Source organism: Stenotrophomonas sp. Ste86, assembly GCF_024519465.1.
Lineage (GTDB): Bacteria > Pseudomonadota > Gammaproteobacteria > Xanthomonadales > Xanthomonadaceae > Stenotrophomonas.
The window spans coordinates 1-55,016 of sequence record NZ_JALJRW010000011.1; the positions used below are offsets into that span (position 1 = coordinate 1).

55 protein-coding genes, 1 tRNA gene, 1 pseudogene and 1 riboswitch (1 of these 58 running past the window's edge) are annotated in these 55,016 nt (G+C 67.6%); of the genes and pseudogenes, 19 read left to right on the plus strand and 38 right to left on the minus strand.

Translation table 11 applies throughout. The features are described from left to right. Nucleotides 1-95: 95 nt before the first annotated feature. Together rarD and yedA are read right to left on the minus strand one after the other, a co-directional pair. Nucleotides 96-1,001, minus strand: a complete 906-nt coding sequence (gene rarD / locus NR101_RS11300; protein ID WP_256775182.1) for an EamA family transporter RarD — start codon at nt 999-1,001, stop codon at nt 96-98. Beyond that, the gene (gene yedA, locus NR101_RS11305; RefSeq protein ID WP_256775183.1) at nt 998-1,897 is read right to left on the minus strand and encodes a drug/metabolite exporter YedA; all 900 of its coding nucleotides are present in this window, start codon (nt 1,895-1,897) and stop codon (nt 998-1,000) included. Before yedA ends, rarD begins: the two co-directional genes overlap by 4 nt. Nucleotides 1,898-2,115: 218 nt before the next feature. Between yedA and NR101_RS11310 the strand changes: the two genes are divergently transcribed. Beyond that, nucleotides 2,116-3,450 carry an MFS transporter gene (locus tag NR101_RS11310; protein WP_256775184.1) on the plus strand — a complete coding sequence of 445 codons (1,335 nt, stop codon included), beginning with the start codon at nt 2,116-2,118 and terminating at the stop codon, nt 3,448-3,450. A gap of 82 nt (nt 3,451-3,532) precedes the next feature. Here NR101_RS11310 and NR101_RS11315 read toward each other — a convergent pair whose 3' ends face one another. The 4 genes from NR101_RS11315 to NR101_RS11330 all read right to left on the minus strand — a co-directional run bounded on the left by NR101_RS11315 (nt 3,533) and on the right by NR101_RS11330 (nt 8,150). After that, nucleotides 3,533-5,185 (minus strand): M28 family metallopeptidase, encoded by a 1,653-nt coding sequence (locus NR101_RS11315; protein WP_256775300.1) that lies wholly within the window; start codon nt 5,183-5,185, stop codon nt 3,533-3,535. A 75-nt stretch (nt 5,186-5,260) separates the two neighbouring features. Continuing rightward, nucleotides 5,261-6,193 (minus strand): MBL fold metallo-hydrolase, encoded by a 933-nt coding sequence (locus NR101_RS11320; RefSeq protein WP_256775185.1) that lies wholly within the window; start codon nt 6,191-6,193, stop codon nt 5,261-5,263. A gap of 31 nt (nt 6,194-6,224) precedes the next feature. After that, nucleotides 6,225-6,563, minus strand: coding sequence for a hypothetical protein (locus NR101_RS11325; RefSeq protein WP_256775186.1), 339 nt, complete (start codon nt 6,561-6,563; stop codon nt 6,225-6,227). Between the two features lie 297 nt (nt 6,564-6,860). Beyond that, nucleotides 6,861-8,150: a tryptophan--tRNA ligase gene (locus tag NR101_RS11330; protein ID WP_256775187.1), complete on the minus strand. Its 1,290-nt coding sequence runs from the start codon at nt 8,148-8,150 to the stop codon at nt 6,861-6,863. Between the two features lie 109 nt (nt 8,151-8,259). Here NR101_RS11330 and NR101_RS11335 point away from each other — a divergent pair, with 109 nt between their 5' ends. Beyond that, on the plus strand, nt 8,260-9,084 hold the full coding sequence (locus tag NR101_RS11335; RefSeq protein ID WP_256775188.1) for a hypothetical protein: 825 nt from the start codon (nt 8,260-8,262) through the stop codon (nt 9,082-9,084). Nucleotides 9,085-9,187: 103 nt separating this feature from the next. On the opposite strand, the gene NR101_RS11340 is transcribed toward NR101_RS11335, so the two are convergent. The 3 genes from NR101_RS11340 to rocF form a co-directional block, all read right to left on the minus strand. Beyond that, nucleotides 9,188-9,409 carry a CsbD family protein gene (locus NR101_RS11340; protein WP_256775189.1) on the minus strand — a complete coding sequence of 74 codons (222 nt, stop codon included), beginning with the start codon at nt 9,407-9,409 and terminating at the stop codon, nt 9,188-9,190. A gap of 192 nt (nt 9,410-9,601) precedes the next feature. Then, nucleotides 9,602-9,739 (minus strand): entericidin A/B family lipoprotein, encoded by a 138-nt coding sequence (locus NR101_RS11345; protein ID WP_038691079.1) that lies wholly within the window; start codon nt 9,737-9,739, stop codon nt 9,602-9,604. A gap of 229 nt (nt 9,740-9,968) precedes the next feature. After that, on the minus strand, nt 9,969-10,889 hold the full coding sequence (gene rocF / locus NR101_RS11350; protein WP_256775190.1) for an arginase: 921 nt from the start codon (nt 10,887-10,889) through the stop codon (nt 9,969-9,971). 325 nt (nt 10,890-11,214) lie between these two features. On the opposite strand from rocF, the gene NR101_RS11355 reads away from it, so the two are divergent. The 4 genes from NR101_RS11355 (at nt 11,215) to NR101_RS11370 (ending at nt 13,686) form a co-directional block, all read left to right on the plus strand. After that, the gene (locus NR101_RS11355; RefSeq protein ID WP_256775191.1) at nt 11,215-11,667 is read left to right on the plus strand and encodes a roadblock/LC7 domain-containing protein; all 453 of its coding nucleotides are present in this window, start codon (nt 11,215-11,217) and stop codon (nt 11,665-11,667) included. A gap of 74 nt (nt 11,668-11,741) precedes the next feature. Further along, nucleotides 11,742-12,101 (plus strand): roadblock/LC7 domain-containing protein, encoded by a 360-nt coding sequence (locus tag NR101_RS11360; RefSeq protein ID WP_256775192.1) that lies wholly within the window; start codon nt 11,742-11,744, stop codon nt 12,099-12,101. 104 nt (nt 12,102-12,205) lie between these two features. Next, nucleotides 12,206-13,150: a hypothetical protein gene (locus NR101_RS11365; RefSeq protein ID WP_256775193.1), complete on the plus strand. Its 945-nt coding sequence runs from the start codon at nt 12,206-12,208 to the stop codon at nt 13,148-13,150. Then, nucleotides 13,147-13,686 carry an ATP/GTP-binding protein gene (locus NR101_RS11370; RefSeq protein WP_256775194.1) on the plus strand — a complete coding sequence of 180 codons (540 nt, stop codon included), beginning with the start codon at nt 13,147-13,149 and terminating at the stop codon, nt 13,684-13,686. The genes NR101_RS11365 and NR101_RS11370 overlap by 4 nt, the downstream gene beginning before the upstream one ends. Nucleotides 13,687-13,731: 45 nt before the next feature. Here NR101_RS11370 and NR101_RS11375 read toward each other — a convergent pair. From NR101_RS11375 to birA, 4 genes are all read right to left on the minus strand, one after another. After that, nucleotides 13,732-13,807: transfer RNA gene (locus NR101_RS11375), tRNA-Thr, on the minus strand. A 42-nt stretch (nt 13,808-13,849) separates the two neighbouring features. Further along, a complete protein-coding gene (locus tag NR101_RS11380; RefSeq protein ID WP_256775195.1) occupies nt 13,850-14,698 on the minus strand; it encodes an SPOR domain-containing protein in 849 nt (282 codons plus the stop codon). Nucleotides 14,699-14,707: 9 nt separating this feature from the next. Further along, on the minus strand, nt 14,708-15,445 hold the full coding sequence (locus NR101_RS11385) for a type III pantothenate kinase (protein WP_256777740.1): 738 nt from the start codon (nt 15,443-15,445) through the stop codon (nt 14,708-14,710). Beyond that, nucleotides 15,442-16,419 (minus strand): bifunctional biotin--[acetyl-CoA-carboxylase] ligase/biotin operon repressor BirA, encoded by a 978-nt coding sequence (birA, locus tag NR101_RS11390; RefSeq protein WP_256775197.1) that lies wholly within the window; start codon nt 16,417-16,419, stop codon nt 15,442-15,444. The genes NR101_RS11385 and birA overlap by 4 nt, the downstream gene beginning before the upstream one ends. 117 nt (nt 16,420-16,536) lie before the next feature. Between birA and NR101_RS11395 the strand changes: the two genes are divergently transcribed. Both NR101_RS11395 and NR101_RS11400 read left to right on the plus strand, forming a co-directional pair. Then, nucleotides 16,537-16,812, plus strand: a complete 276-nt coding sequence (locus tag NR101_RS11395; RefSeq protein ID WP_256775198.1) for a hypothetical protein — start codon at nt 16,537-16,539, stop codon at nt 16,810-16,812. After that, a complete protein-coding gene (locus NR101_RS11400; RefSeq protein WP_256775199.1) occupies nt 16,779-17,612 on the plus strand; it encodes a M90 family metallopeptidase in 834 nt (277 codons plus the stop codon). Before NR101_RS11395 ends, NR101_RS11400 begins: the two co-directional genes overlap by 34 nt. A 42-nt stretch (nt 17,613-17,654) precedes the next feature. Here the strand turns inward: NR101_RS11400 and NR101_RS11405 are convergent, their stop codons facing one another. The 7 genes from NR101_RS11405 to NR101_RS11435 all read right to left on the minus strand — a co-directional run bounded on the left by NR101_RS11405 (nt 17,655) and on the right by NR101_RS11435 (nt 25,363). Further along, nucleotides 17,655-19,079: an ATP-binding protein gene (locus NR101_RS11405; RefSeq protein ID WP_256775200.1), complete on the minus strand. Its 1,425-nt coding sequence runs from the start codon at nt 19,077-19,079 to the stop codon at nt 17,655-17,657. Between the two features lie 21 nt (nt 19,080-19,100). Beyond that, nucleotides 19,101-19,784 carry a response regulator transcription factor gene (locus NR101_RS11410; RefSeq protein WP_038691087.1) on the minus strand — a complete coding sequence of 228 codons (684 nt, stop codon included), beginning with the start codon at nt 19,782-19,784 and terminating at the stop codon, nt 19,101-19,103. A gap of 72 nt (nt 19,785-19,856) precedes the next feature. Then, the gene (locus NR101_RS11415; protein WP_256775201.1) at nt 19,857-20,219 is read right to left on the minus strand and encodes a hypothetical protein; all 363 of its coding nucleotides are present in this window, start codon (nt 20,217-20,219) and stop codon (nt 19,857-19,859) included. Nucleotides 20,220-20,431: 212 nt separating this feature from the next. Beyond that, nucleotides 20,432-21,436 carry a tRNA dihydrouridine(20/20a) synthase DusA gene (gene dusA, locus NR101_RS11420; RefSeq protein WP_256775202.1) on the minus strand — a complete coding sequence of 335 codons (1,005 nt, stop codon included), beginning with the start codon at nt 21,434-21,436 and terminating at the stop codon, nt 20,432-20,434. Between the two features lie 101 nt (nt 21,437-21,537). Further along, nucleotides 21,538-23,937, minus strand: a complete 2,400-nt coding sequence (locus NR101_RS11425) for a peptidoglycan-binding protein (RefSeq protein WP_256777741.1) — start codon at nt 23,935-23,937, stop codon at nt 21,538-21,540. Between the two features lie 23 nt (nt 23,938-23,960). Then, a complete protein-coding gene (locus NR101_RS11430; protein ID WP_256775204.1) occupies nt 23,961-24,560 on the minus strand; it encodes a lysozyme inhibitor LprI family protein in 600 nt (199 codons plus the stop codon). Nucleotides 24,561-24,742: 182 nt separating this feature from the next. Further along, nucleotides 24,743-25,363, minus strand: a complete 621-nt coding sequence (locus NR101_RS11435; protein ID WP_256775205.1) for a lysozyme inhibitor LprI family protein — start codon at nt 25,361-25,363, stop codon at nt 24,743-24,745. A 320-nt stretch (nt 25,364-25,683) separates the two neighbouring features. Here NR101_RS11435 and NR101_RS11440 point away from each other — a divergent pair, with 320 nt between their 5' ends. From NR101_RS11440 to NR101_RS11450, 3 genes are all read left to right on the plus strand, one after another. Next, nucleotides 25,684-26,058, plus strand: a complete 375-nt coding sequence (locus NR101_RS11440) for a hypothetical protein (RefSeq protein WP_256775206.1) — start codon at nt 25,684-25,686, stop codon at nt 26,056-26,058. 78 nt (nt 26,059-26,136) lie between these two features. Next, complete coding sequence (locus NR101_RS11445; protein WP_256775207.1) at nt 26,137-27,096, plus strand: cation transporter; 960 nt, start codon at nt 26,137-26,139, stop codon at nt 27,094-27,096. 158 nt (nt 27,097-27,254) lie between these two features. Then, on the plus strand, nt 27,255-27,710 hold the full coding sequence (locus NR101_RS11450) for a hypothetical protein (protein WP_256775208.1): 456 nt from the start codon (nt 27,255-27,257) through the stop codon (nt 27,708-27,710). A 72-nt stretch (nt 27,711-27,782) separates the two neighbouring features. On the opposite strand, the gene NR101_RS11455 is transcribed toward NR101_RS11450, so the two are convergent. After that, nucleotides 27,783-28,610, minus strand: a complete 828-nt coding sequence (locus tag NR101_RS11455) for an AraC family transcriptional regulator (protein ID WP_256775209.1) — start codon at nt 28,608-28,610, stop codon at nt 27,783-27,785. Between the two features lie 112 nt (nt 28,611-28,722). On the opposite strand from NR101_RS11455, the gene NR101_RS11460 reads away from it, so the two are divergent. The 3 genes from NR101_RS11460 (at nt 28,723) to NR101_RS11470 (ending at nt 31,542) form a co-directional block, all read left to right on the plus strand. Continuing rightward, complete coding sequence (locus tag NR101_RS11460) at nt 28,723-29,148, plus strand: organic hydroperoxide resistance protein (protein ID WP_306175506.1); 426 nt, start codon at nt 28,723-28,725, stop codon at nt 29,146-29,148. Between the two features lie 134 nt (nt 29,149-29,282). Then, nucleotides 29,283-29,729, plus strand: a complete 447-nt coding sequence (locus NR101_RS11465; protein ID WP_256775210.1) for a lysozyme inhibitor LprI family protein — start codon at nt 29,283-29,285, stop codon at nt 29,727-29,729. Between the two features lie 40 nt (nt 29,730-29,769). Next, nucleotides 29,770-31,542 carry a peptidoglycan-binding protein gene (locus tag NR101_RS11470; protein WP_256775211.1) on the plus strand — a complete coding sequence of 591 codons (1,773 nt, stop codon included), beginning with the start codon at nt 29,770-29,772 and terminating at the stop codon, nt 31,540-31,542. A gap of 215 nt (nt 31,543-31,757) precedes the next feature. Here the strand turns inward: NR101_RS11470 and mmsB are convergent, their stop codons facing one another. The 5 genes from mmsB to NR101_RS11495 are packed head-to-tail and all read right to left on the minus strand — an operon-like array spanning nt 31,758 to nt 37,302. Beyond that, nucleotides 31,758-32,648, minus strand: coding sequence for a 3-hydroxyisobutyrate dehydrogenase (gene mmsB / locus NR101_RS11475; protein ID WP_256775212.1), 891 nt, complete (start codon nt 32,646-32,648; stop codon nt 31,758-31,760). Beyond that, entirely contained in the window at nt 32,645-33,820 is a 1,176-nt protein-coding gene (locus NR101_RS11480) for an enoyl-CoA hydratase/isomerase family protein (RefSeq protein ID WP_256775213.1), read from the minus strand. The genes mmsB and NR101_RS11480 overlap by 4 nt, the downstream gene beginning before the upstream one ends. After that, the gene (locus NR101_RS11485) at nt 33,817-34,614 is read right to left on the minus strand and encodes an enoyl-CoA hydratase (protein WP_256775214.1); all 798 of its coding nucleotides are present in this window, start codon (nt 34,612-34,614) and stop codon (nt 33,817-33,819) included. Before NR101_RS11485 ends, NR101_RS11480 begins: the two co-directional genes overlap by 4 nt. Beyond that, entirely contained in the window at nt 34,611-35,777 is a 1,167-nt protein-coding gene (locus NR101_RS11490) for an acyl-CoA dehydrogenase family protein (RefSeq protein ID WP_256775215.1), read from the minus strand. Before NR101_RS11490 ends, NR101_RS11485 begins: the two co-directional genes overlap by 4 nt. 19 nt (nt 35,778-35,796) lie before the next feature. Then, complete coding sequence (locus NR101_RS11495; RefSeq protein WP_256775216.1) at nt 35,797-37,302, minus strand: CoA-acylating methylmalonate-semialdehyde dehydrogenase; 1,506 nt, start codon at nt 37,300-37,302, stop codon at nt 35,797-35,799. A 111-nt stretch (nt 37,303-37,413) separates the two neighbouring features. Between NR101_RS11495 and NR101_RS11500 the strand changes: the two genes are divergently transcribed. Next, the gene (locus NR101_RS11500; protein ID WP_256775217.1) at nt 37,414-38,784 is read left to right on the plus strand and encodes a short-chain fatty acyl-CoA regulator family protein; all 1,371 of its coding nucleotides are present in this window, start codon (nt 37,414-37,416) and stop codon (nt 38,782-38,784) included. A gap of 218 nt (nt 38,785-39,002) precedes the next feature. On the opposite strand, the gene NR101_RS11505 is transcribed toward NR101_RS11500, so the two are convergent. The 12 genes from NR101_RS11505 to NR101_RS11560 form a co-directional block, all read right to left on the minus strand. Continuing rightward, entirely contained in the window at nt 39,003-40,928 is a 1,926-nt protein-coding gene (locus tag NR101_RS11505; protein WP_256775218.1) for a patatin-like phospholipase family protein, read from the minus strand. A 142-nt stretch (nt 40,929-41,070) separates the two neighbouring features. Continuing rightward, entirely contained in the window at nt 41,071-41,610 is a 540-nt protein-coding gene (locus NR101_RS11510) for a lipocalin family protein (protein ID WP_256775219.1), read from the minus strand. A 28-nt stretch (nt 41,611-41,638) separates the two neighbouring features. Then, entirely contained in the window at nt 41,639-42,712 is a 1,074-nt protein-coding gene (locus tag NR101_RS11515) for a cyclopropane-fatty-acyl-phospholipid synthase family protein (RefSeq protein WP_256775220.1), read from the minus strand. Then, the gene (locus NR101_RS11520) at nt 42,709-43,506 is read right to left on the minus strand and encodes a DUF1295 domain-containing protein (protein ID WP_256775221.1); all 798 of its coding nucleotides are present in this window, start codon (nt 43,504-43,506) and stop codon (nt 42,709-42,711) included. The genes NR101_RS11515 and NR101_RS11520 overlap by 4 nt, the downstream gene beginning before the upstream one ends. Then, on the minus strand, nt 43,503-44,060 hold the full coding sequence (locus NR101_RS11525; RefSeq protein ID WP_256775222.1) for a DUF2878 domain-containing protein: 558 nt from the start codon (nt 44,058-44,060) through the stop codon (nt 43,503-43,505). Before NR101_RS11525 ends, NR101_RS11520 begins: the two co-directional genes overlap by 4 nt. Before the next feature lies 1 nt (nt 44,061). Beyond that, the gene (locus NR101_RS11530) at nt 44,062-45,318 is read right to left on the minus strand and encodes a cyclopropane-fatty-acyl-phospholipid synthase family protein (protein ID WP_256775223.1); all 1,257 of its coding nucleotides are present in this window, start codon (nt 45,316-45,318) and stop codon (nt 44,062-44,064) included. Next, the gene (locus tag NR101_RS11535) at nt 45,315-46,082 is read right to left on the minus strand and encodes a DUF1365 domain-containing protein (protein ID WP_256775224.1); all 768 of its coding nucleotides are present in this window, start codon (nt 46,080-46,082) and stop codon (nt 45,315-45,317) included. The genes NR101_RS11530 and NR101_RS11535 overlap by 4 nt, the downstream gene beginning before the upstream one ends. Further along, nucleotides 46,079-47,359 (minus strand): FAD-dependent oxidoreductase, encoded by a 1,281-nt coding sequence (locus NR101_RS11540; RefSeq protein WP_256775225.1) that lies wholly within the window; start codon nt 47,357-47,359, stop codon nt 46,079-46,081. Before NR101_RS11540 ends, NR101_RS11535 begins: the two co-directional genes overlap by 4 nt. A gap of 1 nt (nt 47,360) precedes the next feature. After that, the gene (locus tag NR101_RS11545; RefSeq protein ID WP_256775226.1) at nt 47,361-48,320 is read right to left on the minus strand and encodes a fatty acid desaturase; all 960 of its coding nucleotides are present in this window, start codon (nt 48,318-48,320) and stop codon (nt 47,361-47,363) included. An 82-nt stretch (nt 48,321-48,402) separates the two neighbouring features. Continuing rightward, entirely contained in the window at nt 48,403-49,188 is a 786-nt protein-coding gene (locus NR101_RS11550) for an anti-sigma factor (RefSeq protein WP_256775227.1), read from the minus strand. Continuing rightward, nucleotides 49,185-49,754: a sigma-70 family RNA polymerase sigma factor gene (locus NR101_RS11555; RefSeq protein ID WP_256775228.1), complete on the minus strand. Its 570-nt coding sequence runs from the start codon at nt 49,752-49,754 to the stop codon at nt 49,185-49,187. Before NR101_RS11555 ends, NR101_RS11550 begins: the two co-directional genes overlap by 4 nt. A 70-nt stretch (nt 49,755-49,824) precedes the next feature. Continuing rightward, entirely contained in the window at nt 49,825-50,604 is a 780-nt protein-coding gene (locus NR101_RS11560; protein ID WP_256775229.1) for a hypothetical protein, read from the minus strand. A gap of 365 nt (nt 50,605-50,969) precedes the next feature. Here NR101_RS11560 and NR101_RS11565 point away from each other — a divergent pair. From NR101_RS11565 to NR101_RS11580, 4 genes and pseudogenes are all read left to right on the plus strand, one after another. Next, nucleotides 50,970-51,251 (plus strand): annotated as a pseudogene (locus tag NR101_RS11565) (type II toxin-antitoxin system RelE/ParE family toxin). Between the two features lie 11 nt (nt 51,252-51,262). Then, the gene (locus tag NR101_RS11570) at nt 51,263-51,559 is read left to right on the plus strand and encodes a HigA family addiction module antitoxin (protein ID WP_256775230.1); all 297 of its coding nucleotides are present in this window, start codon (nt 51,263-51,265) and stop codon (nt 51,557-51,559) included. Between the two features lie 93 nt (nt 51,560-51,652). Next, nucleotides 51,653-51,887, plus strand: a riboswitch (cobalamin riboswitch). A gap of 213 nt (nt 51,888-52,100) precedes the next feature. After that, entirely contained in the window at nt 52,101-54,395 is a 2,295-nt protein-coding gene (gene metE / locus NR101_RS11575; RefSeq protein WP_256775231.1) for a 5-methyltetrahydropteroyltriglutamate--homocysteine S-methyltransferase, read from the plus strand. A gap of 70 nt (nt 54,396-54,465) precedes the next feature. Further along, nucleotides 54,466-55,016, plus strand: the 5' portion of a protein-coding gene (locus NR101_RS11580) for an epoxyqueuosine reductase QueH (protein WP_256775232.1). The gene runs 136 nt beyond the window's last position; only the first 551 of its 687 coding nucleotides appear in the window; the start codon lies at nt 54,466-54,468; its stop codon lies off the right edge, out of view.

Below are 55,016 nucleotides of genomic sequence, written 5' to 3' on the forward strand. Positions count from 1 at the left end.
CCGCCACCCCACACACCCCCGCCCAGCCCGATGCGCGCGCCAACCAAGGCTTCGCGCTCTCAAGCTCTTAAGCTTCTAAAAAAAACCCCCCCCCCTCACCCCCGCCGCGACCGCCAAACACTGTCACCCACAAACAACAACAACCCAACCCAGATAGCCGCAAACCCAATCGCCTTGCCCCCATCAAACGGCTCGCGGAAGAAGAACACCCCCAACAGCAACCCCAGACTCGGCGCGATGTACTGAAGAATCCCCACCAGCGACAACGGAATCCGCTTTACCCCGTAGGCAAACCCGACCAACGGCAGCGCCGTCACCGCCCCGCCCAGAATCAGCAGCGCATCGTTCTTCCAGCCCCACCCACCGAAGAACCCACCGCCGTGCCCGTTCTCGCTCCACAGCGCAAACCCGATCGCCGGCAGAAACAGATACAGACTCTCCACCCCCAACCCCGCCACCGGGTCCACCGAAACCAGCTTGCGCAGCAACCCGTACAGCCCGAACGAACAGGCCAGCCCCAACGCGATCCACGGCGGCGTGCCTGCATCGATCGTCAGCCACGCCACACCCACCGCCGCGCAGCCCACCGCCAGCCACTGCAGCCCACGAAGGCGTTCTTTCAGCACCACCACGCCCAGCAGCACGCTCACCAGCGGATTGATGAAGTAGCCCAAGCTCGTCTCGATCACATGTCCGGCGTTGATCGCCCAGATGTACAGCCCCCAGTTGAACGCGATCGCCAGACTGCTCAACGCCAGCGTCGGCAGCGCGCGCTTCTGCGCGGCGATCTGCTTCCACCAGCCCGTCCCCGCACTCAGCAGCAGCCAGGCCACCACCAGCACCGTGCTCCAGATGATCCGGTGCGCGATGATCTGTTGCGATGGCACCGCCTTGAGCAGGTGCCAGTACACCGGCACCAGCCCCCACAGGGTGAAGGTGAAGGCGGTGATCGCAAACCCGCGGCGTTGTTCCTGCAGGCTGTGTGGCGGCACCGCGCTCACTTCGCGCGCGTCCGCGCCAGGGTCAGCACCACCACGCCGGCCAGGATCACCGCCATCGCCAGCAGGTCATGCCCGCCAAAGTGCTCATGGCCGATGATCGCGCCCAGGATCACCGCAATCACCGGGTTCACGTACGCGTAGCTGGCCGCCAGCGCCGGGCGCACGTTGTGCAGCAGCCACACATAGGCGGTGAACGCCACGATCGAGCCGAACACGCACAGGTAGGCCACGGCCAGCAGCCCGTCCATGCTCGGCCACGTGGTCGGCCGCTCGCCGGTGACCAGGCCCAGCACCACCAGCATGACCCCGCCGCACAGCATCTGCCCGGCCGCGGTCATGAAGGGATTGGGCAGGTCCAGGCCACGCGCCCACACCGAGCCGAACGCCCAGCCGATCGGCGCCACCAGCAGCAGGATCAGCCCCTGCGGCGAGGCCGTAAGGCTGCTGCCGGCGTTGAGCCAGACCACCCCCAGGAAACCGATCGCGATGCCCAGCCATTCACCGCGGCTGGCATGCTGGCCGCGCAGCGCGCCGAACAGCGCCATCCACAGCGGTACCGAGGCCACCGCCGTGGCGGCCAGGCCGGAGGACACCGTGCGCTCGGCAAGCACCACCATGCCGTTGCCCAACACCAGCATGGTCAGGCCCATGATCGCCAGGTTGCGCCACTGCCGCCGGGTCGGCGCGGCCATCCCGCGCCAGCGCAGCACCGCATACATCAGCGAGCCGGCGATGATGAAGCGCGCGCCGGATACCATCGTCAACGGCAGCGCGCCGCCTTCCAGCGCCAGCCGGATACCCAGGTAGGTGGACCCCCAGACCACGTACACCAGCAACAAGGCCAGGACGACAAGGCCGCTCCGGGGAGCAGCCGCTGAAGGTTCGGGTGAAGACATGGCACACCACCATCCGGGGGAACCGCGATTCTAGGCCACCGCGCTGTCGGGGAGCACCCCAAGCCGATGGCACGCTGTTTCCGCTCACGTTTTCTGCGCCGGGAAATGGTTACCCTCTGAGCCATGCGCCGTGGTGCCAGGAGGGTACCCGACGTCAGGGCGCCCACCCCGGGCACCTTCCCCACCCGCAACGACTCCCGTGAGGACACCCTCCCAGCATGAGCACTTCCCCTCCCTCCGCCGCCGCCCACCCCGAGCGGGCCGCGCTGCGGCGCTCGATCTCCAACACCCTCAAAGGCTCGGCCGGCAACCTGGTCGAGTGGTATGACGTCTACGTCTACTCGGTGTTCGCGGTCTATTTCGAATCGCAGTTCTTCTCGGCCGCCGACAAGAACTCCACCATGTATGTCTGGGCGATCTTCGCCGCCACCTTCCTGATGCGCCCGATCGGGGCGTGGTACTTCGGCCGCTTCGCCGACCGCTACGGCCGGCGCCTGGCGCTGACCGTGTCGGTGACGGTGATGGCCGGCTGTTCGTTCCTCATCGCCATCACCCCGACCGCCTCGCAGATCGGCATCTGGGCGGCGGTGATCCTGCTGTTCGCGCGGCTGCTGCAGGGCTTTGCCACCGGCGGCGAGTACGGCACCAGCGCCACCTACATGTCCGAAGCGGCCATCCCGGGCCGGCGTGGATTCCTCTCCTCGTTCCACTACGTCACCCTGGTCGGTGGCCATGTGCTGGCGCAGTTGACCCTGCTGGGCATGCTCAGCTTCTGGGACAAGCCGCAGATTTCCGAGTGGGGCTGGCGCATCGCCTTCGGCATCGGCGGCATCGCCGCGATCGTGGTGTTCTGGCTGCGCCGCACGATGGACGAGTCGCTGGGCGAGGATTCCATCGAAGCGGCCAAGGAAGGACGCGCCAAGGCGTCCGGCTCGATGTATGAGCTGTTCGTGCACCAGTGGCGGCCGCTCCTGCTGTGCTTCCTGATCACCGCCGGCGGCACCGTGGCGTTCTACACCTACTCGGTCAACGGGCCGAAGATGATCCAGAGCGCGTTCGCCGGCGATGACGTGATGACCGGCACCCTGCTCAACCTGGGCGTGCTGACCTTCCTGATGGTGCTGCAGCCGATCGGTGGCTGGCTGTCGGATATCGTCGGGCGCAAGAGCCTGCTGGTGTTCTTCGGCATCGGCGGCGTGCTCTACAGCTACTACCTGGTCACCGCCCTGCCCAACCAGCACGATCCGCTGATGGCATTCTTGGTGCTGGCCATCGGCTTTGTGATCCTCACCGGTTACACCTCGATCAACGCCGTAGTGAAGGCCGAACTGTTCCCCACCCACGTGCGTGCGCTGGGCGTGGGCTTCGGCTATGCGGTGGCCAATTCGCTGTTCGGCGGTACCGCGCCGCTGCTGTACCAGGCGGCGCTGAAGACCGGCCACGTCAATACGTTCGCGATCTACGTCACCGCGGTGATCGCGGTGTCGCTGGTGGTCTACGTGTTCTTCCTGAAGAACAAGGGCCCCAACTGGCTGGACGGTACGCGCAAGTAGTACGCAGCGCGCGGCCACCGCTCAGGCGGTGGTCGCGCGCATCCAGGGGTATCGGAACCCGACCCGCGGCCGGCGCCCTCCCTCAACGGCGGGCGGATTCGGTCTTTTCGCGTTCGGCGCGGAACTCCGAGCCGTCTTCCCACGTCGGCCAGCGGCGGCTGTTGGCCAGCTCCGCGCCCAGATCGTAGACCAGCAGGGTGTCGGCGGCATGGCCGCTGGCATCCCAGCTCGGGGTCCAGGCATCGCAGGCCTGGTGGTAGCACGCGGCGAAGTAGGCATCGCGCAGTTCACGGCCCTTCTCCACCCCACCCTCACGCATGTCCAGCCCCGGGCCGATGGTGATCGCCGGTACACCCAGGCGGGCGAAGGCGAAATGGTCTGCGCGGTAGAAGAAGCCGGCCTCCAGGTTCGGATCGGGCGAGTAGCTGCGACCGCGTGCCTTGGCCACGCGCTCCAGGTCCCCCTCCAGCGACACCCGGCCCTTGCCCCAGGAGGCGATGTCGCGGGTGGGGCCGTCCGGGCTGAACATCTCGATGTTGATCACCGCCGCGGTCTTGTCCAGCGGCGCCAGCGGGTGCGCGGCGTAGTAGCTCGCCCCCAGCAGTCCCTTCTCTTCGGCGGTGAGCGCCACGAAGTACAGCGTGCGCTGCGGCTGCGGACCGGCGGCGAATACCCGGCCCAGTTCCAGCACGGTGGCCACCCCGGTGGCGTTGTCGATCGCACCGCGCCGGATGCGGTCGCCCTTGGCGTCGGGCTGGCCGATGCCGAACGCATCCCAGTGCGCGGAGAAGATCACCGCTTCATCGGCGTGCGCGCCGCCGGGCAGCTTGGCCACCACGTTGCGGGTGACCACCTGCTCGCGCTTGAGCTTGAAGTTGACCGACAGCCGCGCATCGCCCAGCGCCACCGGCGTGAACGCCGGGGTCATCGCCTTGCGCTTCTCGGCATCGAAATCCAGGCCCGCATCGCGGAACACCTGCTCGGCCAGGCTGCGCTGCATCCAGCCGCGCACCGGCACGTGCTGGGCCAACGCCTGCTCGCGGGTGCGTTCGATGTCGAACAGCGGCGAGGTGCCCGAACTCTTCACCGTCGCCCAGCCATAAGCGGCCGGGGCGGTTTCATGCACGATCAGCACGCCCTGCGCGCCACGTCGTGCAGCTTCCTCGAACTTGTAGGTCCAGCGACCGTAGTAGGTCACCGCCTTGCCATCGAAGGCACCGGGCTGGGCGGCCTCGAAGTCGGCATCGTTGATCAGCACCACCGCGATCTTGCCGTGCAGGTCCACGCCCTTGTAGTCGTCCCAGTGGCGCTCGGGCGCATCGATGCCGTAACCGACGAACACCAGCGGCGCGTCCTTGATATCCACCGCCTGCTGCGGGCGCAGGCTCTGCAGGGTCACGTCCTCGCCGTTGGCCAGCGCGCGGGCCTTGCCCTTCTGGCGCAGCTGCGCGCGCACCGGTCCGTCCACCTGCGCGCGCACCATCGGCACCGGCTGCACCCAGCTGCCATCCACGCCGCCGGGCTGCAGGCCGGACTTCCTGAATTCTTCGATCAGGTACTGGACCGTGCGCTCTTCGCCCGGGCTGGCCGGAGCGCGGCCTTCGAAGTCGTCCGAGGCCAGGATGCGCACATGCCGCGAGAGCGCGTCCGGATCGATGCCGCCGCCGGGCAGGTCATTGGCCGCGTGGGCTAGGCCGCCCACGAACAGGCAGGACGACAGCAGCAGCATGCGCATCGGATTCACGGCAGACACCAGGACGGAAAGCAGGGGCCTGCGAGTGTAACGTGACACCTGCATGACCGCGCACTGCTAGCGGCGGTCGCGGTCCAGCCAGCAGGCCAGGCCCTGCGCGTTGAGTTCGATGTCCATCGCCAGCACCTGGGTCACCGCCGCATCATCGAGCGGGCAGCCATGCGCCTGCGCGCGTTCCAGGTACAGCGCGGTAAGTGCGGCGACCAGGCAGCGGTGACGGTCCGGGCGCGCGTCGCACTGGTGGCCGATCTGCACCATCGCATCGATCTGTTCCACCAGGTCGGCGGCCAGCCTGGCCACGTCACCCACGCGATCGTAATGGGTGAGGAACATCGCTTGCGGCTCGTAGGCCAGCATGCGCGCGATCGACTGCTTCAACGGCTCCGGATCGAACTGCACCGGCGAAGACGTGGGGATGATGAAAGCGCCGCGCGCACTGTCCAGCTCGCGGTAGGACAGCCCGAACGTATCACCGGTGAACCAGGCGCGGCTGCGCGCGTCCCACACGCACAGATGGTGACGCGCGTGCCCGGGCGTATGCAGGCACAGCAGGCTGCGGCCGGCCAGGTCGACGCAGTGGCCGTCCTCGGCAATGACCACACGCTCGGCCGCCACCGGCAGCACCGGCCCGTAGCTGCGCGCGATCTCGGCCTCGCCATAGACCTCGGTGGCACCGGCAATCAGCCGGGCGGGGTCGACCATGTGTGGCGCACCGCGCGGGTGCACCAGCAGGCGGGCGTTCGGCAGCTGCTGCATCAACAGCCCGGCGCCGCCGGCGTGGTCCAGGTGCACGTGGGTGAGGATCAGCCAATCGACCGCGTCGGGCGACAGGCCCGCACCGGTCAGTGCCGCAAGCATCGCCGGCACGGCCAGTCCGGTGCCGCAATCGATGAACGCCGCGCGGCCGTTCTCCACGACCAGGTAGGCCGCATCGAAATCCTCGCGCTGGAACGCGGTATCGATGGTGTGGATGCTGGGGTCGAAAGACATCGGTTCATCCCTGGCGGATTGCGCCTCCATTCTAGGACGATCCGCGCACCGGCTTCGATGCGGCTTTGGTCGCACGCTGGGCCAGCCACGGGGTGCGCAGCAGTATCGCCGCCACCATCACCGCCAGGAACGCGCCGTAGGCATACAGCACCGCCAGCACCTGCCGCCAGATCGGCCCGGCATCGGATTGCACCACGCCGATGTGGTGGCCCCACAGCATCGCCACGACGCTCAGCACGAAGGCCAGCAGCAGCGCGAGGCCATCGAACCAGCGCCGCGCCGCATGGCGTGGTTGCCGCGGGAACAGCCAGTACAGCGCGCCCAGCAGCACGAACCAGGGCAGGAACAACAACAACGACAACCAGGCCATCGCAGTCTCCCCTTCAGGATGACCGCATCATGCCACGCGGCCTCACCGACCGCGCTCGGCGCGGTCGTGCCGGCCGCTGGCCGGTGCCCAGCAATGCACGTTCCATGTAGTGCCGGCCGCTGGCCGGCTCCCAGCAATGCCACGTTCCATGTAGTGCCGGCCGCTGGCCGGCTCCCAGCAATGCACGTTCCATGTAGTGCCGGCCGCTGGCCGGCTCCCAGCAATGCCACGATTCATGGGGAGCCGGCCAGCGGCCGGCACTACCGGTGAGGGCCGGGGGCCACCCAGGGGCCGCGTTTACCCGCGCAGTTCCTGCAGCGCGGCCAGCACCACGGCCACGTCGGCCTCGATCTTGAACAGCTCGCTCTGCAACCCATCGCCGTGCGCGGTCTGCTTGAGCACACCGATCACCTGGCCGGCATCGCGCGGCGAATCGAAGCCCTCGCTCTGGATCAGCAGGCTGCCATCGCCGGCCAGCAGCTTGAAATAGAAACGGCCGTCCTTCTCGCGGTACTGCTTGAACAGCGGCGGCGCGGCGCGGGCCTCGGTGGCGGCATCACCGGCGATGTTGCCGGCACTGGACAGGTCACGCAGGCCTACCGCATGGCGCAGTTCCTTCAACAGCGGCATCGCATACTGCTCGCGCAGCTGCTGGCCGCGACGGCGCAGCAGCGCCTCGATCTTTTCCGGCTCGGCCATCAGCGCCTCGTAGCGCTCGCGCAGCGGGGTCAGTTCGGCATCGATACGCTCGAACAGCTGCTGCTTGGCATCGCCCCAGCTGATGCCATCGGCGAAGGCCTGCGCGAACGCGGCGGTCTGCTCGGCGCTGGCGAAGGCCTGGTACATCTGGAACAGCGCCGAGCCCTCGGTGGTCTTGGGCTCGCCCGGTGCGCGCGAGTCGGTGAGGATGGCAAACACCAGCTTCTTCAGCTCCGCACGTGGGGCGAACAGCGGAATGGTGTTGTGGTAACTCTTGCTCATCTTGCGACCGTCCAGGCCGGCCAGCGTGGCCACCTGCTCGTCGATCACCACCTCCGGCAGCGGGAAGTACTCCCTGCCGTACACATGGTTGAAGCGCTGGGCGAAATCCCGCGCCATCTCGATGTGCTGGATCTGGTCGCGGCCCACCGGGACGCGGTTGGCCTTGAAGATCAGGATGTCGGCGGCCATCAGCACCGGGTACATGAACAAGCCCGCGCTGATCCCGGCATCTTCGTCCTGCTGCTCCGCGCGGTTCTTGTCCACCGCCGCCTTGTAGGCGTGGGCACGGTTGAGGATGCCCTTGCTGGCGATGGCGGTCAGGAACCACATCAGCTCGGTGGTTTCGGGAATGTCGCTCTGCCGGTAGAACCACACCTTGTCCGCGTCCAGCCCGCACGCCAGCCAGCTGGCGGCGATTTCCAGAGTCGAGCGCTGGGTCCGCTCCGGCTCCTGCGCCTTGATCAGGCTGTGCAGGTCGGCCAGGAAGAAGAAGCTCTCGATGCCCGACGCCTGGCTGGCGGCAATGGCCGGACGGATGGCGCCGACGTAGTTGCCCAGGTGGGGCGTGCCGGAGGGGGTGATGCCGGTAAGAACGCGGGTAGTCATGTGGGGGATCATTACGGACAGGTGAACCGCGCCAGTTTACCTGCCCGGGCCCAACCCCGTTGCAACCCCTGGCGCGTTCAATCCGTTACCCCCATCGCGGAGCCCTGCCATGAAACGCCTGATCCTGCCCCTGTTCGCCGTGCTGGCCCTGTGCGGCTTCCGCCCCGTCCCGGAGTACGACCGCGGCCCGGTCCACCTGACCGTGCTCGACCGCGACGCCGGCACCACGCTGCCGCAGTACCGCGATGGGGCCCAGCGCTGGATCGCCGGCGAGAAGGGCCACCGCTACAGCGTGCGGCTGCGCAATGGCAGCGCCGAGCGGGTGCTGGTGGTGGTCTCGGTGGATGGCCTCAATGCGATCACCGGCGAGGTGGCTGCACCGGGCCAGACCGGCTACGTGCTCAACCCCTGGCAGACCGCGGACATCAGCGGCTGGCGCAAATCCTCGGACGAAGTGGCGCAGTTCGTGTTCACCTCGCCCCAGGGCAGCTACGCCAGCCGCACCGGCCGCCCGGACAACATCGGCGTGATCGGGATCGCGGTGTTCCGCGAAGCCAACGCCATCGCGCGCGACCTGTCGCCGGCGGTCGAGCGGCGCAGCCTGCCCGCGCTGCGCGGGCGTGCCGACGCGGCTGAAGCCGCTGCCCCGGCGGTCGTCGACAGCATCACCACGACCGGTTCGGCAATCCGCTCGCCGGCGGCGGAACCCGCCCAACGCCTCGGGACCGGCCACGGCGCGCGCGAAACCTCGCGCGTGCGCGATACCGCCTTCGAACGTGCCAGCGTGGTGCCGACCCAGCAGGTAGAGGTGCGCTACGACAGCGCGCGCAATCTCGCCGCGCGCGGCATCCTGCCCGTGCCGGTGCAGCAACCCCGCGATGGAACGCCCCGCGCCTTCCCCTCGCAGTACGTGCCCGATCCACCGCGGCGCTGAGCGGCGGTAGACAGCAACGCATACGACACGGGCCGCAGTAGCGGCCCGTGTCGTGTTTCATACCCCCGATGAAGCGGCCGCGTTTACGCGGCGTCCAGCGGCGTCAGTGGAAATCCGGGTAGTCCTTGTGCATGGCTTTTTCGAAGTCCTTGACCTCGGACTCAGCGCGGTCACGCGCCCAGCCATAACGTTCCTGCAGACGGCCTGCCAGATATTCGGCATTGCCTTCGGCCACCTTGAAATCGTCGTCGGTCAGGTCGCCCCACTTGGCCTGCGCCTTGCCCTTGAGCTGGGTCCACTTGCCGGAAATGATGTCTTTGTTCATGGGTTGGCATCCTTGATTGCAACGGCACCGTCGCCGTGGATACAGACTGCGACAGTCGGCGTTTGGACGCGGTCAAGCGCGCATGAAACGGATGCTCACCTGCTTGAATGGACCATGGCTGCCCAGGCAAACCCGACGCAAAGAAAAAGGCCGGGAAACCCGGCCTTCTTCGTTGACGCCTGATCGAATCGATCAGTTGGTCTTGGCAGCGTCTTCGACCTTCTCGCCAGCCTTCTGCACATCCTTGCCGGCACCGGCAACGGTGTTGCAGCCGGACAGCATGGCCACCGAGAACATCGACAACAGCATCAGTGCAATAACACGCTTCATGGGGTTCTCCTAATTGATCTACGTCGACACCGGAATCCGGTCCCACCTGTCAGATGGGCACGCGCGCGCCCTCGGCGCAGTGCGGCCCTTCTTCCTGATCGCGGTGACGTAGTGGCCGTTTCCGGCACTGCCGCCGCGTGGATGCAATCTGGCGGGAACGGCGTGCAGCGAATGTGAACGCGGCTTGCGATCATTCAGCCACGCGCCGGAAAGCGCCGCGTGGCGAGGATCAATCGCGCATCAACGTGGATTTCCCGAACAGGCTTTCGACCAGGTCCACCGCCAGCACCGCCGTGCTGTTGCGGTTGTCCAGCAGCGGATTCAGCTCGACGATATCCAGTGACCCCATGCGCCCGGTGTCGGCGATCATCTCCATCACCAGCTGCGCCTCGCGGTAGTTCACCCCGCCCGGCACGGTGGTGCCCACGCCCGGGGCGATGCTCGGATCCAGGAAGTCCACATCGAAGCTGACATGCAGGTGGGTGTTGTCATCGATGCCCTGCAGCGCCGCTTCCATGGTGCGCTTCATGCCCGCCTCGTCGATGTAGCGCATGTCGTACACATCCACCTGATGCTGCTTGATCAGGCGCTTCTCTTCCTGGTCCACCGAACGGATGCCGATCTGGTGCACCTGCTGCGGGCGGATCGCCGGGGCGTCGCCGCCCAGCCGGGTCAGCGCGTCCGGGCCCAGCCCACATAGGCAGGCCACCGGCATGCCGTGCACGTTGCCCGACGGGGTCACTTCGCTGGTGTTGAAGTCCGAATGCGCATCCAGCCACAGCACGCGCAGGGTCTTGCCCTGCTCGCGGCACCAGCGCGCCACCGCGGTGATCGAGCCGATGCCCAGGCAGTGGTCGCCGCCGAGCATGATCGGTATGCGCCCGGCCTGCAGCTCGGCATAGGTGGCGTCCATCAGTGCGCGGTTCCAGGCCACCACTTCGTCCAGGTGGCGATAGCCCTGCACCGGCGGCGTCCACGGATTGCGCGGGCCGTCCAGGTTGCCCAGGTCGCGCACATCCACGCCCCGGGCGGTCAGCGCCTCGGCCAGCCCGGCGATGCGCAGGGCGTCCGGCCCCAGACCCGCGCCGCGATGGCCCGCCCCGATATCGGTGGGAACGCCGATCAGGGAAACCGGGGAGTACGTGGCCATGGGGTGCCTCCTGCAAATGCGGAAAAAGAGCCACAGTCTAGCCAGCCCGGCATGGGACGACTCGCGGCGATGCAGCAGCACCGGCAAGCCCGACAGGTTGCCGATGACCGTCGACGGCGCTGCGCGCCACTGAGCGTTGTATCGCGACGCGGCTGGAATGCCTTGCGCGTCAATGCTTTGACACCCGCGTCGACGCGCACGCGGTTCATCCTGCGTTACCCGTGAAGGCAAAAATACCGTGCTACATTTCACACTTCTTCGCAGTACTGATTGACTAATCCATTACGGATTGGTTCGTGTTTCGTCGTGTGCCAGGGGGCAGTACGTGCAGCGCAGTACCATTCACCAGATTGTCCGCAGTGCCAGCGGCGAGAGCCAGCCGGCCCGACAGTTGTATGACATCGACCGCATCCAGGCCGCATTCGCGCAGGCGCGCGAACGCGAGCGCGGCATTTCCCTGCTGATGCTGTCCACCGCCGATGGCCGCGCCGTGGCCGAGGATTCGGCACTGGACGTGGACGGGCGCCGCCTCGCCGCGATGGCCAACTCGTTCCTCACCCTGGGTGAGACCGTCTCGCGCGAACTGGCGCTGAGCGAAGCCGACTACGCCACCATCTGTACACGCCAGGGCAACGTGGTGCTGATCCGCATCCAGGGCGACAAGCCGCTGACCCTCACCGCCGTGGGCGCACATGCGCTCAACATGGCCGTGCTGCTGTTCCATGCGCGCGAATGCGCCACCCGTCTTGAAGCCGTGCTGCGCGCTCGCGCCGCCTGATCGTCCTCTTTCTGCAGTGCCTTCGGACGGGTCTTCGGCCTGTCTACCTCTTTGCCTGACTCACAAGGATTTTCGTGTCCAATCTCAATCTGGAAAAGCTCAACGCAGTCGCCGGTTTCGTCGGCGCGGCCCTGGTCGACAGTGACAGCGGCATGGCCCTGGCCACCGTCGGCGGCGGCAATATCAACCTGGAACTGGCCGCGGCCGGCAACACCGACGTGGTGCGCACCAAGCGTCGCGTGGCCGAGCAGCTGGGCCTGGCCGACAGCATCGAAGACATCCTGATCAGCCTGGGCACCCAGTACCACCTGATCCGCCCGCTGGAGAGCAACCCGGTGCTGTTCCTGTACGTGATCATGGACCGCGCCAAGGCCAATCTGGCGATGTCGCGGCACGAACTGAAGGCCTTCGAAAAGACCCTGGACTTCAGCTGATCGATGCATGTCCCGTGCGGCGCAGGCCGCGCGGGATCTCCGCGCCGCAGCGTGCCCCAAGGCATGCGATGACCGGCCGCTTTGGCACCCCCATGAAAACCCCCATGCGTACCTTCCAGATCGCCTCGATCGGGCTCGATCTGTTGCACCAGACCCGGCTCAAGCTGGCCAGCTCGATGCTGCTCGCCGAGCGCATGGACGTGGCCCTGCAGGCGTGGTCCGCGCAGACCGTGGACCTGCTGGTGATCGGCCTGGACCATGTCGCCGGCGCCAATGCGCTGGCCCAGGCGCGTGCGCAGGGCGTACCGACGTTGGTGATCGCGCGCCGCTTCGCTGCCAGCGCGCGCGGTGAACTGCCGCACGGCGCCACCGTCCGCGATCTCAACGAACAGCTCTCCACGCTGCTGCTGGCCGCACCGGAGGCGACTGCTTCGGCGCAGGGCACGCCGCTGCTGCTGCAGCTGGCCCAACACGGTGCACCGTCGACCGGCATGCACCTGCTGCAACGCGGTGCGATGACGCTGCTGGTCGACCCGGGCACACGCAGCATCGCCCTGCCCGCGTCCACCACGCTGGCCGAGGTGGCCGCGCAACTGGACGATGCGACCTGGTCGCCGACCGCCATCGATGCGCAGACCTTCCAGCATCAGTACGCGTATCGGCTGCCGCAGCGGCATTCGTTCGAAGCGCTGTTTTTCTGCATTGCCCGCCATCGTCCCGAACTGCTGCCCGCAGCGGCCGGGCAGGCCTCGCTGCGGCTGCGCCAATGGCCCGACCTCAATGCCGAGGATGTGCCCGGCCACTGGCTGCTGCCGATCGCGCGCCTGCACGCGCGCCCGTGGCGTGCCAGCGCGTTGGCCGGTGCCTGTGGCATACCGCACGACACCGCCCAGTTGCTCTTTTCGGCCGCCCTTGCCAGCGGCCTCGCCTTGACCGAGGAAGCCCCCGTGACCCGTTCTGAACGCCGCGGCGACACCACCGATTCACGCTTCTTCTCCTGGGTGGCGCGACGCTTCGGCCTCACCTTGTTCCAGGGAGCCGCATCATGAGCCAGCCCGCCAACAAGCTGGTTTTCGTCGGTGGCATGGGCGCGGGCAAGACCACCGCGGTACGCGCGATCTCCGATGTCGAGCCGGTCAGCACCGAAATGCCGCTGAGCGAAGACGCCTACGGCGACAAGGTCGAAACCACGGTGGCGCTGGACTACAGCTCGATCGAGCTGGACGACGGCGAACTGCTGCACATCTACGGGGTGCCCGGCCAACGCTACCTGGATTTCATGTGGCCGATGGTCTGCGAAGGCGCGTTGGGGGTGATCGTACTGGTCAGCGCGCGCCACCCCGAGCCGATCGCTTCAACGGTGGAACTGCTGCAGGAGTTCTCGCGGATCGCGCCGCAGGCCAGCCTGGCGGTGGGCATCACCCGCACCGACGAACATCCCGAGCTGCTGGTGCCCGACGTGCGCCAGGCGCTGTTGGATGCCGGTTTCCGCCTGCCGGTGATGCGCGTGGATGCGCGCTCGGCCACGCAGGTGACGTTCATGGTGAAGTCGTTGTTGTCGTATCGGTACGCGCAGACGCAGTAACGCTCGCCAGCGGGCACTGTCGGGGCGGAAGGGCGATGCGGGAAATGGTGCCGGCACCCGGATTCGAACTGGGGACCTACCGCTTACAAGGCGGTTGCTCTACCAACTGAGCTATGCCGGCAAAGGCACGGCGAGCGGCATGGGCCGTCGCGGAGCACGAATTCTAGCGCAACCGCGCACAGTCCAGCGAGCGCTGCTGGGCCGCGCCGCTGCGTTGGCGCACCGCACCGGGGTCGGCCTGATCGGCGAGGGTCGCATCCAACCACCACTGCGCGCTGCCATCACCGCCGCTGGCGACCATGCGGGCGTTGAAGCCGGCGGCGCTGAGTGCGGCCATGCGGCGTTCGGCGCCCTCGCGGTTGCGGTACTGGCCCAGGGCGATGGCGTTGGTCTCTTCGCCTTGGGCAATGATGTAGTAATCGCTCACCCCGGCCGCCACGATCCGCTTGACCGTGGCTTGTGCGTCTTCGCGGCTGGCGGCGGCTGGCAGCAGCACCCGGTAGCGGGTGGCCCCGGCATCGGCGATCTCACGCAGGCGGGTACCGCGCAGTGATGCACCGGCCTTGGCCTGCGCGGCCTGGGCGGCGGCACGGTCGGCGAAGGGCCCCAGGCTCACGCACTGCGCCGGCGCGGCGGCGACCGGCGTGGGAGCCGCCGCAGGTGCGGCAGCCGGCGCAGGGGTTGGCGGAACCATCGCAGGTGTCGACGTCGGTGCCGGCGCTGCAGTCACGCTGGCGGTCGCCTGCTCGGTGACGGCCGCAGCGGGCGTGGCGACCGGCGCCGGCGCCGGCGCCGGCGTCGGCTCGGGCGTCACATCATCCAATGCCTGGGTTGGCGCGGCCGCCACCCTGGCGGCCGGCGGCGGACTACCGGTGCTCGGCAGCAACTGCAGCTGCGCCACGCCGGTAGTCGGGGCGGGCGCGGCCGGCACCGGGTCGCCACGCAACATCCACCACAACGCCACCCCCAGGTTGAGGATGGCCAGCACGACGATCAGGGCACGGGTCAGCATGCGGGGATCCTACCCTGCGTCCGCAGGCTGGTGCACGGCCCAGCGCGCCAGGCCATCGAGCACCAGCGCCGGCTGGAAGTGCGCATCCACCAGCAGCGGCATCAAGGCCGGTGCGCCACCGCCATGCACCAGCAGTGTCGGCATGCTGCCCAGCAGCTCGGCCGCCTGCAGGCGGCTGCGTTCGATCAAGGCCACCGCCGCCCCGTCGCAGCCGGAGGCCAGAGCATCGGCGGTGTCATTGGCGAACTCGCTGTAGTCACCGCCCGTGGCCGGCAACTGCACCGCACGCGCATGCAGCGCTTCGCGCATGGTGGTGGGCGAGGCCGCGATGCGGCCGCCGCGATGCAGCCCGTCGGCGTCGAGCAGATCGATGGTCAATGCCGTGCCGACACCGGCCACCACCACCGCTTCGCCACGTTCGGCCACGGCCAGCAGGCCCAGGAAGCGATCCACGCCGAACTTCCCTGGGTCGGCGTAGGCCACCTGCACCCCGGCATAGCGCGCCTGCGTGCGCGCCACCCGCACCTGTTGAAAGCGCCCCTGCAGGATCGCCAGCATGCTGCGCGTCAGGGCGGGCGCGGCAACGCTGGCCACATAGGCCCCCCCGCCACTGGGCAGCGCCTGCAGCGCGTCGGCGGGCATTGCTTCGGCACCGTGCGGCCAGGCCTGCACATCGCCGGCACGCGCGCCCTGCAGCGGTGCGAACTTGAACCGGGAATTGCCCAGGTCGAACAACCAATCGCTCATTGCGCCCTCACGCTGACTTCGCCGGCATGCACATGCTGCTCCACGCCATCGATACGCACGCGCAGTGCGCCATCTTCGGCCAACCCCAGCGCGACACCCTCGCGCCATTGTCCGCCCTGCTCCACGCGCACGGTTTTGCCCCGCAGCAGGTCCAGTTCGGCATAGCGCGGCAGGAACGGCGCCAGCCCCTGCGCATCGAAGGTTTCCAGCGCCGGCAACAGCCGCGCCAGCACGGCGGCCACCACGGTGTTGCGGTCTACCGGCGCGCCGGCGAGGGTGTCCAGGTCGATCCACGGCTGGGCGATCTGCGCCGCCGATGCGGCCGGCATGTGCACGTTGATGCCGATACCGATCACCGCGCGCGCCGGGCCGGCGTATTCGCCGCCGCCCTCGGCCAGCAGGCCGACCAGCTTGCGTCCGTCCACCATCAGATCGTTCGGCCACTTCAGCTGGGCCTGCACGTAGCCCAGGTCGTGCAGCGCCTCGGCCACCGCGATGCCGGCCACCAGGCTCAAGCCGCTCAGGCGGACCAGGCCACCGGCGAACAGCCGCAGCACCGACAGGTAGACGTTGGCGGCCAGCGGCGAGGCCCAGGCGCGACCGCGACGGCCACGGCCGCCGGTCTGGCGCTCGGCCAACAAGACGCGAACGCCCTGTTCAGGCGCGCTGCAGCGCAGCAATTCAGCGTTGGTGGAGTCCACCGTCCAGGCCACCTGCAGATCGTGCAGCAGGGCCGAGGTTGCCTTGGGCAGGCCGGCGCGGATCGTTTCAGGCTCAAGCAGATCCAGTGGCCGGGTCAGCCCATACCCTTCGCCCGCGCGCCCTTCGACTTCCACGCCCGCCGCCCTAAGTCCTTGAATCCGCTTCCAAATCGCGGCCCGGGTCTGGCCCAGTTCACGCGCCAGGGCGTCGCCGGAAAGGCGCCCGGCGCCCAGTTTGGCCAGCAGTTGGCGGTCGTCCACGGCATCTTCCATCAGGTGATCGGGAAAATTATGCGGGAAAGCCCGACCCGCTGCCTGCCGGGGTGGCTTCCAATCGCGGCGCTGAATCGGGCTAGAATCGAAAGCTGACCCGCCTTCCGGATGTCGACGATGCGCCCGTTCGCCCATTGCCTGATCCTGCTGATGGCCCCCTTGGCCGCGCATGCTTCCGATGCGCTCACCAGCACGGGGCGGGGCGGCTGCGTGTATTCGCCGGCCGAAAGCGAGCGCACCGCGCCTGCAGCCGCACCGGCGGCACGTGCGCCTGCTGCCAAGCCCAGCGCCGCCAGCGGCGCCAGCACGGGTGGCGGCGGCAGCGATGACGACGTGCTGCCGCGCCTGCGCGCGCCGAAGTGGCACAGCTTCCTGCCGGGCATGTTCCGCTGATCGAACGTATGTGGGGCTGGTTGCGGCGCACGCCGCGCGGCATTGATGCAGACCTGTGGCAGCAAAGTTGCCAACGCGCCGCGTGGCTGCGCGGACTGGACGGGGAACGCCGCGAGCGTCTGCACACCCTGAGTGCGCGCTTCCTGCACGAAAAAACCATCAGCCCGGTCGGCAACCTGCAGTTGGACGAAGGCGACGGCGTACTGCTGGCCGCGTTGTGCTGCCTGCCGTTGTTGGAACTGGGCGAGGTTGGCCTGCGCGGCTGGTCGCAGCTGATCGTCTATCCCGATGCCTTCCGGGTGCAGCGCAGCCATGTCGATGCCGCCGGCGTACTGCATGAGTGGGATGACGAGCTCATCGGCGAATCCTGGGACAGCGGCCCGCTGATCCTGTCGTGGGCCGATATCCAGGCCGACATCGCCGATCCGCATGCCGGCTACTGCGTGGCCGTGCACGAGATGGCGCACAAGATCGACGCACTGGACGGCGCCATCGATGGCACCCCGCCGCTGCCGCGAGACTGGCAGCGGCAATGGGCCAGGGATTTCCAGACCGCCTACGACGCGTTCTGCGCGCAGGTCGATCGCGGCCGCGACACGTTGATCGATCCGTATGCGGCCGAAGCCCCGGAAGAATTCTTCGCGGTGGTCACCGAGTACCACTTCTCCGCGCCGGATCTGCTGCAGCAGGAGATACCGACGGTTGCCGCGCATCTGCGCCGTTTCTACGGCGAGCCGCCGGGCCTGGCGGACAACCACCAACCGTCATCCGCTGCCCTGCACGTCACCACGCCTCGGTAGGCATCGACCGTTGGTCGATGCAATGTCCGGAACTGACGGACCTTACGGCCCGGGCGGCAGCTTCACTTCGAAACGCGCACCGCCCAGTTCGGGCGAACGCTTGACCTGCAGTTCGCCACGGTAATCCTTGATCAGGTCCTGCACGATCGACAGGCCGATGCCGTGGCCCTGTACGCGCTCGTCGCCGCGCACGCCACGCTGCAGGACCTTGGCAACGTCCTCCGGGGCAATGCCCGGGCCATCATCATCCACGGACAGCACCAGCCCGGCACGCCGTGCGCCCGGCGCCGGCAACGGCTTGGCGGTGAGCAGCACACGACGGTTGGCCCACTTGAAGGCGTTCTCCAGCAGGTTGCCGAGCAGCTCCTGAAGATCGCCCGGTTCGCCATGGAAGCGCGCGGCTTCATCGATATCGAATTCGCACAGCACGCCCTTGCCGGCGTAAACCTTCTCCAGCCCGCGCACGATCTCTTCGGCGTTGGACTCGATCGGCAGCGGCGCCGAGAACAGCTTGTGGCCCGACGAAGCCGCGCGCGCCAACTGGTAGGACACCAGGTTGTTCATGCGCCGCAGCTGCACGTCGAATTCCTGGCGCAGGTCCTGGTCCTGCGCGCCGCTGTCCAGTTGGGTGCGCAGCACCGCCAGCGGTGTTTTCAGGCTGTGCGCGAGGTCGGCCAGGGTGTTGCGCTGGCGCTCGAGGTTTTCGCGCTCGCTTTCGATGAAGGCGTTGATGCTGTCGGTGAGCGGTTCCAACTCACGCGGGTGGCGCTCGCTCATGCGCGCGGTTTCGCCACGCTGCACCTTGGTCAGTTCGGTGATCACGCGCCGCATCGGGCGCAGGCTCCACTGCAGGATCACGGTCTGCAGCATCAGCAGGATCAGGCCGGCACCGCCCATCCAGAACCACACGCGGCCACGGAAGACGCGCAGCTGCGCGCCAAGCGCGCGCGAGTCTTCCATCACATAGATGGTGTACGGAAATTCAGTGGTTGGATCGGCATCGGCGTCCCATACCAGGCCCAAGCCGTAGCGGTACACCGAGGCTTGGCTACCATCGATGTCGATCATCGGCAGTGGCCCCTCAAAGACTTCCTGACGCGGTGCGAGAAGGCCGCGAACTGGAGGCAGCATCGGGCCCTCGGCCGAGAGCGAATTCGCCGTAGTGCCATTTCCCATAACCAACTGCATGTACAGGCCGCTACCGGGTCCGGCGAAGCGTGAATCCGGCGGCTGTTCCCGAATGTACACCGAGCGGTCGCGGGTGAAGTCGATACCGTCCGCGTAAGCGCGGGCATAGCTCTTCAGCCGGTCCTGCATGTTGGCGCGCGCCGTATCGGCGAATGCCGCATCCAGCGCATAGCCGGCGATGGCCAGAAACGCGACCAGGCCGACCGAGGCGGCCAGCAGCTGGCGCGCCTGCAGGGAGCGCGGCCGCCAGCGTTTGAAGAACCACAGACGGCCTGACATCGTTCAATCGCCCTGCAGGGCTCAGCCCTCGTTGCGCGGAATCGCGAAACGGTAACCGCGGCCACGCACGGTTTCGATCGGCTTGAGTTCGCCATCGGCGTCGAGCTTCTTGCGCAGGCGACCGATGAACACTTCCAGCACGTTGGAATCGCGATCGAAATCCTGCTGATAGATGTGCTCGGTGAGGTCGGCCTTGGAGACCAGTTCACCGGCATGCATCATCAGGTATTCGAGCACCTTGTACTCGTAGCTGGTGAGGTCCACGTTGCTGCCGCTGACGCTGACCGTCTGCGCGGCAAGATCCAGCGCGACCGGGCCGCATTCCAGCGTCGGCTTGCTCCAGCCAGCGGCGCGGCGCAGCAGCGCGTTGACGCGGGCCAGCAGTTCTTCGACATGGAACGGCTTGACCAGGTAGTCGTCGGCGCCCTGCTTGAGGCCCTCGACCTTGTCCTGCCAGCTCGAGCGTGCGGTGAGGATCAGCACCGGGAATTTCTTGCCCTCGTCGCGCAGCGCCTTGATCAGTTCCATGCCCGACATCTTGGGCAGGCCCAGATCGATGATGCCCACGTCGAACGGCACTTCGCGGCCCATGTACAGACCTTCCTCACCGTCCTGCGCGGCATCGACGGCAAAGCCTTCGCGCTTGAGCCGGGCTGCCAGTGTTTCCCGCAGCGGGGCTTCGTCTTCGACCAGAAGGATACGCATGAACTCTCCCTAGTGTCCTGGGTATGGCCTGAGGCCAGTGGAATACAGATGATTACGGACAACTATCCCTGTTCAGGGGTTATCGCCGCGTAGTGAAGACATATCCGATCGTGGTGCGCGGGGCTGTGAACGTGCCGGCGCGGGGTCGTCCATGTAGCGGACCCGACCGCGGTCGTCCATGTATTTGACCCGGTTGATGTCGCGACCGTCGTAGGGCACCCGCTCGGCACCCAGGATGTGGCCGCCGGTGGTGCGCTGGACGCGGCGGACCGCATCGGACAGCGAACGTTCCGGCGGTGCGCCCCGGGAGGCCCGGATCATCTCGGCGCGCGCCGGATCATGCTCCTGTGCCGATGCACTGCCGATGGCGGCAGCGGCGCCCGTCGCCAGCAGGGCGAGGACGGCAAGACGGCGGTGGCAGGTCACGGAGAACATCGGTCTGATCCTAGCGGAGCGCGGCTAAACGTTCAAAAGTTGTGAATCGGCAACCGCCAGCGTCAGCCGGCGTTTTACAAATCCTTAGCGAATTCTTGGGTTTATGCAGTGAATCCGGTCTGAACTTTTCCGATTGGGACCCCACTCCGTTCATCTAAGTGAACATTGGCGGCTAAAGTGGGCCCCTTGTCAAGCAGACAAGGTGACGCCGCTCACGCAGCGACGCGTTCGGCCTGGGCGCGGGTGATCGCCAGCGCCTGCTCGATCAGGTCCCAATCGGCGCCAGCGCGATGCGCGCCTTCGCTGAGCACCTGCCGGAACGCCCGGCCGCCCGGCTGGCCGTGGAACAAGCCGAGCAGGTGGCGGGTGATGTGCTTGAGGGCCAGGCCGCGGCCGAGCTGCTCCTCGATGTAGGGACGCATGGCGCGCAGCAGTGCCTCGCGCGGCTGCAGCGCCGCACCGGTCTGGGCCGCCTCAAGCTGATGCAGCACGTAGGGGTCGTGGTAGGCGGCACGGCCCAGCATGACCCCGTCCAGCGCGGGCAGCTGGGCCTGCGCGGCCTCGACCGTGGCCAGACCGCCGTTGAGCACGATCTGCAGCGCCGGGCGGTCGGCCTTGAGCCGGTGCGCCCAGTCGTAGCGCAGCGGCGGCACCTCGCGGTTCTCCTTCGGCGACAGACCCTTCAACCACGCGTTGCGGGCGTGCACGATGAACATCGCGCTACCGGCGTTGGCAGATTGATCGACGAAGTTGACGAAGGTTTCGTAGTCGTTGTCCTCATCAACACCCAATCGGCACTTGACCGTGACCGGGATGTCGACCGCAGCGACCATAGCCGCCACGCACTGGGCCACCAGCACCGGCTCGCGCATCAGGCAGGCGCCGAAGCGCCCGGCCTGGACCCGATCAGAGGGGCAACCGCAGTTGAGATTGACCTCGTCGTAGCCCCAGTCCTGGGCGATGCGCGCCGCCTGCGCGAGGAGGATCGGATCGCTGCCGCCCAGCTGCAGCGCCAGCGGATGCTCGCTGCCGTCGAACCCGAGCAGGCGCTCGCGATCGCCGTGGATCACCGCGTTGGCGTGGACCATCTCGGTGTACAGCCGTGCGCCCGGTGCCAGCAGCCGGTGGAAGTACCGGCAATGGCGGTCGGTCCAGTCCATCATCGGGGCGACGGACAGGCGCAGGGAGGCGGCGTAACGGGCGGTGGCGGACGTCATCGGGCGGCGTATCGGGGAAAGACCGGCATTGCCAGTGAGATCAATAGTTTACACCGCCGGCCTGAACAACACGGCCGGCGGCGTGGTGGCCCGCGGCGACGCTACTGTCCGCGTGCCCGGCTCTGCGCCTGCTCCTGTTCCTGTGCCTGCTGGCCGAACTGCTTGTCCAGATCCTCCACCTGCCGCGTGCTGGCTTCCACCGGCTGCGACACGGCTTGGTTGCGATCCACGAAGGTCCGCACCGAGGCCGGATCGCCCACCGTGCCCTGCACCGCGAACAAGCCGCTGCCATCGGGCCGAGCAACCACGTGGTCGATCTGGCGCATGCCCGTGACCTTGCTTTCGTAGGCGAGCTGGCCGGCGGCGCGTTCGGTTTCCTGCGGGTTGGCGAACAGCGGCGCCAGACCTGCACCGACCCGCTGCTGCTCCAGCACCTGCAGCTTTTCCAGCGCCTGCCCGAAGCGCGCATGCTCGGGATGGGACGGATCGCGCAGGCTCGGCGGCGCCGGCGGCGGTGCAATCGGGTCTGCCTTGGCCGGCTGGGCGCCCGCCCTTACCGCTGCCGGCGCGTCCAGCTGCGCCAGTGTCCTGCGACCGACCTTGCCGTCATCGTCCAGGCCATTGGCAGACTGGAACTGTTTGACCGCCGCCAGGGTGTTCTTGCCGAAGACACCATCGGCCGCCAGCGGCTTGCCGTCTGCGCCCTGATACCCCAGCGACGACAGCTTCCCCTGCAACGCCTTGACCTCGTCGCCGCGCTCGCCCTGGATCAGCACGCCATCGGCCATCGGGGTGGTCCGCGCGGCGTGCGCGGCCTGTGCTGCCTGCGGCCCCTGTGCGTGAACGGTGCCGCCCAAGGTGATGCGGTCGTTGAGCACATCGCCCAGATAGCGGCGGAACTGGTCCGGCTCCAGCTCGATATGCGCATGCACCGCCCCCGGCGTGCCGGCGTCGGACTGGCGGATCAACGGCGCACCGTATTCGACGAAGTCGCCGGTCTTGTACGGCGTGGTACCGCGCGCGCCATGCAGCACCTGGCCCACCAGTTCGCGCTGCGGGTCGCCCGGGGGATGGCTCCAGATGCTGATGGAGTTCCACTTGTCCGCGTTGACCTGGACGTAGCCGGCGACGGGGTTGGGGATCATCACGCGGCGGACGCCGTCCGGGTCGGTCAGGATCAGATCCTTGTGGACCAGCGGGATGCCATTTCTATCACCCCGGGTACGAACAGTTTCCAGTTCGCCTTCCACGATCTGCGACGGACGGTCGGCCTTGCTGGCGTTGCCGGTCCGCACCGCTTCGCTGTTGGCGTTGGGGTGGTGGATCTTCATCTCGCGATATGCCGCCTCACCCGACGTGCCGTGGGCAATGACCCGGTTGGCGGTGACGTTGCCGAACGGTTCCACGAGGGTGATGCGGTCGCCACCGGGCGCGGCGGCCGGCCGGGCGCCGCCGTGCGCGGCGTCAGGACTGGCCTGTCGCTGCGGCGGGACGGCCTCACTGCGTGGCGGCGTGGCCGCCGGCTCACGCACCGCGCCAGCCAGTGCGGCAAGCGTGGCACGCCCGGCTTTTCCATCCTCCTGCAGTCCCTGCGCTTTCTGGAACTCACGCACTGCGTGCTGTGTATTGGCGCCGAAATTGCCGTCAGGGTTCAACGCCTGCCCGTCCTTGCCGGTGTAGCCGGCCTGGACCAGCTTCTGCTGCAACGCCTGGACCTCGGCGCCCCGCTCGCCCTGCACCAGCATCCCATCGGCCATCGCTGCACGACCGCCACGCGCTGCGGACGGACGATGCGCCGGCTCGCCGAAGGCCTGCTCGTAGCTCTTGCCCTGGTAATTCTGCGGCGCGTGGTTGACATGGTCGTAGCGCGCCAGGGAGACCAGCTCGGCCTTCTCATTGAGCGCGCGGTCGCGCAACGCGTCCCATTGTTTCGGGGAACTCTCGAAATGCCTTTGCACGTTGGCGTGCTTGTAATCCTGCACGGCACGCACGATCTGCTCATCGGTCAGCGCGGCGAGGTTGAAGTCTTTTCCATGCGCTTCGGCAAGCCCCTTCTGGAAAACCGGCAGAGTGAGTCCCCGATACTGCACCGATGTACTCCACAGCGCGTCCTGCACCGCCGGACCGCGCCCGGAGAGGTCCACGCCGGCCTTCTGCAGGCGGCTCATCTGAACGTCGTAATACTTGTGCTGGATGAAGTCGTGCTGGTCCTGTGCAAAGCCCGCAGGGTCGGCCTTGGCGACCTCTTTCCAGCGCTCGGTGAAAGCCGGTGTACCCGGCTGCAGACCCGCAAATCGGTTGCCGTAGCGGGAGCTCGCCACATACTCCGCCGCGCCGCCCACGTTGGTGGCGTACTGGTAGCTGCCGTACGACACGCCACCATGATCGCCTGTCCCGGTGGACACATGACCAGGACCACGGCCGCTGGTTTCAAAATGCGCGGAGGTCTGGCCGCGGTGCCAGTGTTCCATCCTTTGCTTTGCCTCAGTCACGACATCCATTTGCGGCACTCCTTCGCTGGGGTTTACTTCGACGTGATGGACGTGAGCTCATCGGCGCGGTTGGCCATGCGGTTGAGCCGGCACGATTGCGCATCCAGCATCTGACCCTGCCCCTCTTCTTCGGGGTTCCAGGTGCAGTAGCGATCGGTGTCGTCCATGTAGGCCGCCTGCGCGTCCATCAGCGCATCCTTCTCCTTGCCATCCGGGCCTTCCACGATCTTGGCGAACGCGGCGCGCAGACGGCTGCGCTGATAGGCGAACTCTTCATCGCCACACGCCTGCAACGCAGGCGTAGCACCTCCGCTGGCATCCACGCAGGTGTCGTACGACGGGCGGAGATTTGCCTTCCGGTAGGAATCATCGGGGCGGCGCGGCGACACGTCGTCGTCCATGGCAGCAGCGGCCGTGCTTTCAACCTCAGGGGCCTGCTGCGGGGCGGGCCGGTGCACCTCGGCAGGTGCGGACGTGGCAGCGCCGGGCGATGCGACCGCTCCGGCCGGCGTGGCCTGACCGGAATCGGATGCGTGACACGCAACCAGCCCGATGCTCAGGACCAGGGCCGTCCAGCGACGCCGGCCGACGATGGCGCGGTGACACTCAGAACCTTTGCGCAACATCTGCATTTTGTGCTTCTCCTTTTGAGTGCCAGACGGCGCCGGCACGACTGTCTACTGTCGTGTTTCCATTCTGCGCAGCTTCCTGTTGCGACGCTGCGATCCGGGGCCAGCGGGTTGCCGATTGCCCGCGGCGACACTGCTTCGGCCCAGGACCTCACCGGCGCATCCCGAGTCTGCGTTGCGAGGGATCACCTCAACGTGAGCGCTTCCAGTTGATCGGCGCGATTGGCGGTACGGTTGATCCGGCACGACTGTGCATCCAGCATCTGGCCTTGGCCGTCTTCGACCGGGTTCCAGCTGCAGTGACGTTTCGTATCGAGCATGTAGGCGGCCTGGTCGTCCATCACCTCATCCTTGAACCGACCATCCGGACCGTCGGCGATCTTGCCAAATGCCTCGACCATGCGGTGCTCCTGCCAGGCAAGCTCCTCATCGCCACACGCCTGCAACGCGGGCGTCACCGCATCGCTGGCATCCACGCACGCGCTGTAGTGCGGGCGCAGGTTGGCGCGGCGGTAGGAATCGTCGGGGACATCGGGGCCCATATCCTCTGCCTCCATGGCGAGGTCGGCGGCGGACAGTCCATGGGATGGCTGCCCTGCGGCCTGCGCCTGTTGGGCGGCGGATGTCGGCACTGCCGCGGGCACCGGCGCGGCCGCGCTGGAGGAGGCAGCGGGGCCGGTCGGCGTGCCCTCGCCGGCGTGAGGGGCCTGGCAGGCAGCGAGGGAAAAGCCCAACGCCAAGGTCATCCAACGTCCCTTCCCGGAGCCGATGAATGGAATGTCCCTACGATTGCGCTCTGCCTGCATTACCAACCTCTCCTTGTTGATGGCCGCATGGCCTGCCACATCAGCGAAACGCCGGACTGGCGTCCTGCCAGCGGCGACGCAGACGCGTCGTCGGGGCGATTGTAAATCACCCACGGCGAACGGGCTGACTTGGGCGCGCGGCCGCTGGCAGGCCCGCGCGAATCAGACGTGCCTGATGGATCGAGTGGGCGCATGCGGCTCCTAATCATCGGCTCGACGGATGAAAGGGACCCTGCATGCTCAGGATGTTGGTGATGGGAGGGGATGAGCGCAGGCGACAGGGCATTGCCCGATCCATTGGACGGCGCGGTCCCATCCGCGTGGAGCTCGCCGGACGCCTGGAATGCGGCATCGGCCTGCTGGAGTGGCGACGCTACGATCTTGTGGGCGCGTTCGCCGAGCGCCAGTTGGGGGCGCGCTTTGCCGAGGCCTGTATGTTGCAGCAGATCGCGCCGCAGCTGGTGATCTTCGGGCAGTGGTTGCAGGGCGCGCGGCTCAGCGTTGAGAGCGACATGCGACGGGCCGGGCTGCCGCCGCCGATCTTCGTGCCGGGCACGGTCAATGAAGATGATCCGTCGGCGTTCTGGAAGTCGCTGGTCGGCAGTATCCTGCGCGGCAATGGCACGGGCGAGGTGCAGACGGCGCCATGCCGCGCGCCCTGTGCCGCAGGGGCGCGCGCCGAGGCCGGCGAATGACCTGGTCGCAGTGGTCTTCACCGCCGACCATCGCAACAGCGGACAATGGGCCATCGCAGCCCCACGCCCAGAACACCCATGACTGCCCTGCTTCGCCCCCACACCTTCGACCCCACCACCGAGCAGGGCGTGCTGCGCCTGTCCATCGCCGCCTCGCTGACGATGGCCGCCGCGGCGGTGGGGTTCGGCCTGCTGGCCAACTCCTCGCTGATCATCTTCGATGGCATCTACGGGCTGATCGATGTGGTGATGACCTGGTTGTCGCTGCTGGTGGTGCGCCTGATCAGCCTCTCCACGAACGTGGATGCCTTGCAGTCGCGCTTGAACCAGCGCTTCACCATGGGCTTCTGGCACCTGGAGCCGATCGTGCTGGGCGTAAGCGGCACGCTGATGATCGGGGCGGCGCTGTATGCGGCGGTCAATGCGGTGGATGCGCTGATGTCGGGCGGGCGCGAGATCGCGCTGGGGCCGGCGATCCTCTTCGCAGTGATCTCGATCGTCGCCGAAACCGGATTGGCGCTGTTCGTGCGCCGCGCCAACCGGACCATCGGCTCGGAGTTCATCGCACTCGATGCGAAGAACTGGGTGGTGGCCGCAAGCATGTCCGCCGCCTACCTGGTCGCCTTCGTCGGTGGCTGGCTGCTGGGCGGAACACCGTGGGCGTGGCTGGTGCCGTACATCGATCCGGCGATCCTGCTGGTGGTCTGCCTGTTCGTGATGGTGGCCCCGCTGGGCACGGTGCGCCAGGCGCTGAAGGACATCCTGCTGATCACGCCGCTGGACCTGCAGGCGCACGTGGATGCAGTGGCGCGCGCCATCGTGGCCCGGCACGGTTTCCTCGAGTACCGCAGCTACGTGGCCAAAGTCGGGCGTGGCGAGCAGATCGAGCTGTTCTTCGTCGTGCGCGCCGATGACCCGCCGCGTGCGCTGATCGAGTGGGACCGGTTGCGCGATGAGATCGGCGAGGCGCTGGGTGAGGAATCGACGGACCGGTGGTTGACGATCATGTTCACCACCGATCGGGAGTGGGCGATCTGACGCGCAGCCACCCGATAGGATCGGCAAAGGTGAGCCGGCTGCACGATCGAGACTCGGAATTGGGCGAAACGACGTCGCTGTCGTAGCTTCTTGATGCCGCCAGTTTTGCGCGGCGAAACACATTGAATTTTCGATGTGACGAAAAAGGAGCAGGCCCAATGAGAAAACAACTGCCCTTACTGCTTGCCATGTGCCTCACCACTGCCGGGATCGCGTCACTGTCATCGGCAGCGTCTGCATCGGGAACGACCGTCATGGTGATCAGTCACACCTACCAGGCAGAACAGGTCGAGGGCGCCAGAATTCTGGACTGGATCGCGGCCCGATCCCCGGATCGTGCGCCGATAGGCCGGAATGGTGTTGTCACTGTCGAACGGATGAGTCACTTCATCGGTGCGATACGTAGCGCATCGGACACCCCCTTGCCTCCCGGCGGTCTTCCCGAAACCGGTTATCCCGGCGGGCAATACAACGTGGAGAACACGCTGCCTGATGGCACGCGCCAGAGCTGGAGCTACCGATGGGTGGAACCATCAAGCGGCCACGGCGGTCGCTGGGACCTAACTGGCTACACGTACCGGATGGGCCACGATTTCCCAACGGACCCGCGTTAACAGGCGTCGATGCGATAGACCGGCGGAACCTCGTCGGTTTATCCGCTGCGGTACTAAGCGGCGTACAGGTCTTCAAGCCTGCAGAGCCTGCTTCCACTGCCGCGGTGAATGCCCGGTCTGCGCCTTGAACGCGCGCGACAACGCCGCCTCGCTGCCGTAGCCGACGTCCACGGCGATGCGCTTGAGCGGCTGCCCCTTGCGCAAGGCCTGCTGCACCAGCCGCGTGCGCCAGCCCTGCAGATACTGGCCCGGGGTACTGCCGATGGTGTCGCGGAAGCTGTCGGCGAAGGCGCTGCGCGACATGCCGGCGCGATGGGCGAGCGATTCCAGCGTCCAGTCATCGGCCGGGGCCTCGTGCATGGCCACCAGTGCATGGCGCAGGCGCGGATGGGCCATGCCGGCGAGCAGTCCAACACGCAGTTGGCCGCTTTCCATCAGCGCGCGCAGGATCTGGATCAGCACCACTTCAAACAGGCGGTCGAGCAACGCCTGGCGGCCACAGCGCTGGGCGAAGGCTTCTTCGAACAGCAGCGACAGTACCGGCTGCCCACCGTACAACGCGTCCAGTGGCAGGCAGATCACCGTAGGCAGCGCGGCAGCGACGGGATTGTTGCCGCCGCCTTCGAACTGCAGATGCGCGCAGGCGAAATCGGCGCCGCGCCGGGCGTCGGTGACGAAGCGGTGGGCGAGCGGGCGCGGGTACAGCAGTACGCTGGGCCGGTCGATCTGCAGCACGCTGCCGTCGGCATGCTCCACACGCACCTGTCCGTCGCGGATGAGGTGCAGCTGGCCGCGTTCGCCGTCGGCGGCCAGGTCGTTGATGCCGCACAACGGGCCGGCGTGGAAGACCTCGGCGCTGACCGCAAAGCGGCTGAGCAGGGATTGCAGGCGATCGACCATGCTGGACTCTTGATCAAGTTTGGTAGACGAAATGTAACCCACCGTACCCAAGGATGGGTCAAAGTACCCCTGCCAACTGGCTCACCCCCCGTCCATCCCGCAGGAGATTCCCATGTCCATCGAAACCATTCTGTACACCGCCACTGCCACCGCCACCGGCGGCCGTGAAGGCCACGCCACCTCCTCCGACAATGTCCTGGACGTGCAGCTGTCCACCCCGCGCGAGCTGGGCGGCGCCGGCGGCCCGGGCACCAACCCGGAACAGCTGTTCGCCGCCGGCTATTCGGCCTGCTTCCTGGGCGCGCTGAAGTACGTGGCTGGCCAGGCCAAGGTCGCCCTGCCGGCCGAAACCACGATCACCGGCAAGGTGGGGATCGGGCAGATTCCGACCGGCTTCGGCATCCAGGCCGAGCTGCAGATCAACGTGCCGGGCCTGCCGCGCGAGCAGGTCGAAGAACTGGTGCAGAAGGCCCACATCGTCTGCCCGTACTCCAACGCGACCCGCGGCAACATCGATGTGACCCTGACCGTGCTCTGAGCGCGGCACAAGCGGTTCTGATCGGCCTGCGGCGGGCCGGGCGATGCCCGGTCCGCCGCAGTGGTTTTCACCGTCAGGCATGTGACGGCAGCCGTCAGACAGGCTTCGTATACTCGGCCACCAACGATGGAAAGGTGGAGCACTACATGCTGGCCCAGTACACCCGTATTCCCCTGCGCGCCCTGCTGCTGGCAGGCCTGGTGGCCAGTGCCACCGCGACCGCTGCAACCGCGGCGGCCCCCGCCGCCTCCAAGGGCGTCAGCGCGTCCTACACCAGCTGCGAACAACGCGCCCACGGTGCGATCGAACAGGCTGCGTGCATCTCCCAGGAGAAGACCCGCCAGGACCAGCGCCTGAACCGGGTCTACAAGCAGTTGCAGGCACGCCTCGATGCGCCGCGCAAAGCCAAGCTGGTCGCCGCGCAGCGCGCCTGGCTGACCTCGCGCGAGCTCGATGGCCGCCTGGAAGCGGTGCTGTATGACGATTCGCAGCCCGGCAACCTCCAGGGCAGCCAGACCGACATGCTGCGCCTGAGCGCACGCGCCGACCAGTTGCAGCGGTACCTCGACCTGCTCGACTGATCGCAGGCGCCTCCTCTCCTACGACACAAGGATGTATGTCATGCCCACCAACATCGACACGCACAATCTGGATGCCACCTCCGGCGCGGTGTATTTCTCCGTCGGGCGTGGCACCGAAGGCGGACCGGCTTCCTACCACCTGGCCATTGCCGGCATCACCCAGGGCCTGCGCGAGCCGGACTGGGGCGTGGTCGGCAGCGTGGCGCAGAACAGCGGCTACAGCCTGGGCGCGATCCAGGTCGACTTCGGCCAGCGTGGCCGATGGCCGGTGGGCGCGATCGAAAGCCGCCCGCTGCAGGCCGGCGAGCAGACCTACGTGGATGCGGTGATCGACCAGGCGCAGGCCTATGCGAAGAGCCACAACCTGCCCTTCACCGAGGACCGCGCCGACCTGCGTGCGGACCTGCTCAGCCATGGCAATGGCCTGCAGGGTCGCAGTTCGATCCGCTTCCTCGACGAAGGCACCCGCGACAGCATCAACGCGTGGGCAGGGTCGAACGAAGGCAAGCAGTGGATCCACAGCCACATCGATTATCCGCAGGTGCGCAACGCGACCAAGACCGCGATGGACATCGTGGATGCGCATGGCAGCCAGATTACCGAGGCGCACCGCTTCGAGGCGATCAGCCTGCTGGCCAAGACCGCCAACCAGCTCCCCAGCCAGCTGCCGCGACTGCAGAAGGTGCTCGAGGACGGCGGCGACTACCAGGCGCTGCGCGACGAAGCCAGCGACATCCGTTCCCGCTACCGCTACTACGACGGCCCCAAGGCCGCCGACATCGCGGTGGGTTACGAAGATGCCTACGCGACCAACAAGGACGCGATGGATCGGGCGCACACCAAGGTGAGCAGCCCGGACTATTCGCCCGGTGGCGAGGGCCGCGATCCGGACATCCGCACCGCGCTGGAGCACATCCAGCCGGCCAGGCCCGCTGCGGCGTCGCAGGTGCTCAAGGAAGGGTCGCAGGGCAAGCAGGTGGGCAAGCTGGAAGCCAATCTATCGGTGCTTGGCTATACCGATGCCGAGGGCAAGCCAATGAACGCGGACAAGCGTTTCGATGCCGATACGCGCCAGGCGGTGGAAGCGTTCCAGCGCGCGCACGGGCTGGAGCCGGTGGATGGCAAGGCCGGCCCGGCAACGCTGGCGGCAATCGACCGCGAAGCGCGCCAGCTGCAGACCGAGCTGGCCGCGCAGGGTCATACCGACGCCAAGGGACGGCCGCTCGGCGTCGATGGTCACCTGGGCGCGGGCACCCGCGAAGCGGTGACGTCCTACCAGACCGCGCATGGTCTGGAGGCCACCGGCGTGGTCGATGCGGCCACCCGCGCGGCGATGGCCACGCCGGCCGCGCCACAGCGCGATGGCGCGCAAGCACCTGCTGCGGCGCCCGCCCAGCCCGAAGGCACTGGCGTGCGCCCGTTGTCCGATCCGGGCAATCCGCAGCACGTGCTGTACATGGAAACGCTGATGCGCGTGCATGAAGCCGAAGCGGCACGCGGCATTCCCTCCGGCCAGCACAGCGAACGCCTGGCCGGCGCGCTGACCGTGGAAGCGGTACGCGCCGGGCAGCACACCATCGACCGGGTGGAGTTCAACCAGGACGGTTCGATGGCGCGCACGGTCCAGGCCAATGCGATGCGCGACGAATCGGCGTTGAACCGCAACGGGGCGCCGGTGCCGACCGCCGAGGCGGTGAACCAGTCCCTGCAGGACAGCAGCGAGCGTGCGCAGGTCGCCGGTGACCAGCAGCGCGAGCAGCGCCAGATCGACCAGCAGACCCAGCAGCACGGTCCGCGCACCGCGATGGCCTGAGCCGCCTGCAAAAAAATGGGCGGCTACCTGGCGTTGAAGCCGGGCAACCGCCCATCCCACCGCGGTGGATCCCGAGGCACTGCCACGGGATACGTCTGGTTCCGGGGCACCGACCGATGGCTCCCACGGAGATTCCCCGGTAGTGCCGGCCGCGGGCCGGCTCCACGCATACTTCAGGGTTCACGAGGTCGCCGGCCAACGGCCGGCACCACCCGTTATTTTTCGTTCGCGATCAGCTGCACGACGCTGGAGAAATCCAGCTTGCCGCGGCCGGCCTGGTGGTTCATCGAATACAGGTTGCGGGCCAGTTCGCCCAGCGGGATGGAGGCACCGACGCTCATCGCCGCTTCCACCGCCAGGCCCATGTCCTTGAGCATCAGGTCACTGCCGAAACCGCCGCTGTAGCCGCGCGATGCCGGTGCGTTTTCGAGTACACCCGGCCACGGGTTGCACACTTCGGTGGCCCAGCTGCGGCCGGTGCTGACCGCCATCATCTGCGAGAGCACCTTCGGGTCCAGCCCGTGGGCCACGCCGAGGGCGATCGATTCGCCAGTCACGGCCATGATCACGCCAAGGGCCATGTTGTTGCACAGCTTGGCGACCTGGCCGGCACCGCTGGCACCGACGTGGAAGATGTTCTTGCCCATCGCCTGCAGCAACGGGCGCGCGCGCTCGAGCGCATCGGCTTCGCCACCGACGATGAAGGTAAGGGTGCCGGCCTGGGCGCCGGCGGTGCCGCCGGAGACCGGCGCGTCCAGCATCTGCAGGCCACGCGCGGCAGCGGCCTCGGCGACCTTGCGCGCGGTGGCCGGGGCGATCGTGCTGCAGTCGATGACCAGCGCGCCGCTGGGGATGTCGGCGAGCAGGCCATCATCACCGAGGTAGACACCTTCGACATGGCGACTGGCCGGCAGCATCGAGATCACGATCTCGGCGTCGGTCAGCGTATCCAGCGCGGAGTGCGCGGCGGCGGCGCCGGCGTCGACCGCCGCCTGCACGGCGGCAGGCACCAGGTCGAACACGCGCACGGCGTGGCCAGCCTTGGCCAGGTTGGCGGCCATCGGGCCACCCATGTTGCCCAACCCGATGAATGCAATACGGCTCATGCGAGGCTCCTTTCAGGAACGGTGGTACCGAGGTCGGCGAGCGGATGCGCGGCGTCGGACCAGGGGGATGCGAAGAAGGTCTGGGCCCACGGCGCGGTGGCGTCAGCCAGGGCGCGTGGCTGCCACTGCGGGTTGCGGTCCTTGTCGATCAACAGGGCGCGGATGCCTTCGGCGAAATCGCCGTGGGCGGCGGCATGCAGGGCGGCGATGTACTCGAGGCGATAGACCTCGGCCAGCGACAGGCCCTCGGCCAGGCGCTGCAGCTCGAAGGCGAGCCGGGCCGAGCCGGGCGCACCGGCGGCGAGCGTGGCCTGTGCGGTTTTCAGCCAGGCGTCCTCGGTCTCCAACGCGAGGACCGCATCGACGATGGCAACCACATCGCCGCCGTCACACAGCGCATCGATGGCGGCCGCGTTGCGCAGCAGCGGGCCGGTGGCAGCGTCGCTGGCATGCTGCTGCAGCAGTGCGCTGAGCTGGTCGTGGTTACGCTTGGCCTCGGTGCTCCAATGCACCTCGGCGAGGGCGGCGAGCACGGCCTCGCGCTGCGCCTCGGCGATGTGGATGTCGGCCAGGCCGGCGTAGATGGCGTCGCCAGCATTGAGCGGTGCGCCAGTCAACGCCAGGAACAAGCCGCCCCGGCCCGGCACGCGCGGCAGCAACCAGCTGCCGCCCACGTCGGGGAACAGGCCCACGGTGATCTCAGGGAACGCCAGCCTGGAGCGCTCGCTGACCACGCGGTGGCTGGCGCCGGACATCAGCCCGATGCCACCGCCCATGACGATGCCATGGCCCCAGCACAGGATCGGCTTGGGATAGGTGTGGATGGCGTAATCGACGCGATACTCGACGTCGAAGAATTCGGCGGCATAGGCGTTGTCGCGGATGTCGGTGCTGCCGCTGGCGCGGTAGTCGACCATGCTGCGATACAGGCTGTGCAGGTCACCGCCGGCGCAGAAGGCTTTCTCGCCCGCGCCCTGCAACACCACCAACGCGATGCCGTCATCGTTGGCCCAGGCCTGCAGCCGCTCGCGCAGCAGGTGCGCCATCGGCAACGAGAAGCCATTGAGCGTGCGCGGGGCATTGAGCGTGGCGATGCCGATGCGCGTGCCATTGTCGGCAGCGCGCTCTTCGAACAGCACCGGTGCTTCGTCGCTGGCGACGGCGCTGCTCATGCGTTCTTCCACTGCGCGGCGCGCTTTTCCAGGAAGGCGCTCACGCCCTCGACCTGGTCGGCGCTGTCGAACAGATCGACGAAGGCTTCGCGCTCGGCGACCAGCGCCGAGGCATGGGTGCCGGTGCGGGTGGCCTGCACCAGGGTCTTGCAGGCGGCGATGCTGGCCGGGCTCTGCTTGCCGGCCTTGTGCGCCCACTCCAGCGCCAGCGCCTTGGCGGCGCCCTTGCCTACCTTCTCTTCGACCAGGCCGATGCGCAGCGCGGTGTCTGCATCGATGCGCTCGCCGAGCAGGATCATGCGCTTGGCCCAGCCTTCGCCGACCAGGCGCGGCAGGTTCTGGGTGCCGCCGGCGCACGGCAGCAGGCCGACGGTGGCCTCCGGCAATGCAACCTGGGCGTGTTCTTCGATGATGCGCAGGTCGCAGGCCAGCGCACATTCCAGGCCGCCGCCCATCGCATAGCCGTTGATCGCGGCGATGGACACGCCACGGAAACCGGACAGGGCTTCAAAGGCTTCGCCGAAGCGACGTGCAGCTTCGCGTGCGGCAGCCTTGTCGCCTGACGCGAACTGCTTCAGGTCGGCGCCGGCCGAGAAGAACTTCTCGCCGTCACCGGTGATCACCAGCGCGTAGATGGCCTTGTCGGCATTGAGCGCGCCAACCAGGTCGCGCAGCGCGGACAAGCTGGGCACGGTCCAGGTGTGGGCCGGCGGGTTGTTGAGCGTGATGACCGCGACGTGGCCGTCGGCCTCGACCTTCAGGCCGACATGTTCATGCGTACGCCAATCCATCATCGCAGTTCCTCTTCGGTGTTGAGCAGGTGGCGGGCCACGATCACCCGCATGATCTCGTTGGTGCCTTCCAGGATCTGGTGCACGCGCGAATCGCGCAGCAGCCGTTCGATCGGATATTCGCGGATATAGCCGTAGCCACCGTGGATCTGCAGCGCCTCGTTGCAGATGTTGAAACCGGCATCGGTAGCGAAGCGCTTGGCCATGGCGCACCACACGTTGGCATCGCTGGCCCCGGCATCGAGCTTGCGCGCGGCGGTGTGCACCATCTGGCGCGCGGCGACCAGTTCGATGGCCATGTCGGCCAGCTTGAACTGCAATGCCTGGAACTCGGCCAGCGCCTTGCCGAACTGGCGGCGCTCGCCCATGTAGCGGCGCGCCGCATCCAGTGCGCCCTGGGCCGCACCCAGCGAGCAGGCGGCGATGTTGATCCGCCCGCCATCCAGACCCTTCATGGCCAGCTTGAAGCCGCCACCCTCCTCTCCCAACAGGTGGCTGACCGGGACGCGCACGTTCTCGAAGGTGATGCCGCGGGTGGGCTGGCTGTTCCAGCCCATCTTCTCTTCCTTGCGGCCGTAGCTGATGCCCGGCAGGTCGGCCGGCACCGCGATCGCGCTGATGCCACCTGCGCCGGCACCGCCGGTGCGCGCCATCACCACCAGCAGTTCGGTGGCACCGGCGCCGGAGATGAAGGCCTTGGACCCGTTCAACACGTAGTGGTCGCCATCGCGCACCGCGCTGGTCTTCAGCGAGGCTGCATCCGAGCCGGCACCCGGCTCGGTCAGGCAGTACGAAGCCAGCTTGGTGCCGGACGAGAGGTCTGCACCCCACTCCGCACGCAGGCTCTCCTGGCCCCACTTGGCCACCATCCACGACGCCATGTTGTGGATGCTGACATAGGCCGCCGTGGACGGATCCACGTTGGCGAGCTCCTCGATGACGACGGCGGCGTCCAGACGGCTCAGGCCGCTGCCACCTACCTCGGGGTCCATGTACAAACCGCAGAACCCGAGTTCCCCTGCCTTGGCGATCGCCTCGCGCGGAAAGATGCCCTCCGCATCCCATCGCGCGGCGTGCGGCGCCAGTTCGGCCTGGGCGAAGTCGCGCGCGGCCTCTCTATAGGCCTGCTGCGCTTCGTCCAGTTCCGTCGTCATCGAGTGGCTCATGGTCGAACTCCGTCGTTGCTTACTTCAGGCTGATGGTGGTGTTGACGCCATGACCCAGCGTCTCGTCATCGAACCAGCGCGAGGTGATCGTCTTGGTCTGGGTGTAGAACATCACCACCTGCTTGCCGTACGGGCCCAGGTCGCCGAGCTTGGACGCGCGCGAACCGGTGAACGAGAACAGCGGCACCGGCACCGGGATCGGCACGTTGATGCCGACCTGACCGACGTCGATGTCTTCCTGGAACTTGCGGGCAGCCGCGCCGGACTGGGTGAACAGCGCAGTGCCGTTACCGTTCGGGTTGGCGTTGATCAGTGCGATGGCGTCTTCGAGCGTCTCCGCTTCCAGGATCACCAGCACCGGCCCGAAGATTTCCTCGTCGTACACGCGCATGCCCGGGGTGACGCCGGCGAAGATGGTCGGGCCAACGAAGTTGCCCTTCTCGAAGCCGTCCACCTGCGGGTTGCGGCCGTCGAGCACCAGCTTGGCGCCCTGCTCCACGCCCGAGGCGATCAGGCCTTCGACGCGTTCACGCGCGGCGCAGGAAATCACCGGGCCGACATCGGTACCGCTGACGCTGCCCGCGCTGACCTTGAGCGTCTTCGCCTTGGCGACCAGGTCCGGCACCCACTCCCGCGCTTCGCCGACCAGCACCAGGGTGGAGGCGGCCATGCAGCGCTGACCGGCGGCCCCGAAGGCAGCGCCAACCATCGCGTTGAGGCTCTGTTCCTTGTTCGCGTCCGGCAATACCACTGCGTGGTTCTTGGCGCCCATCATGCACTGCACGCGCTTGCCGGCCAGCGAGGCGCGGTTGTACACGTGGGTGCCGACGCGGGTGGAACCGACGAACGAGACGGCCTTGATATCCGGGTGGTCGCAGATCGCGTTGACCACGTCTTCGCCGCCGTGGACGACGTTGAGCACGCCCTTGGGAATGCCCGCTTCCAGCGCCAGTTCGACCAGGCGCATGGTGACCATCGGGTCCTGTTCGGACGGCTTGAGGATGAAGGTGTTGCCGGTGGCGATGGCCATCGGGAACATCCACAGCGGAATCATCGCCGGGAAGTTGAACGGGGTGATGCCAGCGCACACGCCCAGCGGTTGCAGCAGGGTGTAGGTGTCCACCCCGTTGGCGACGTTGTTGGCCAGCTCGCCCAGCTGCAGGTTGCCGATGGCGGCGGCATGCTCGACCACTTCCAGGCCGCGGAACACATCGCCTTCGGCATCCGGCACGGTCTTGCCCTGCTCGGCGGAGAGGATATGGGCCAGCTCGCTCATGTTCTCGCGGATCAGCTGCTGGTACTTCAGGAAGATGCGCGCGCGGGTGCCGATCGGGGTCTTGCGCCAGGTCTTGAATGCTTCTTTGGCACAGGCCACGGCGGCATCGACTTCGCCGGGGGTGGCGAACGGCACCTGGGCCAGCACGTCCTGGGTGGCCGGGTTGACCACGTTCTGCCAATGCGAGCTGGTCGATTCGATGAACTGGCCATCGATCAACATGCGGATACGGGGCGCTGCAACAGTCATGGACAATCCCGGCGGGTCGAAAGTTGTTGGCATTATTCACAGTGCCACCCTCGATTTCCGGCCTGTATGCGCTTAATCTGGCCAATGCCCGCTACGATTCTTGTGAATTCTGTGAATAGCCAGCCCGTCCAACGCCAGATCGGCCTGCGCCTGCTCAAGCTGCGCGAGCAGCGCGGCTACAGCCAGATCGCGCTGGCGCGGGCATTGGGGCTGTCGGCCAGTTACCTGAACCAGATCGAGCGCAACAAGCGCCCGCTCACCCCCGCGGTGCAGGCCAGGCTGCGTGAGGTATTGGGCGACGTTACCGACCTGTTCGACGTAGATGAGCCCGGCGCGCTGCAGGAGGCCCTCGGTGAGACGCTGCGCGACCTGGGCCTGGACGATGTAAGCAGCACCGAGCTGCGCGCGATGGCCGGCAACCTGCCACAGGTGAGCCGCGCCCTGCTCGACCTGCACCGCCGGCACCTGATGCTGCGCGAGCATGCCGCCGCGCTGGAGTTCCAGCTGGGCGATGTGCATGCCGGGCAGGCGTTACCGGCCGGGGACCAGGTGCGCGACTTCTTCAACCGCATGCACAACCACATCCCCGAGCTGGACGACCTGGCCGAGCAGTTGTTCGGCGAGTGGGGGCTGGTGGCCGGGCATGTCGCCCCCCGCCTGCGCCAGCTGCTGGCCGACCGCCACGGCGTGCTGGTCGAAGTGGCGCCGCTGCAGGCCGGGCGCGAGAAGCGGGTCTACGATGGCGGCAGCCGCACGCTGTGGCTGCCGGACTATCTGGAACCGGGCCAGCAGGCGTTCCAGATGGCGGCCGAGCTGGCGTTGCTGGGCTATGCAGCGCAGATCGATGCGGTGATCGCGCGCGCGGGCTTCCGCGACGCGGAGCAGATCGCGCAGGCGCGGATCGGCATGTCCAACTACTTCGCGGGTGCACTGGTGATGCCGTATGCGCAGTTCCTGCGCGCCGCCGAGCACAGCGCCTACGACATCGATGCGCTGGCCCATCGCTTCGGCGTGGGCTTCGAGGCCGTCTGCCATCGCTTGAGCACGCTGGCGCGACGCAGCGCACCCGGCCTGCCGTTCTTCTTCATCCGCGTGGACCGCGCCGGCAATGTCTCCAAGCGGCATTCGGCCACCGATTTCCACTTCTCACAGGTGGGCGGCTCGTGCCCGCTGTGGATCGTCTACGAGGCGTTCAACCAGCCCGGCCGGGTGCTGACCCAGACCGCGCGCATGCCCGACGGGCGCCGCCACTTCTGGCTGGCGCGGCAGGTAAGCAGCGGTCCGATCGGGCATGGGCAGCCGCGCAAGACCTTCGCCGTGGCGCTGGGCTGCGATCTGCAGCATGCCGAGCGGCTGATCTATTCGCGCGGCCTGGACATCCAGAGCCCGGGCAACTCGGTGTCGATCGGGCCGGGCTGCCGGGTGTGCCCGCGCGAAGATTGCATGCAACGCGCCTTCGCGCAGCTGCCCGGCCGAAGGTAGAGTCGACCGTTGGTCGACTTGCATCCAACGCCAGGAAGGCTCGACCCACCGTAGAGTCGACCGTTGGTCGACTACCCTCCGACGCCAGGAAGGTTCGACCCCGGCGTAGAGTCGACCGTTGGTCGACTTCCCTCTGACGCCAGGAAGGTTCGACCCCGGTGCGAAGAGCAGCCGACCAACGGTCGGTTTTACCGGATCGGGAAGCGCGCTGTCCCGGCTCAATAAATCGGCGTGACCTTCATCTGCGGCAGCGGGCGCGGGGCACCTTCGGTGAGGTCCGGGCCGAGGTCTTCCCAGTGTTGGCCCTGCTCGACCATGTGCCGCCACAACCGCTGCGATTCACGCCGTTTGTCCTCCGAGGTCAGCCGGTACGACGGCGGGGGCGGTTCGCCGAGGGCCACCGTCTGGTAGGCGTCGGTCCAGGCCGCCACACGCTGATCGGGATCGTCGGTGCGCGCGATTTCCAGCGTGTAGCGCTGGTAGGCCGAGGCCAGGTTGCGCCAGCGGATCCAGTAGTGGTTCTGGAAGGAGAACCCGCAGAAGCGTTCACCGGCCACGCTGCCCTTGGCGGCGATGCGGCCAAGCACATCCTGTGGCATGTCCAGGTTCATGCCGCCTTCGTCGCCGTGCAGCGATACGTGCACGATGCGGTCGCGGTAACCGGGCGCGCGGGCCTGCAGCACGTCGCGCCAGTTCTGCATGGTCGACACGATGGAGAACAGGAAGCCGGACATCTCCGCCGCGGCCAGCGGCTGGGCGATGGCATGGTAGCTGCGCTGCCAGCCCTGGCGGTTCTCGGTGGGCAGGAACACCGCCTGTTCAATCGGGTCCTTGCCCGTGTCCAGCACGCTGACCGCGTCGGCATGGCGCGGATACACCAGGTTGATGCCGAAGGTGGGCCAGCGTGGCAACGCGGCGTCGAACAGGTGGATGGGGAAGTTGCTGCTGATGCCGCCATCGGAGAACCAGCACACGCGGAAGGCAGTGATCGCCGGGCCGCAGCTCTGCCCGCCGCGGGTCAGCCCTTCCATGCTCTCGGCGACGCTACTCTTTTCGCGTCTGGTTGCTGTGTCCACCGCGGGCTCACAACGCCGCTCGCGCCGCGCCGGCTCATGCAACGGCACCGCGCTGATCAACAGCGGGAAGCTCAGGCTCATGCGCGTGGCCACCAGCACCGGCAGCCGGTCCCCATCCACCAGGCGGTAATAGTCGCGCCCGTCGATGTGCTCGGGCGCGCCGGCCTGTGCCATCAGCCAGTCCACCACGCTGGCCGGGAACAGCTGGGCGAACTCCTCGCGCACGAACCAGAAGTGCGCGGCACTGAACGGCAGCGTGCGCGGCTCGGTATGCGAGATGCAGGTGGTGATCATCTTCAGGCTGATCGCCTGCTCGGCAGCGGGTTCGCCGAGGTAGCGTGGCGCCTGGTGCAGGTCGCCGAAGGTCAGCGGTTGTCCCAGGGGTTTGCCCGACAGCGTCTGCAGGCGCTCGTGCAGCCAGTCGGTCAGCGCGGGCGTGGCGGCGCCGGCCTGGGTGCTGCCATCGCACAGGCCGAGCAGGTTGCGCCGCGCCACCCGTGCTACCCGCAGCGCCGACGCCAGCACGCCGGCGCCGTAAGCGCACAGCAGCGACGGCAGCAACGTGGCCAGTACCCCGTCCACGCCGGCGGCCAGCCAGCCGATACCGAGCAGGACGACCAGGGAGGCCAGCAGTTCGAGCGGTGCGATCGCGAACACCGCCGCGAGCAGGCAGGCGATCTTGCGCGGCAGGCTGGATTTGCCGGTGAGCATCACCAGGAGCCGGTAGGCGGTGCGCGCGCCCGGGGCCGGCTGGAACAGGCTGTAGATGAAGCCGCGCGTGGACAGTTGCGCCGATACCGCCGCCAGCCCGGGGAAGCCCACCTCATCGGCCACCGCCTCGCCGCTGTGGCGACGACGGTCGCCAAACGCCGCGGCCGCGGCAACGGCGGCGGCGATCGCCCCGGCCGAGGTGCCGCCGATGTTCTTGAAGCGGTACTGGCGGGCCAGCGACAGCACCGCGTTGGGATACACGATGCCGCTGGTGATGCCGCCCTTCATGACCAGATCGCAGTACTTGTCCGCCACGTCGCGCCCTCTGTCCACCCACCGCGCGCCCTGCCCGCGCATGCCCCCGTCCGTGGGCCTCCGGCGCCTCCGTGCTGCTGCAGTGTGGCGCCCGCGTGTGCCCGCACGGTGACGGGATGTTCAAGCGGGGCCAGGGGGACAGTATCGCCGACGGTCTTCTCAGGGCCTGAGAACGGCGCCGCCGTTACGGCTGCTTCACGCCGCCGGACTGCGGTACCCGCCGCAGCTTGGACAGGTCGTAGCCGAGCGCGGCGATACGGGCGGTGGCCTTGTTGTAGTCGGCGTCGGACATCTTCGGCGTGCGCGACATCAGCCACACGTAATCGCGCTTGCTGCGCCCCACAATGGTCTGCTGGTAGTCCGCGTCCAGGTAGACGATCACGTACTCGGCCTTGATCGGCCAGATGAACTGCATGCCCCACTCGGCCCCGTTCGTGCCCGGCTTCACCGTGCCAACCGGATGCATGGTCTTGACCGGTGCATCGAAGCTGCCCTTGCGGTAGCGGAAGGTAGTCTGGATGCGACCGTCCGGGCGCAGTGCATACGACTCGACCGCATCGAAGGCGTTGCGCTCGGGTCGGCTGGGGATATGCGCGATGACGTACCAGTCGCCCATGAAGCGCGGTACGTCCACTTCGGCCACCGGTGGGATGGGACGGGTGTTGCCGCCGCAGCCTAGCATCAGGCTGGCCAGCAGCAGCGGAACGACGGCACGGATCGACATGGCGATTTCCTCGGGGGACGTGGGATGTTCACGGGCGGGCGAACAGGTAATGGGCCACTTGCCACTGCTGGCCATTCTGGTAACCGAACAGTTCGGCACAGGCCATCCAGAACATGCGCCAGCGCTGCGCCCACAGCGCTGCCGACGGCGCGCCGTAGCATTGGCGCATGACCTCCAGCACGGCATCGCGCTCGCGATCCTGGTTGGCCAGCCAATGGTTGGCGGTGCGTTCGTAATGGGTACCGTCGAGCAGCCAGCGCTGCTGAAGGTGCAGGTGCTGCTGGAAGCACAGCAGGGTATCGGCGGCCGGCATCAGGCCACCGGTGAAGAAATGGCGGCCCATCCAGTTGTCTTCGCCGTCGGTCTCGAAGGGGTACATCAGCGTGCGATGCACGAAGATGTGCACGAACAGCTTGCCGTCCGGACGCAGCCAGCCGTGGATGCGCTGCAGCAGTTGCTGGTAGTTGCGCATGTGCTCGAACATTTCGATGGAGACGCAGCGGTCGAACGTCCCTGCGCCCAGCGTGAGGTGGTTGACGTCGTGGGTGAGCACGGTGACGTTGACCAGGCCGCGCAGGCGGCACTGCGCCTGGATGTGCTCGCGCTGGCTGTTGGAGTTGGACACGGCGGTGATGCGCGCATTCGGATAGTGCTCGGCCATCCACAGCGTCAGCGAGCCCCAGCCGCAGCCCAACTCCAGGATGTCCTGGCCATCGGCAAGCTGCGCGCGTTGCCCGTACAGCGCCAGCATCGCCTCTTCCGCTTCGTCCAGGGTCTCGGTGCCGGTGGGGTAGTAACAGCTGCTGTACTTGAAGCGCTTGCCCAGGCACAGCTCGAAGAAGCGCGCCGGCACTTCGTAGTGCTGGCGGTTGGCGGCATCCACGTGCAGCGCCACCGCGCTGTGCGAGAGCCCGGCGATGCGCTCGGCGAAACGCTGCGACTGTGCCTCCTGGCCACCGGCCAGTTCCTCGCGCAGGCGCTGCTCGCATTGGCGGCGGATACCCAGGCGCAGCAGCGCGTCTGGCAGCAGGCCGCGCTCGGCCAGGCCGGTCAGGCCTGCGGCGTGGTCGGGCGCGGGCAGGTAGTCACTGGCGGCATTCACGGGGACGGCTCCTTGCGGGGGTGCGATGTGCGGGAGGGAAACCAGGGGAACAGCATCGGCGTGGTGCGCTGGTACTCGCGGTAGTCCTCACCGCGCGTCCGCAGCGCCTGCGCCTCGGTGAACGGAATGCCGCTCACCCAGCGCAGGAACACGTACATCACCAGCGGGCCGGACCACGCCAGCCACCACAGCGGCGACTGCACCGCCAGCAGCACGTAGGTGAACCAGTGCAGCCATTCGAAGAAGTAGTTGGGATGGCGCGAGTAGCGCCACAGGCCGTCGCGGCAGGTCTTGCCCTTGTTGGCCGGATTGGCACGGAAGCGCGCCAGCTGGCGGTCGGCGATGGCTTCGCCACCGACACTGAGCAGCCAGACCGCCACCGCGCCGATGATCCAGCCGATCCCATCGCGCTGCGGGTTGTGGGTGACCGCCACGAACGGCAGCGCGAACAGCACGATCAACAGCGCCTGGAACTGGAAGAAGCCGAAAATCTTGCCTTGGTGGCCATTCCAGTGCTTGCGCAGGTGCTGGTAGCGCCCATCCTCGGGTTCGCTGCGTACGCGGTGCCACAGATGCAGGGCCAGCCGCGATCCCCACAGCCCGCCCAGCACCGCCAGGGTGATGCGCGGCGCGGCGGCACCGTCGCCAAGCAGGGCCAGCAGCAGCGCCGAGGCGCCCACGCCTTTGGCCCAGAGCACATCGACCACGCCGATGTTCTGGTGGCGACGCTGCCACCACCACCCCCAGCTCATGATCACCGCGGCATACAGCCACACCCACCACAACAGCTTCATGCGTGTTCTCCCGATCCATCAGTAAGGGGGCGCGAGGGCGTGCGCTGCCAGTGGCGCGCGCAGGCCGCCAACAAGGGCAACGCCATCGACCAGCCGATGCCGAGCAGGACCACGCCGCGCCAGTGCGGTTCACTGAAGCTCACCGATGCCCAGCCACGGGCGGCGGACAGGTACGCCAGCGGTGCCAGCAGCAGACCGACCAGGGCGGCGATGCGCAGGTGCCGCTGCAGCACGGCAAAGGACACCGTCAGGGTCATCGCGAACGCGGCCCACAGTGCCAGGATCCACACCGGCGCCAGCCAGGCCGGATCGTTGCCGGCGGCGTACCGCACCCAGCCCGAGCCGCCAGCCAGGCCATCCACCAGCAGCCCGCACAGCAGGGCCACGCCGAGCAGCCGGATCTCGACACCGGGCTGCGGCGACAGCGCCAGCTGGCTGCCCACGTACACCGCGGCCGCCAGCAGCGCCGGCCAGCGCAGGCCGTGCCCCGCGCCGATCACCGCACACAGCCACACCAGCTGGTTGCCGATCACGTTGGCCCAGAAGCGCAGCATCTCAGGCGGCCGTTCCGGCCAGCGGCGGGCGATGGCCCGGGCGCGCCATCAGCAGGTGCGAGACGCCGATCGAACGTTCCAGGAAGCCGCCCTCGCAGTAGGCCAGGTAGAACTCCCACATCCGGATGAAGCGCTCATCGAAGCCCTGCGCCCGCACCGCCGGCAGCTGCGCCAGGAAGCGCTGCCGCCAGTCGCGCAGGGTCAGCGCGTAGGACTGGCCAAAGTCGTGCTGGCCGATCAACTGCAGATCACTGCTGCGGGTCTTGGCGGCGATGATCGCGTTGATCGAGGGAATGAAGCTGCCGGGGAACACGAAGCGCTTGATGTAGTCCACGCTGCGCCGCGCCTGTTCGTAGCGCTGGTCTTCGATGGTGATGGCCTGCAGCAGGGCCAGCCCGTCCGGCTTGAGCAGGCGGGTGAGCGTGCCGAAGTAGGTGTCCAGGTACTGCGCGCCGATCGCCTCGATCATCTCGATGGAGACCAGCTTGTCGTATTGGCCTTCCAGGTCGCGGTAGTCCTTGAGCAGCAGCGTCACCTTGTCCTGCAGGCCGGCCGCTTCGACGCGCTTTTTGGCCAACGTGTACTGCTCCACCGAGATGGTGGTGGTGGTGACGTGGCAGCCGATCTCGGCGGCGGCGTACAGCGCGAAGCCGCCCCAGCCGGTACCGATCTCGACCACGTGGTCCTCGGCGGTGAGCTGCAGCTGCTCGCAGATGCGCGCCAGCTTGCGTCGCGAGGCGACCTCCAGCGGGTCGCTGGGCGCGGCATACAGGGCCGAGGAGTACATCAGGTCGCTGGACAGGAACAGCGAGAAGAACGGATTGCCCAGGTCGTAGTGCGCGGCGATGTTGCGGCGGCTGCCTTCGCGGGTGTTGCGGCGCAGCCGGTTCCAGCCTTTGAGCAGCCAGCCACCCACGCGCGCCACGCCACGCTCCATGCCATCGAGCAGGTCGCGGTTGCGCACCAGCAACTGCACCAGCGCGACCAGGTCGCTGCACCGCCAGTCGCCACGGATGTAGGCCTCGCCGGCACCCACGCTGCCCTGCGCGGCCACCGCGCGGTAGAACGCCGGATCGTCCACCCACACGGTGACGCGCAACGGCGCGGCGGGGTCGCCCAGCAGCACGTCGCCGGCCGCATCGCGCAGCTGCAGGCAGCCATCGTGCAGCGGGGCGAGCTGGGCCAGCAGGCGCGTGCGCAGGAAGCGCTCCAGCGCGCTGGGCATCGGCAGCGCGGCAGGCCGGGTCATGTCGTTCATGGGCGTTTTCCAGCAAGCGAAGGGTGGTCGTGGACGGGGTTGCGCTTGAGCCACAGCCGCAGGGCCTGCCAATGGATGGCCGCCACCACCTGCAGGGTCATCAGCGGATAGCGCAGCAGCACGCCGGCCAGGCCGGCACCGGTAAGGGGACGCCGCTGCAGCACCAGGTCGGCGTCGAACTGGCGCGTTCCCTCGCGCCAGACCTGCATGTGCACGTGCAGGTCATCGCCCGGGGCGGTAAAGCGCCAGCGGTAGCGGCAGTCCATCTGCATGAACGGGGACACGTGGAACTGCTTGTCGAATTCCCAGGCCAGCGCGCGGCCCTGGGCATCGGCACTGGTCACCGGCAGCACGTAGGCGTGCCGCTCTTTCCACGGCGTGTTGGTGATTTCGGCAACGATGCAGTCCAGCGTGCTGCCGTCGGCGGCGTAGCAGTAATAGAAGCTTACCGGGTTGAACACATGGCCGGCGTAGCGCAGGTGGGTGAGCAGGCGGATCGGCCCCGATGGCGCGCGGCCCAATGCCTCGGTGATGCGCGCACGTACTGCATCGGCCAGTGGCTGATCGGGATCGCCGAGATAGTCGCTGCGGCGGAACTCGGCCACGTTGCGGCGGCCCACCGACCACAGCCAGCGCCGTTGGAACACGGTGTCCAGCTCATCCAGGTCGAGCAGCAGCTGCGCCACCGGATAGCCGAAGGCGTGCGCGTGCGGCGCATGCCGGCGATGGCGCATCCGACCGCGATACAGCGCACTGGCGGTCATGCCGGCAGGGCCTGCGACAGCGGCCAATACGACTCGGCATCGAGCGTCTGCAGCGCATCGACCACGCGCCGCGCACTGCGGATGCCGTCTTCGTGGAAGCCCCAGCCCCAGTAAGCACCGGCAAACCAGGTGCGGCGGCGTCCCTGGATCTCGGCCCAGCGTTGCTGCGCACGCACCATGGCATGGTCGTGCACCGGATGGGCGTACTGCAGCTGGCGCAGCACCTTGCCCGGGTCGATCGCCGCGGTGCGGTTCAAGGTGACCACCAGCGGCGTGGGCGTATCGATGCCCTGCAGCTGGTTCATCAGGTAACTGACCGTGCACGGCGCCAGCGGGCTGGCCGGCACATGCGCGTTCCACGCCGCCCACGCCTTGCGGTTGCGGGGCAGCAGGCTTGCATCGGTATGCAGGACCACCTCGTTGGGCTGGTAGCGGATCGCGCCGAGCACGCTGCGTTCGGCCGCGTCCGCATCGGAGAGCAGCGCCAGCGCCTGGTCGCTGTGGCAGGCCAGCACCATCTGGTCGAACCCCTCCAGCCCGGCCGCACTGTGCACGCGCACGCCATGTTCGTGACGCTCCACCCCGAACACCCGGCAATCCAGCCGCTCGCGGACCTGCCAGCGCCGGCGCATCGCCTCGATGTAGCGCGACGACCCGCCCTGCACCACCCGCCACGGCGCCCGGTCGCTGACCTGCAGCATCTGGTGGTTGGCCATGAACTGCACCAGGTAGCGCGCGGGGAACGCGGTGAGGCTGGCGGTCGGCGAGGACCACAAGGCAGAGGCCATCGGCAGCAGGTGCTCATCGATGAACGCACGGCCGTACTTGCCGGCGCTCAGGTAGTCGCCGAGCGAAGGGCCTTCGTCATCACCCAGCAGCAGCGCGGGCGCCTCGCGATAGAAGCGGCGCAGGTCGGCCAGCATGCCCCAGAAGCGCGGCGAGACCAGGTTGCGGCGTTGGCAGAACAGTCCGTCCAGCGAGGTGGCGTTGTATTCCAGCCCACTGCGCTCGCTATGCACCGAAAAACTCATCGTGGTCGGCTGCGAGGCGACGTTGAGCTCATCGAACAACGCGCTCAACAGGGGGTAGTGCAGCGGGTTGAACACGATGAAGCCGGTGTCCACCGCCTGCGTGCGGCCGTCCACGTGTACCTGATGGGTGTGCGTGTGGCCGCCGAGATAGTCGTTGGCCTCGAACAGCGTCACTTCATGCTGCTGGCCCAGCCACCAGGCACTGGCCAGGCCGGCGATCCCCGATCCGATGACTGCGATGCGCATGTCAGTGCTCCGCCTTGGCCAGCACCCAGGCCGGAACCGGCTTGAGATCGCGCACCAGGCCAAGCGCGGCCATCAGCCGCAGGCCGTACCAGGTGACGTCCACTTCCCACCAGTAGAACCCCTGGCGCGCAGTGCCCGGGAAGAAATGGTGGTTGTTGTGCCAGCCTTCGCCGAAGGTGAGCAGCGCCAGCCACAGGTTGTTGCGGCTGTCGTCGCCGGTGGCAAAGCGCTGCCGGCCGAAGCGATGCGCCAGCGAGTTGATGGTCACCGTGGCGTGGAACAGCACGATGGTGGAAATGAAGAAGCCCCACACCAGCATCTGTCCGCCACTGGTGCCCCACGAGGGCGCGATGTGTTCCAGCAGCACGCCCAGGCCGAACAACGCGGCCGCCAACGCGACCGGCACCAGGGTGTCGAAGCGGTCCAGCCAGCGCAGTTCGGGATACTTGGCCAGGTCCGGGATGCGGTCCCAGTCGGTGCGGAACCCTTCGGTGGTGAGGAACCAGCCCATGTGGCTCCACCAGAAGCCATGCACCGAGGGCGAATGCGGATCGGCGGCGGTATCGGTGTGGCGATGGTGGTTGCGATGGTGCGCGGCCCACCACAGCGGCCCGCGCTGCACGCTGGCGGCACCGATCAGCGCGAACACGAACTGCACCACGCGCGAGGTGCGGAAGGTGCGGTGCGAGAAGTAGCGATGGTAGAAGGCGGTGATCGCGAACATCCGCACGGCATACAGCGCCACCGCCACAGCGACCGCTACCCACGACACGCCCACCCAGATGACGGCGAAGCAGGCCAGGTGCATTGCCGCGAACGGGATCGCGCGCAGCCAGTCCACGCGCGTGGCCGCCTCGGCTGCCACCGGCGTGTCTGCACTGGTATCGAACCAGCGCCGCACGGTGGCCCAAGGGCCACGTCGGGGCTTGCGTGCTGCAGCAGTGGCGGGTCCGGCCGACATTTCGCGCATCTCCTGGCGTTCTTGTCAGGAGATACGGGAATCAGGGCCATCCGGATGCACGAATCCGGAAATAAATCGCGTTTTACAGCGTGGCGATGTCGCCTTTGGCAACAATCGGCCCGGTCGGGACACCCTGCGGTGCGCCGCCGGCCGGTTCCAGCGTGACCGCGAGCACAGAGCCGTTCACCAGCGCATCACGCAGTGCATCGGGCACCGTCACGGTGTGGGCGCGGTTGATGGACACCAGGCCCAGCGAGCGTGGCGTGCCGCCGGCGGGAATCAGCCACAGCTCGGGCGCGCGTCCGGCCGCATCGGCCGCCGTCGGCACCGGCATCATCAGCACCTTGCCCTGCGCCTTGTCCACCGACGCGAGCCAGCCGGGGCTGCCATCGTCATGCAGCAACGGGGTGACCGGTCGGGTCGCCTGCTGCGGTTCGGCGGGTGTCGGCGGCGCGGTCGGTGTGACCGCCACCGGCGTGATCACCGGCGTCACCGGCTCCAGGTCGCGACGGCTGAATACCGCCACCAGCGCCACCACGGCCGCCAGCGCGGTCATGCCCTGCCAGAATCCGGTGCGCTGCCACGCACGTGGTGCATTCGTCGATACCGACGACCAGCCCAGCGAGGTGCGGATGCGCGGCCACAGATGCGCCGGGACCACTTCACTGCCCATCGCGTCCAGCATCGGGGCCAGGCGGTGTTCCCACTGCGTCACCAGCCGGGCAAATCCGGGATCGCTGGCGATGCGACGTTCCACGTCCGCCCGCTGGTCCGCGTCGAGCACGCCGAGCACGTACTCGCCGGCCAGGATGTCGGCACTGGGCGGCTGGCCGTCGTCAGGCAGATCGTGGCGGTCGCGGAGGTTCATTGTTCCAGGCACACCCGCAGTTGGCCCAGGCCGCGGCGGATCCAGCTCTTCACCGAGCCCAGCGGCGAGCCGATCCGGCGCGCCAGTTCCTCATAGCTGGCGCCCTCCAGGAACGCCAACCGGATCAGCGAGCGCCGACGCGGCTCCAGCGTGTCCAGGCAGCCGTCCAGACGCTGTCGATCAGAGGCCTGTTCGGCCACCTGCGCCGGTTGCGGCGCGAAATCGGGAATTTCATCGGCCACCGACAGATCATCCAGCGGACGTGGGGGCGCCGCGCGCAGGCGGTCGATCGCGCGGTTGCGCGCCATCATCGACAACCAGGTCATGGCCCCCGCCTTGGCACGATCAAACTGCGCAGCCTTGTGCCAGACACGGGTAAATACGTCCTGCAGCACCTCTTCGGCATCGCTTCGGTCGCGCAGCACGTGCAGGCAGATCGCGAACAGGCGCCCCGACGCCAACTGGTAGACCGACTCGAATGCCTGGCGATCGCCAGCGGCGACCCGGCCGAGCAGGTCATCAAGGCGCCGCGCGGCGCCGGATTCGGCAGTGTCCAGCTCAGGCATCGCAGGCTCAATGTCGGCAGGGGGACAGAGCGCATCGTCGTCGCTGCGGACGCGCTCTGCAAGGGGGCGTTCAACTGCTGCATGTGCGCACCAGCGGCTGTTGGCGTGCCGCGCCCAGTTCTGCGGCGGTCGCAGCGACCGGCGCCTCGGGGAACTCCACCCGCACCTGCGGGTAGCGGCCGCGCTCATCACGCACGTTGCCGGTGCCGCTGAACTGCAGCAGGCGCGGACTGTTGCGGGCATACACCAGGTTCACCGCCGGCACCGCAAAGCCGAACCAGGCATCCAGGCGCATCTGCAGCTGTTCGGCCGGTTGGCCCTGCCAGCTCACCGCCGCACTGCGCTGCAGCTTCAGCGGGACCAGCCGCTGGCGACTGGGCAGCAGGAACTGGAACGCCACCGGGCGCCCGGCCTGCAAGGCCTCCCAGTGACCGAGCACGGCCGCGTCGAAACCGGCATCGACCACCGCATCGGGCGGGATCGCGATCGCACGGCTGACCCGCTCGGCGCTTGCACCTTCCCGCACGTACACGGTGCGCCCGGCGGTACTGCCTTGCAGACCTTCCTGGTAGCCGTTGCGGGCATCCTCGAAGGCGAAGTCCGGGGTCTGCGCGTTGCCTTGTGGGGTCATCCACTTGCGCGCGAAGGCACGGCCGTCGGCGCAGCGGTACAGCACCAGCCGCGCGCGTGCAGACGGCGGCCCCTGCAACCAGTGGGTCTCGCGATACAGCAGGCGACCATCGGCCGGCGCATAGGCGCGGCCTTCCTGGCGTTGCACCTGCTGCGCGGCGGCCGGCAGCACCGGGCACAGCAGCAGCAACAACAACGAGGGCAGAAGGGGACGGCGCATGCGTGGCTCCACGTGGGGATTGTGGGCAGATACGCAGCCAGCGGCGCGGCGGATGCAGTGGGACCTGGCGCGTAAGCAGGTTCCCTGGGGTTTGCAAAAACGATGCGGTGGTGACGAAAACAGGCGGCTTCAGCAGGGCGGCGCCTGCGCGGAAACCCGAGCCCGACGAACCCGCAGGATCGATACCTGAAATCGATGACTCGCGCCGCGCGGACGTGACCGCATGCGCATTCGCGTACGCAAATCTCCGAGAGCATCAAGAGCGAGGCCTGCCTGATAAACCGGCGTGCGGAGGAATGGATCCAAATACTCTCGCTTGACGATACTACTGCCGAGCGATATCATGAAAATCACGGGAATTCGTCATGCCCATCGTCTCTTTCCGGTGCATCACTACCAAGAGCGTGTTCATCGGTAGGCGCATCCGGAAATTCCAGGATATCCAACGCGTTGCACTGCGGAAGCTCGCCATGCTGGATGCCGCCGTTCGGCTTGATGACCTGCGCATTCCACCAGCCAATCGACTGGAGCCACTGCGTGCCAATCGTGCGGGTCAGCACAGCATCCGGGTCAACGACCAGTAACGACTGCGCTTCACATGGACCGATGCAGGCCCTGCCGACGTAGAGCTTTGCGACTACCACTGAGGACTGCCTACATGCGTTCGATTCCCTATCCGCACCCGGGTGAAATCCTGCAGGAGGAGTTCCTCACCCCGTTCGGCATGACGGCCTACCGCCTGGCCAAGTCCATCGATGTGAAGCAGACCCGCATCGGCGAGATCATCGCGGGCCGGCGCAGCATCACCGCCGACACGGCATTGCGACTGGCGCGCTTCTTCGGCACCAGCGATGCCTTCTGGCTCAACCTGCAGATGGCCCACGACGCGGCCAAGGCCAAGGACGAACTGGCCGACGTCCTGGCGCGCATCGAGCCTTACCACCACGCGGCCTGAGCGGCGCTCGCTGCCGACGACATCGCATCGTCCGCGACGTCCCCCTGCATCACTCCCGTCCTGACGCCCCTTGACCACCGCCCGCCTTCGGCCTACCTTGTGCGGGCCGAAGGTATCCATCTCTTCATGCAGATGAAGGGATGGGTTTAAACGGGAATCCGGTGAAGGCGCCTCGCGCGCGCATTCCGGAGCTGCCCCGCAGCGGTGAATGGAAACGAATCCTGCCAACAGCACTGGGCCTCACCGCCTGGGAAGCGGCAGGTAGTAGGTAGGCGCAGCGCGCCTGTGTCCATCAGCCCGAATACCGGCCCCGGCCGGGGGACACGACCGTCCCCTGATTCGACCTGGAACGTCCGCGGGGAGGTTGCCGGGGCCTGCCGCCATGCCGTCCGCGTGGCGCTGCCCCCGTGCGTCCGCTCCACGACATCCGGTTCGCCCGCGGGGGCGAAGGTCGCTGGCGGGGCGGGCACGGCAGCAATGGCGTGGTCGGCGCGCGGTTCCTTCGTTCCTCAATGCCGCTACTGCAATGAGGACACGTTCCATGACCACCGTTACCAACCTGGGGTTTCCCCGCATCGGCGCCAAGCGCGAACTGAAGCGGGCGCTTGAACAGTACTGGGCCGGCGAACGCTCGGCCGATGCACTGCAGGCCACCGCTCGCGAGCTGCGTGCGCGCCACTGGCAACTGCAGCGCGAGGCCGGCGTGGATGTGCCGCCGAGCAACGATTTCAGCTTTTACGACCAGGTGCTGGACACCGCCTTCCTGTTCGACGCGATCCCGGCCCGCTACCGCGCGCTGGCAGACGCCGAGCCGCTGGCCGGGTACTTCGCCCTGGCCCGCGGCGTGCAGCGCGATGGCCATGACCTGCACGCCCTGGAAATGACCAAGTGGTTCGATACCAACTACCACTACCTGGTGCCCGAGCTGCAGGCCGGCCAGGGCTTCGCGCTGCGCGGCGACAAGCCCCTGGCCGAGTATCGCGAGGCCAAGGCGCTGGGCATCGAGACGCGACCGGTGCTGCTGGGACCGGTCAGCTTCCTGCTGCTGTCCAAGACCGTGGACGGCAGCCCGGCGCTGGACCTGCTGGATGCGCTGCTGCCGGTGTATGCCGAGGTGCTGGCCGGGCTGAAAGCGGCGGGCGCGCAGTGGGTGCAGCTGGACGAGCCGGTGTTGGTGCAGGACCTGGACGACAGCGCGCGCGCCGCGTTCGAACACGCGTATGCGGTGCTGTCCGGCGTGCCACGCCCGAAGGTACTGCTGGCCACCTACTTCGGCGCGCTCGAGGAAAACCTTGGTCTGGCCGCCGCGCTGCCAGTGGACGGCCTGCACGTGGACCTGGTGCGCGCGCCGGAGCAACTGGACGCCGTGCTCAAGGTGCTGCCGGCCGAGCGCGTGCTCTCGGCCGGCCTGGTCAACGGCCGCAACATCTGGCGCACCCACCTGGACAACGCGCTGGTACTGGCCCGCTACGCACATGGCCACCTGGGCGACCGGCTGTGGCTGGCACCGTCGTGCTCGCTGTTGCACAGCCCGGTCGACCTCGACCTGGAGACCAAGTTGGATGACGAGCTGCGCGGCTGGCTGGCGTTCTCCAGGCAGAAGCTGCAGGAACTGCGTCTACTGGCCGATGCGCTGGACGCCAAACCGCACGCCGAGGCCGGGCTGGCCCACTCACGCGCACGCATCGAGTCGCGTCGGCAGTCGCCGCGCGTGCACAAGCCAGTCGTCGCTGCACGCCTGGCCGGCCTGACCGCCGCCGATGCGCAGCGCCACAGCGCGTACCCGCAGCGGCACCTTGCGCAGGCCGGCGCACTGAAGCTGCCACGCTTCCCGACCACCACGATCGGCTCGTTCCCGCAAACCCTGGACGTGCGCGAGGCACGTGCCCGCAACAAGTCCGGCAAGCTCTCCGATACCGACTACGATGCGTTCCTGGCCACCCAGACCGAACACTGCGTACGCGTGCAGGAGCAGATCGGGCTGGACGTGCTGGTGCACGGCGAGTTCGAGCGCAACGACATGGTGGAGTACTTCGGCGAGCAGCTTGATGGTTTCGCGTTCACCAAGAACGGCTGGGTGCAGAGCTATGGCTCGCGCTGCGTCAAGCCGCCGGTGATCTTCGGCGACGTCACCCGCCCGCAACCGATGACGGTGCGCTGGTCGCAGTACGCACAGTCGCTGACCGACCGCCCGATGAAAGGCATGCTGACCGGGCCGGTGACGGTGCTGCAGTGGTCGTTCGTGCGCGATGACCAGTCGCGCGCCGATACCTGCCGGCAGATCGCGCTGGCGCTGCGCGATGAGGTGTTGGACCTGGAAGCGGCTGGGATCGGCGTGATCCAGATTGATGAGCCGGCGATCCGCGAAGGCCTGCCGTTGCGCCGCGCGCAATGGCGCGAGTACCTGGACTGGGCGGTGGAAGCGTTCCGGATCAGTGCCAGCGGGGTGCGCGATGCCACCCAGATCCACACCCACATGTGCTATTCCGAGTTCAACGACATCATCCATTCGGTGGCGGCGATGGATGCCGACGTGATCTCCATCGAGACCTCGCGCTCGCGCATGGAGTTGCTGGATGCGTTCGTGCGCTTCCAGTACCCCAACGAGATCGGGCCGGGCGTGTACGACATCCACTCCCCGCGCGTGCCGGACAAGGAAGAGATGGTAGCGCTGCTGCGCAAGGCGGCCGAAGTGCTGCGGCCCGAGCAGATCTGGGTCAATCCGGACTGCGGGCTGAAAACCCGCGGCTGGAAGGAGACCCGTGCCGCGCTGGAAGCGCTGGTGGCCGCCGCACGCCAACTGCGCGCGGAACACGCCGACGCCAACGCTGCCTGATCCACCGCCTGTAGATGACCCCAAGGACCGCACCGCCGCCGTTGCCGGCGGTGCGGTCGACGAGAACCGCATGACCACGCCCACCGTTACCCCGCTCGACCGCACCACCCTGTCCCTGCCCGATGGTCACACCCGGTTGTTGCTGCATTCGTGCTGCGCGCCATGCTCGGGCGAAGTCATGGAGGCCATCACCGCCTCCGGGATCGACTACACGATCTTCTTCTACAACCCCAACATCCATCCGGCGCGCGAATACGAGCTGCGCAAGCAGGAGAACATCCGCTTCGCCGAGAAGCACGGCGTGCCGTTCGTGGACGCCGACTACGACACCGACCACTGGTTCGCGCGCGCCCGCGGCATGGAGAATGCGCCCGAGCGCGGCATCCGCTGCACGATGTGCTTCGACATGCGTTTCGTGCGTACTGCGCTGTATGCGCATGAACATGGCTTTGCGGTGATCAGCAGTTCGCTGGGCATCTCGCGCTGGAAGGACATGAACCAGATCAATGACTGCGGCCATCGCGCCGCCGCGCATTATCCGGGCATCCAGTACTGGGACTACAACTGGCGCAAGGGCGGCGGCGCTGCGCGCATGGTGGAGATCAGCAAGCGCGAACAGTT

What these genes read in the sequence shown, in the direction of transcription:
- yedA (WP_256775183.1), bottom strand. Translation starts at nt 1,897, where the DNA reads ATGTCTTCACCCGAACCTTCAGCGGCTGCTCCCCGGAGCGGCCTTGTC.
- NR101_RS11310 (WP_256775184.1), top strand. Translation starts at nt 2,116, where the DNA reads ATGAGCACTTCCCCTCCCTCCGCCGCCGCCCACCCCGAGCGGGCCGCG.
- NR101_RS11315 (WP_256775300.1), bottom strand. Translation starts at nt 5,185, where the DNA reads ATGCGCATGCTGCTGCTGTCGTCCTGCCTGTTCGTGGGCGGCCTAGCC.
- NR101_RS11320 (WP_256775185.1), bottom strand. Translation starts at nt 6,193, where the DNA reads ATGTCTTTCGACCCCAGCATCCACACCATCGATACCGCGTTCCAGCGC.
- NR101_RS11325 (WP_256775186.1), bottom strand. Translation starts at nt 6,563, where the DNA reads ATGGCCTGGTTGTCGTTGTTGTTGTTCCTGCCCTGGTTCGTGCTGCTG.
- NR101_RS11330 (WP_256775187.1), bottom strand. Translation starts at nt 8,150, where the DNA reads ATGACTACCCGCGTTCTTACCGGCATCACCCCCTCCGGCACGCCCCAC.
- NR101_RS11335 (WP_256775188.1), top strand. Translation starts at nt 8,260, where the DNA reads ATGAAACGCCTGATCCTGCCCCTGTTCGCCGTGCTGGCCCTGTGCGGC.
- NR101_RS11340 (WP_256775189.1), bottom strand. Translation starts at nt 9,409, where the DNA reads ATGAACAAAGACATCATTTCCGGCAAGTGGACCCAGCTCAAGGGCAAG.
- NR101_RS11345 (WP_038691079.1), bottom strand. Translation starts at nt 9,739, where the DNA reads ATGAAGCGTGTTATTGCACTGATGCTGTTGTCGATGTTCTCGGTGGCC.
- rocF (WP_256775190.1), bottom strand. Translation starts at nt 10,889, where the DNA reads ATGGCCACGTACTCCCCGGTTTCCCTGATCGGCGTTCCCACCGATATC.
- NR101_RS11365 (WP_256775193.1), top strand. Translation starts at nt 12,206, where the DNA reads ATGCGTACCTTCCAGATCGCCTCGATCGGGCTCGATCTGTTGCACCAG.
- NR101_RS11370 (WP_256775194.1), top strand. Translation starts at nt 13,147, where the DNA reads ATGAGCCAGCCCGCCAACAAGCTGGTTTTCGTCGGTGGCATGGGCGCG.
- NR101_RS11380 (WP_256775195.1), bottom strand. Translation starts at nt 14,698, where the DNA reads ATGCTGACCCGTGCCCTGATCGTCGTGCTGGCCATCCTCAACCTGGGG.
- NR101_RS11385 (WP_256777740.1), bottom strand. Translation starts at nt 15,445, where the DNA reads ATGAGCGATTGGTTGTTCGACCTGGGCAATTCCCGGTTCAAGTTCGCA.
- birA (WP_256775197.1), bottom strand. Translation starts at nt 16,419, where the DNA reads ATGGAAGATGCCGTGGACGACCGCCAACTGCTGGCCAAACTGGGCGCC.
- NR101_RS11395 (WP_256775198.1), top strand. Translation starts at nt 16,537, where the DNA reads ATGCGCCCGTTCGCCCATTGCCTGATCCTGCTGATGGCCCCCTTGGCC.
- NR101_RS11405 (WP_256775200.1), bottom strand. Translation starts at nt 19,079, where the DNA reads ATGTCAGGCCGTCTGTGGTTCTTCAAACGCTGGCGGCCGCGCTCCCTG.
- NR101_RS11410 (WP_038691087.1), bottom strand. Translation starts at nt 19,784, where the DNA reads ATGCGTATCCTTCTGGTCGAAGACGAAGCCCCGCTGCGGGAAACACTG.
- NR101_RS11415 (WP_256775201.1), bottom strand. Translation starts at nt 20,219, where the DNA reads ATGTTCTCCGTGACCTGCCACCGCCGTCTTGCCGTCCTCGCCCTGCTG.
- dusA (WP_256775202.1), bottom strand. Translation starts at nt 21,436, where the DNA reads ATGACGTCCGCCACCGCCCGTTACGCCGCCTCCCTGCGCCTGTCCGTC.
- NR101_RS11425 (WP_256777741.1), bottom strand. Translation starts at nt 23,937, where the DNA reads ATGGATGTCGTGACTGAGGCAAAGCAAAGGATGGAACACTGGCACCGC.
- NR101_RS11430 (WP_256775204.1), bottom strand. Translation starts at nt 24,560, where the DNA reads ATGCAGATGTTGCGCAAAGGTTCTGAGTGTCACCGCGCCATCGTCGGC.
- NR101_RS11435 (WP_256775205.1), bottom strand. Translation starts at nt 25,363, where the DNA reads ATGCAGGCAGAGCGCAATCGTAGGGACATTCCATTCATCGGCTCCGGG.
- NR101_RS11445 (WP_256775207.1), top strand. Translation starts at nt 26,137, where the DNA reads ATGACTGCCCTGCTTCGCCCCCACACCTTCGACCCCACCACCGAGCAG.
- NR101_RS11450 (WP_256775208.1), top strand. Translation starts at nt 27,255, where the DNA reads ATGAGAAAACAACTGCCCTTACTGCTTGCCATGTGCCTCACCACTGCC.
- NR101_RS11455 (WP_256775209.1), bottom strand. Translation starts at nt 28,610, where the DNA reads ATGGTCGATCGCCTGCAATCCCTGCTCAGCCGCTTTGCGGTCAGCGCC.
- NR101_RS11460 (WP_306175506.1), top strand. Translation starts at nt 28,723, where the DNA reads ATGTCCATCGAAACCATTCTGTACACCGCCACTGCCACCGCCACCGGC.
- NR101_RS11470 (WP_256775211.1), top strand. Translation starts at nt 29,770, where the DNA reads ATGCCCACCAACATCGACACGCACAATCTGGATGCCACCTCCGGCGCG.
- mmsB (WP_256775212.1), bottom strand. Translation starts at nt 32,648, where the DNA reads ATGAGCCGTATTGCATTCATCGGGTTGGGCAACATGGGTGGCCCGATG.
- NR101_RS11480 (WP_256775213.1), bottom strand. Translation starts at nt 33,820, where the DNA reads ATGAGCAGCGCCGTCGCCAGCGACGAAGCACCGGTGCTGTTCGAAGAG.
- NR101_RS11485 (WP_256775214.1), bottom strand. Translation starts at nt 34,614, where the DNA reads ATGATGGATTGGCGTACGCATGAACATGTCGGCCTGAAGGTCGAGGCC.
- NR101_RS11490 (WP_256775215.1), bottom strand. Translation starts at nt 35,777, where the DNA reads ATGAGCCACTCGATGACGACGGAACTGGACGAAGCGCAGCAGGCCTAT.
- NR101_RS11495 (WP_256775216.1), bottom strand. Translation starts at nt 37,302, where the DNA reads ATGACTGTTGCAGCGCCCCGTATCCGCATGTTGATCGATGGCCAGTTC.
- NR101_RS11505 (WP_256775218.1), bottom strand. Translation starts at nt 40,928, where the DNA reads ATGCGCGGGCAGGGCGCGCGGTGGGTGGACAGAGGGCGCGACGTGGCG.
- NR101_RS11510 (WP_256775219.1), bottom strand. Translation starts at nt 41,610, where the DNA reads ATGTCGATCCGTGCCGTCGTTCCGCTGCTGCTGGCCAGCCTGATGCTA.
- NR101_RS11520 (WP_256775221.1), bottom strand. Translation starts at nt 43,506, where the DNA reads ATGAAGCTGTTGTGGTGGGTGTGGCTGTATGCCGCGGTGATCATGAGC.
- NR101_RS11525 (WP_256775222.1), bottom strand. Translation starts at nt 44,060, where the DNA reads ATGCTGCGCTTCTGGGCCAACGTGATCGGCAACCAGCTGGTGTGGCTG.
- NR101_RS11530 (WP_256775223.1), bottom strand. Translation starts at nt 45,318, where the DNA reads ATGAACGACATGACCCGGCCTGCCGCGCTGCCGATGCCCAGCGCGCTG.
- NR101_RS11535 (WP_256775224.1), bottom strand. Translation starts at nt 46,082, where the DNA reads ATGACCGCCAGTGCGCTGTATCGCGGTCGGATGCGCCATCGCCGGCAT.
- NR101_RS11540 (WP_256775225.1), bottom strand. Translation starts at nt 47,359, where the DNA reads ATGCGCATCGCAGTCATCGGATCGGGGATCGCCGGCCTGGCCAGTGCC.
- NR101_RS11545 (WP_256775226.1), bottom strand. Translation starts at nt 48,320, where the DNA reads ATGTCGGCCGGACCCGCCACTGCTGCAGCACGCAAGCCCCGACGTGGC.
- NR101_RS11550 (WP_256775227.1), bottom strand. Translation starts at nt 49,188, where the DNA reads ATGAACCTCCGCGACCGCCACGATCTGCCTGACGACGGCCAGCCGCCC.
- NR101_RS11555 (WP_256775228.1), bottom strand. Translation starts at nt 49,754, where the DNA reads ATGCCTGAGCTGGACACTGCCGAATCCGGCGCCGCGCGGCGCCTTGAT.
- NR101_RS11560 (WP_256775229.1), bottom strand. Translation starts at nt 50,604, where the DNA reads ATGCGCCGTCCCCTTCTGCCCTCGTTGTTGTTGCTGCTGCTGTGCCCG.
- NR101_RS11570 (WP_256775230.1), top strand. Translation starts at nt 51,263, where the DNA reads ATGCGTTCGATTCCCTATCCGCACCCGGGTGAAATCCTGCAGGAGGAG.
- metE (WP_256775231.1), top strand. Translation starts at nt 52,101, where the DNA reads ATGACCACCGTTACCAACCTGGGGTTTCCCCGCATCGGCGCCAAGCGC.